Raw genomic sequence first — 57671 nt, 5'->3', positions numbered from 1 at the left:
GGCTGAGTTCAGCGGTTTGGTCAAAAGCGGCACGGCGGTAAAAAGGGGAAAAACTAAACCAGCCCAAAATTGTTTCATTTTGCACCGCACTTTTTGTATCATTTTCGACCATAACCCATAAAGGATGCGTGTTGTTGTTCAGATGTTCTTCAAACCACGGACGGCGTTGTTGCTCTGTCACTGGCGTGAGATCAGCCGTGATACGACGAGTGGGGATCGCTTGATTATAAATATCCACAATGGCTTGCAGATCTTGCGGTTGGGCAGTTCTAATATTCATATTTTTAGATAAAAATGGCACAACATGTTGTGCCATTTGATTGACGGTTAAAAAATTAAAGATAGCGTTTGCTAACCACTTTCAAGTTATCATCTAATTCATACACTAATGGCTGACCGGTTGGGATTTCTAAATCCATAATGTCTGCATCAGAAATGCCTTCAATGTGTTTCGCTAAGGCACGTAATGAGTTACCGTGAGCGGTCACTAAGACACGTTTGCCAGAGATTAACGCTGGGGCAATTTCATCATGCCAGAACGGAAGCACACGTTCTAAGGTCACTTTTAAGTTTTCGCCATCTGGTACCACGTCTGCTGGTAAATGAGCATAACGGCGGTCGTTATGTGCAGAGTTTGGATCTTTTGGATCTAATAATGGTGGTAATGTGTCGTAAGAACGACGCCAGATGTGAACTTGTTCATCACCGTATTTTTCTGCGGTGGCTTTTTTGTCTAAACCTTGTAATTCACCGTAGTGACGTTCGTTTAAACGCCAGTTTTTGACTTGTGGAATCCAAAGTTGACCAGCTTCTTCTAACACGATGTTACAAGTTTTGATCGCACGAGTTAAGACAGACGTGAATGCGATATCAAATTCAAACCCTGCGGCTTTTAATTTTTGGCCTGCAGATTTGGCTTCTTCCATGCCACGTTCGGTTAGGTTCACATCACGCCAACCGGTAAATAAATTTTTTGCGTTCCATTCACTGAAACCATGACGAATAAAGACTAATTGCATAGGGATCTCCTAGTTAAGAAAAATAAATCAAATTAATACCGCACTTTATAGCAAAAATTTGCAAATTTTGAAAGTGAAAAGCCATGGTTTCCTGATCTTTCTCAAAAATAATGGTATATTTAGTCAGAAATTTGATGATATAAGAGAAAAATCGGAAAAAATATGTTGCTTTGTTCATTTTTTAAAAAATTGCCAAAATTAACCGCACTTTTTTGTGTGGGGCTATTGATTTCGCTTGCTAGCCAAGCCGCCGATTTAACCCAAATAAAAACCCAAATTAAACAGCAAGAACAAAAAATTGCACAACGCAAACAAGAGCAAAATAAACTGCAATCTGCCTTAAAAAGCCAAGAAAATAAGATTAATAATGTGATCGGCACTTTGCGTGAAACGGAAACCAGTTTAAAGGAAACACAGAAGATTATTGCGGAAACTAATCGTCAAATTAAATCCCTTGAACAGCAACAAAAAGCACAAAAAGCCAAATTAGCCAAGCAATTAGATGCCATTTATCGTTCGGGTAATCCCAATTCAGTGGTGGAGCATTTATTGTCTGATGATGCGAAGAATAATGACAGAATGATGGTTTATGCGAAACATATGAATCAATCACGTTTGGCTTTGTTGGACGAATTAAAATCCACCCAAAAACAATTAGAAGAACAGAAAGCCTATTTGTCTGGTCAGCAGCAGGAACAAAAAACGCAGCTTTCTGAGCAGAAAAAGCAACAACAAGCCTTACAAAAAGCCAAAAATGAGCGACAAAGCACATTAAATCAGTTGAACAAAACCCTTGTGCAAGAACAAAGTCGGTTGGACAGTTTGAAAGCCAATGAGCAGGCTTTGCAAAATGAGATTAAACGTGCCGAAAAAGCGGCTGCAGAGCAAGAAAAACGCGAACGTGAGCAATATGCCCAGAAGAAACAAGCCGAAGAAAAACGCACCAATAAAACCTATCAGCCGACGGCACAAGAGCAACAATTATTACGCTCGGGCGTGGGCTTAAGTGGGAAATATGCCTATCCAGTTTCGGGGAAATTGTTACATCGTTTTGGCGAAACCCAAGGGGGGGAAACGAAATGGAAAGGGATTGTGATTTCCGCTCGTTCTGGGACGCCAGTGAAAGCGATTTCGGGTGGACGAGTGATTTTAGCTGATTGGTTAAGAGGCTATGGTCAAGTGGTGATTGTCGATCATGGTAAAGGCTATTTATCGTTGTATGGATTTAACCAAGCGATATTCGTGAAAGTCGGCACATTGGTTAATGCGGGTCAAAAAATTGCCGAAGTGGGTAACAGTGGCGGTCAAGCCAGTTCGGGACTGTATTTTGGGATTACCCAAAAAGGCGTGCCAAAAAATCCGTTAACTTGGTTGAGATAATCGCACGATGGGATTACGCAAAATGGAATTACACAAAATTTTGCTTTTTAGTACCGCACTTTTGGGCGGTATTGTCCAAGCACAACCAGCTAAATTGGCCATTGTGATTGATGATGTGGGTTATCACCAGAAAGAAGATGCCGCCGTTTTTGCCATGCCAACACAAATTTCTGTGGCGATTATTCCTGTGGCACCTTATGCCAGTCAGCGTAATCAACAAGCCCATGCACAAGGGCGAGATGTGTTAATCCATATGCCAATGCAACCTAAAGCGAATTTAAAAATTGAAGAGGGCGGTTTACTGTTAGGCATGTCACAAGATGAAGTGGTGAAACGGGTACAACAAGCGAAAAATAAGGTGTCTTACGCTATTGGCATGAATAATCATATGGGCAGTGCCGCCACTTCCGATCCTACTTTGATGACCTTTTTGATGCAAGAATTGGCAAAACAGCATTTATTCTTTTTGGATAGTCGAACTATCGGCAGCAGTGTGGCGAGCAAGGTTGCCAAAGAGCAAGGCGTGAAAGCCCTCGACCGTCATTTATTCCTTGATGACAGTGATGTGCTTGCTGATGTGCAACGTCAATTTCAACAATCTCTCGCTTATGCTCGTAAACATGGCACGGCTATTGTGATTGGTCACCCACGTAAAAATACCATTGCAGTTTTACAAGCCGGTTTGGCGAAGTTACCCGACGATATTCAATTAGTCAGTATGGGCAGTTTGTGGCGTGAGGAGAAAGTCGTGCCACCAAAACCGTTTATTTTATTGTTTAGTGATTTACCTGCGCCGACCAATATGGTGCCTTATCAACCCGTCCCCACCTTGCGAGGGATACCAGAATAAAGCGCATATAAAAACGCTTTGCCTCCTCAAAGAAAGCAAAGCGTTGCATGGCGTTTTGTTATTGAGCCTGTTTTAATCGATAGGCCACCAGATCTTCAATAGTCAACACTGGGTAGCCAAATTTCTGGGCGAATGCCACGATTTCAGGGGTTCTTGCCATGGTGCCGTCGTCGTTGGTAATTTCACAAATCACGGCGGCCGGTTTGTAGCCCGCTAATACAGCTAAATCTACCGAGGCCTCCGTGTGTCCACGACGTTTTAATACGCCACCGTCTACCGCACGTAATGGGAAAACATGGCCTGGGCGGTGTAAATCTGCGGGTTTGGCCTCCTCTGCCACGGCGGCTTTAATGGTGGTAACACGGTCAGCAGCAGATACGCCCGTGGAGACGCCTTGCGCAGCCTCAATGGTGACCGTAAAAGCGGTTTTATTCACGCTAGTGTTGTCTTGTACCATTGGGGGTAAATCCAACTGCTGACAGCGTTCATCCGTGATACATAAACACACAATACCACTGCCGTAGCGAATCAATTTCGCCATTTGTTCCGTGTTGATGGTTTCGGCAGGGAAAATTAAATCGCCCTCATTTTCACGATCTTCATCGTCTAAAACTAACACGCCGTTGCCTTGTTTAAAGGCATTTAAGGCGTTAATGACACGTTGTTCTGCGGTGCCAAAAGGGGATAATAATGACTGATTCATAGTAAATTCCTTAAAAAATGCAAATATAAGTTACCAGAATCAGGGCGTAAGAAATGACAAAAACAAGCGAAACTTCGCCTGTGGTTTATCGCTATTTCTCTTTCATCCAGACTATACTGTTGGCTTTGGAATCACACCAAATCTGCTGACTTCTCGTTAAACAAGAACGCTCGCGGGCTGTACCGCCAGTAGGGAATTTCACCCTGCCCTGAGAATGCGAGGTAAGTATAGCACCGGTTGAATTTGATTGCTATTGATAAAAAAGGTTTTTATTCTAAGTCAATATTGCATACAATAGACAAAATTAAATAAATTTAAACCGCAGTTTACGGATTTTGCATGACAAAAGTGCGGTGATTTTTTAAGGATTTTCCAATGAGTGACGATTATTCCTATCTCCAACAAAAACGTAAGCAGTTGAATTTACAAGTCAATGAACTTTGTGAAAAAGCCAATATTTCCAGAGCTTATTTTAATCAGTTGGTCTCGGGCAAAATTAAAAATCCGAGTGCGGTAAAATTAGCGGCATTGCATAAAGCCTTAAAAATTGCTAATGCACCCGAACCTAAGCGAGTAGGCGTGATTTTCGGTAAGTTTTACCCTGTGCATACGGGCCACATTAATATGATTTTTGAGGCCTTTAGTAAAGTGGATGAATTGCACGTGATTGTATGTAGCGACACGGAACGGGATCTCAAGCTGTTTTATGACAGCAAAATGAAACGCATGCCGACGGTGCAAGATCGCTTGCGTTGGATGCAACAAATCTTTAAATATCATAAGGATCAGATTTTTATTCACCATTTATTGGAAGATGGCATTCCAAGTTATCCGAATGGCTGGGCGGGCTGGTCAGGTGCGGTGAAAGCCTTGTTTAAAGAAAAAAATGTCAATCCGACCGTGGTGTTTAGCAGCGAGATCCAAGATAAAGCGCCTTATGAAAAATACTTGAATTTGGACGTGGTGTTGGTGGATCCTGACCGTAAATTTTTTAATGTGTCAGCGACTAAAATTCGTAATAATCCGTTCCATTATTGGAAATTTATTCCGAAAGAAGTACGCCCATTTTTCGCTAAAACCATTGCCATTTTAGGTGGGGAAAGTAGCGGTAAAACCGTGTTAGTGAATAAATTAGCAGCGGTATTTAACACCACGTCAGCGTGGGAATACGGACGGGAATTTGTGTTTGAACAGCTCGGTGGTGATGAGCAAGCCATGCAGTATTCCGATTATCCGCAAATGGCGCTCGGACATCAACGCTATATTGATTATGCCTTGCGCCATGCGCACAAAGTGGCCTTTATTGATACGGATTTTATTACCACGCAAGCGTTTTGTATTCAATATGAGGGCAAAGCGCACCCCTTTTTAGATTCCATGATTAAAGAATATCCTTTTGATGTGACAATCTTATTGAATAACAACACAAAATGGGTAGATGATGGGTTGCGGAGTTTGGGCTCAAATAAAGCCCGTCAACGTTTTCAACAATTACTGAAAAAATTGTTAGATAAATATAAAGTGCCTTATATTGAAATTGAGTCACCGAGTTATTTGGAACGTTATAATCAGGCCAAAGCCATTGTGGAAAAAATCCTCAATGATGAAGAAATTACAGAATTGACCCACGACCACAGTCTTTTCACGGAAACAGAGGAAGAATGATTTTATTTGCTGGCGATCCCCATGGTAGTTATGAACACCTGTACCCTTTTGTGCAGGCACGTTCGGATATTAGCTTAATTATCCTCGGCGATCTGCAACTGACCAGTCCGCAACCCTTAGATGACTTAGCCAAATATTGCGATATTTGGTTTATTCACGGCAATCACGACAGCAAAATCGTGGCGGCCTTTGATGCCATTTGGGGCAGCCATTGGAAAGAACGTAATTTACATGGTCGAGTGGTAGATATTGAGGGGAAACGGATTGCTGGTTTGGGCGGTGTGTTTCGTGGGCAAATTTGGATGCCACCGAGTAAGCCGGTTTTTTTCGACCCGATTCATTATTGTCAATATTGTCCACCTGAGGGGTTATGGCGCAACGGTATTCCATTGCGTCATCGGGTGTCGATTTTCCCCTCTGATATTGAAACCCTTGAAACCCAACAAGCGGATATTCTGATTTGCCACGAGGCCCCGAAACCTCACCCCTTAGGTTTTCGTGTGTTAAATCAGTTGGCGGAAAAAATGGGGATAAAACAGCTGTATCATGGTCATCATCATGAGAATTTTGACTACACCAAATTAAACCGTAAAAATACTTTTCAAACCATTAATGTGGGTTTTCGTAGCCTATGTGATTTGGCGGGGAATTATTTATTACAGGGTGTGGATGACCGATAATTGCGCTTATTTTCCCCATTTCTTCTCTACTTGCCTATTTGACGAAATCCCCTATTTTTTATCGCAATATTATTAATTCCTTAAAAAATGCGTGGATATTTTCAACAAAACATCAATTTATCCGCTTAATTTTAATCTATCCCTTTACAAACTGCTGTTTTTCTGACATAAAGGAGCCTAATGCAATACAAAATAACGAGGAGTCGATTATATGCAACACAAATTATTACCATCTTTACTTGCTGGCGCGGTGGCGTTAGCTTTTGCATTTTCTGCCCATGCAGCGAAAGTACCAGAGGGAACGGAGCTTGCAGATGTACAAGAAATCGTGATTAACAACGGTTCAGAGCCACAAAGTTTAGATCCGCATTTAGTGGACGGCGTGCCTGAATCACAAATTTTAAGCCAATTATTTGAAGGCTTAGCCAATACCGATCCTGAAGGTAAAATTGAGCCGGGTGTGGCGGAGTCTTGGGAACATTCCGAAGATTACAAAACATGGACCTTCCATTTGCGTAAGGATGCCAAATGGTCTAATGGCGATCCTGTGACAGCACAAGATTTTGTGTATGCTTGGCAACGTCTAGCCACGCCTGCCACCGCTTCGCCTTATGCGAGCTTTTTGACCTATATGCAAGTGGTCAATGCACAAGATGTGATTGACGGCAAAAAAGCCCCTAGCGAACTGGGTGTAAAAGCGGTAGATGATTACACCTTTGAAGTGACGTTAGATAACGCGGTGCCTTATGCAGTGGAATTTACCACGCACCAATCGCTTTTACCTGTGCCTAAAAATGTGGTGGAAAAATTGGGTAACAGTTGGGTGAAAACCGAAAATATCGTCACTAACGGGGCGTATTTGTTGAAAGAACATGTGATTAACGAAAAAATCGTGATGGAACGCAATAAAGATTACTGGGATGATAAATCCACGGTGATTAACAAAGCCACCTTCTTAATGATTGAAAATCCAACCACGGACGTACAACGTTACCGTGCCGGCGATTTGCATGTGACCAGTTACGCCTTGCCAACGGAGCAGTTTGCTAAGTTGAAAAAAGAAATGCCAGATGAAGTGTTTGTGACCAAAACTCTTGCCACTTATTTCTATGAAATTAACAATAACAAACCGCCATTTAATGATGTGCGTGTGCGTAAAGCGTTAAACTTAGCATTGGATCGTAACATCATCACGGACAAAGTGATGGGACAAGGGCAAACCCCAACCTATGTGTTTACCCCACCTTATATTCACGAAGGGGAGAAAATTAAGCAACCTGCTTATTCCACTCAACCTATGGCGGAGCGTAATGCAGAAGCGGTGAAATTGTTAGAAGAAGCGGGTTTTAGTAAAGCGAATCCATTGAAATTCAATATTTTATATAACACCAATGAAAACCACAAAAAAGTAGCGATTGCAGCGGCTTCTATTTGGAAAGCCAATACTCAAGGTGTCATTGATGTGAAATTGGAAAATAAAGAATGGAAAACCTATGCAGAAAGCCGTCATGCGGGAAATTATGATGTGGCGCGTGCAGGTTGGACAGGTGACTATAACCATGCGACAACGTTCTTGAATAACTATTTGTCAAATTCCAGTAACAATAGTGCATTCTATAAAAGTGCCGCCTTTGACGAGGTGATTTTACAATCGCGTAAAGAATTGGATGCGGGAAAACGTGCGGAAGATTATGCCAAAGCGGAGCAAATTTTAGTCGAGGATGCGGTATTGATTCCGGTGTACACTTATGTGAATCCACGTATGGTGAAACCCTTTGTGAAAGGCTATTCTGGCAAAGATCCGCAAGATAAAATTTTAGTCAAAAACTTTTATATTATTAAGCATTAATCCACATTGGGGGCGGTATTCGCCCCCTGATATTTAAAATTTTTTATTTTTACACCGCACTTTTTGGTAGGGCGGTTTTATTTATTTTGATGGTGTGAACATGTTGAAATTTATTTTCAAAAGACTGCTTGAAGCAATTCCTACGCTATTTCTCTTGATTACGGTTTCCTTTTTTATGATGCGCCTTGCACCAGGGAATCCGTTCACCACAGAAAAAGCCTATCCGCCCGAAGTCATGGCGAATATTGAGGCAAAATATCATCTTAATGAACCTTTGCATAAGCAGTATTTTTTATACTTAGAAAATCTGGTACAAGGCGACTTTGGTCCCTCTTTTAAATATAAAGACAAAAGCGTGAATGAGCTGATTGCCTCGGCGTTTCCTGTTTCTATTAAGTTAGGATTGACCGCCTTTGTGTTTGCGGTCACTATTGGCTTGTTGGCTGGCACGATTGCCGCACTGAATCAGAATAGTAAGTGGGATTATTTGGTGATGAGTTTTGCCATGACAGGGGTGATTATTCCGAGCTTTGTAATCGCTCCGTTACTGGTGTTAATTTTTGCTATTACGCTGGAATGGCTGCCCGCAGGGGGCTGGAACGGCGGAACGGCTTATTATATGACTCTTCCTGTGATTGCCCTAACCATTGGCTATGTGGCAGGTATTGCACGGATTATGCGAAGCTCCATGATTGAAGTGTTGCATTCGCCGTTTATTCGCACGGCAAAAGCGAAAGGTTTGCCTTTATTTCGGATTATTGTTAAACATGCCTTACGTCCTGCGATTATTCCGGTGGTCACTTATTTAGGGCCTGCCTTTGTAGGAATTATTACAGGCTCAATGGTGATTGAGCAAGTCTTTGGTTTACCGGGGATTGGGCAGTTGTTCGTCAATGGTGCGTTAAACCGAGATTATTCTTTGGTGCTAAGTTTAACCATTTTAGTGGGGACGCTTACGATTTTCTTTAATGCCGTGGTCGATATTTTATATGCGGTGATTGATCCAAAATTGCGAGCGTAGAGGACTAATATGTTAAAAATGCAACAAAACAAAGCATTAGCCGAAAAATTGCTGGAGCAATCCAATGCGCTGCCAATGGAAAGTCGCAGTTTGTGGCAAGATGCCAAACGCCGTTTTATGGCCAATAAAGCCGCCATGTTTAGTTTGTTTACGCTGGTGCTGATTGTGCTGTTTATTATTTTTGCGCCCATGTTAATGCCCTTTAGTTTTGAAGATACCGACTGGAATATGATGAGTGCCGCGCCTGAGTTTGAATCGGGCCATTATTTAGGTACGGACGGTTCAGGGCGTGATTTATTAGTGCGGATCGCCGTGGGTGGACGCATTTCTTTGATGGTGGGCATTTTAGGGGCGTTAATCGCGGTGTTAATTGGCACAGTTTATGGCGCAATTTCTGGCTTTTTCGGCAAAACCGTAGATATGCTGATGATGCGTGCCTTGGAAATTCTGAGTTCTTTCCCTTTTATGTTTTTCGTGATCTTGTTGGTGACCTTTTTCGGGAAAAATATTTTACTGATTTTCGTGGCAATCGGCATGATTTCTTGGTTGAACTTAGCACGGATTGTGCGCGGACAAACGTTAAGTTTGAAAAATAAAGAATTTATTGAGGCCGCAATTGTGTGCGGTGTGCCACGCCGTAAAGTGATTTTCCGCCACATTGTGCCAAATGTGTTGGGGATTGTGGTGGTTTACGCGTCGTTGGAAGTGCCGTCATTAATTTTATTTGAATCCTTTTTAAGTTTCTTAGGTTTAGGTATACAAGAGCCAATGAGTAGTTGGGGATCCTTGTTAAATGACGGTGCAGCACAAATGGAAAGTGCACCTTGGTTATTGATTTTCCCTGCGGCTTTTTTATGTTTAACTCTATTTTGTTTTAACTTTATTGGCGATGGATTGCGTGATGCACTCGATCCAAAAGAGCGATAGGAGTGACGATGAATAATTTGCTTGATGTACAAAATTTATCGGTAAAATTTTCTACCCCAGACGGTGATGTCACCGCCGTGAACGAACTTAATTTCACCTTGCAACAAGGGGAAACCCTTGGCATTGTGGGCGAATCAGGTTCGGGCAAATCGCAAACGGCGTTTGCCTTAATGGGATTGCTCGCCAGCAATGGGAAAACCTTTGGTTCGGCCAAATTTAATGGACAAGAATTATTAACCCTGTCCGAACGTCAGTTGAATGAAATTCGTGCCAGAGATATTGCCATGATTTTCCAAGATCCCATGACTTCTCTTAACCCTTATATGAAAGTGGGCGATCAATTAATGGAAGTGTTGCGGATTCATAAAAATATGGATAAACGCACCGCATTTTCCGAATCCGTGAAGATGTTGGATGCGGTGAAAATGCCCGAGGCAAAAAAACGTATGGCCATGTATCCGCACGAATTTTCAGGCGGTATGCGACAACGGGTGATGATTGCCATGGCGTTATTATGCCGTCCGAAATTATTGATTGCTGATGAACCGACCACGGCGTTAGATGTGACAGTACAAGCACAAATTATGACTTTGCTAAATGAATTAAAACGAGAATTTAACACGGCGATTATTATGATTACCCATGATCTCGGCGTAGTGGCTGGGATTTGTGATAAAGTGCTAGTAATGTATGCTGGACGAACCATGGAATATGGCAGTGCGGAACAGATTTTCTATCAACCAACGCACCCTTACTCTATGGGCTTAATGGAAGCCATTCCGCGTTTGGATAGCCAATCTCACGAGTTAAAAACCATTGCTGGCAATCCGCCAAATTTGCTGCGTTTACCACAAGGCTGTCCGTTCTCACCACGTTGTCAATATGTGCATGAACAATGTTTAACTGCTCCGAAATTAAGCCAATGGCAGGATAACCGTTTACGCAACTGTTGGATTGATGCCAAGGAGTTTGTCGCATGACCGAAAAGCAACCCATTCTTGAAGTGAACCAACTGTCGGTAAATTTCAAAATTAAAAACAAAAAATCGCTGTTTTTTGCCAAACCGTTAACCCTAAAAGCAGTAAACAATGTGTCGTTCCAGCTTTATCAAGGCGAAACCTTGGGTGTGGTAGGCGAATCCGGTTGTGGCAAGTCCACCCTTGCACGAGCCATTATTGGCTTGGTAGAATCTTCTGCCGGCGAGATTTTATGGCTAGGCAAAAACCTTGCTCACCAATCGCAAAAGGAATGGAAAGACACCCGTAAAGATATTCAGATGATCTTTCAAGATCCGTTGGCTTCACTGAATCCACGGATGAATATCGGTGAAATTATTGCCGAGCCATTGGAAATTTATCAACCCCATTTATCCAAAGCGGAAGTGAAGCAAAAAGTGCAAGACATGATGATTAAAGTCGGTTTGCTGCCAAACGTGATCAACCGTTATCCGCACGAATTTTCAGGTGGTCAATGTCAACGTATCGGTATTGCTCGAGCATTAATTATCGAACCAAAAATTATTATTTGTGACGAACCCGTTTCGGCGTTAGATGTGTCGATTCAGGCACAAGTGGTCAACTTATTGAAATCATTACAGAAAGAAATGGGATTAAGCCTGATCTTTATTGCGCATGATTTATCCATTGTAAAACATATTTCCGATCGTGTATTGGTGATGTATTTAGGCAATGCCGTGGAGTTAGGTACCGATGAACAGGTATTTAATCATACCCAACACCCTTATACGCAAGCCTTAATGTCCGCCGTGCCAATTCCTGATCCGAAGTTGGAACGCAATAAAACCATTCAACTGTTGGAGGGTGATTTGCCGTCGCCGATTAATCCGCCATCAGGTTGTGTATTTCGTACCCGTTGCCCGAAAGTGACGGAGAACTGTGCGAAAGTTACGCCTACGCTGAAAAGGGAAAAAGAGCATTTTGTGGCTTGTTTGAATTTGTAGTTTTAGATATTAGGCTTATAAAAAAGAGCAGAAGAACTCTGCTCTTTGATTAATCATTATTGACGTGTGGCACCGAAACCGATGTTAGTACCTTGTCCAACACCATATACTGAGCCCACCACTTCTTGTGCTTTGTCTCCTGCAAAAACACCGTCATACTGTCCTACACGATTTTCTCTGTCAACTCGATACGCCTCACCACCGAAAGTAATCATGTTGTTATCCGTTTTAAGATCGGTTTGTTTTAACACAATATCCGCTCCGCCATTTTCACGTTGATCGATTTTCCCAGAAATGGTGGCATCGGAGAAATTGACGTTTAATTCCACATTAGCCATCCCCACTTTTGTTGCACCTCGGTGCTCAATTTGGTTCTCATCTTCGTAAAATTCTCCGATAGTATCAATGGCTTTACCTTTATAGGTGGCGGCGTTGCCATATTGAGCCAAATCCTCTTTTGAATAAGCCGTGGTTGCTTGTTTGATGACATAATCAGAATAGACACGACCTTCAACATCTAGCCCTGTATCTAAATTCGGCGACCACACCATATAGCTAGAATATTGTTGGTTAGTAAAGTATAAATCACCCGCTTTAAAATCGGTTCGGGTGTCTCTACCATCTTTACTTTCAACCAACGTTGCACTCACCGGCACTTGATGTACTTCACCAGAAATATCATACAGGGTAAGTTCAATAATATTGTCTTTATAAATTACTTTATCGTTAATCTTATTGCCGTTTTTATCATAAAATGATGATTGTTGTCGCCCTAGCCCTTGCATCCAACCTGTGCCTTGACGAGTAAAGCAGTCCCAGCAATCTCTGCTCACAAATTCTTTAAATCGCCAGCTCGTGTCAGAAAGATGTTTAGTGAGATTATCCAACTGATGCAGTAATTTTTCGGTTTCCTTTTGTGTCGCTTGTAACGCATTTAACTCGGTTTGGGTTTGGGTTAATTGATTTTGCGTGTCGGTTAACTGTTTATTGAGTTGTTCGTTGGATTGATTACTGTTAGCAAGTTGGCGAGTTAGCTGATTGTATTGGGTTTGCAACTGCTGATAATTGTCTTGCGTGGCTTTGATTTGTGCATTGAGCTGTGTATCATTGGTGGAGGCTTGTTGCTGTAAAGCAGTTAATTGGGTCTGGAGTTGGGTTAATTGATTTTGTGTATCTGCTAGCTGTTTATTGAGTTGATCGTTGGATTGATTGCTAGTATTAAGCTGTGTGGCAAGCGTTTCATATTGTTTTTGTAAGGTTTGATAATTGCTTTCAAGTGTATTGATTTGTGCTTTTAAGGCAGCATTTTCACTTGTGTTAGAAGTGGATGGCGTCGGTGCAGGTGTAATTTGATTGATTAAATTTTCTTCTGTTTTTGCTTGACTTTGTGTAGATGGCGTGCTACCCCCCCCCGGAACTGCTACAAGCAACAATACCCAAGGAAATCAATAAGCTAAGTGCGGTTTTTGGAATAATTTTGTTCATAGGATACCCTCTGATAATTAGGATGAAAAAAGGTTATAACAAGAAAAGCGGTTTTCATCAATCATGACTGAAAACCGCTTTAATATATCAATAATTCGTTTAATTTCCAATATAAAACAAAAAAAGTGCGGTGCTTTTTTTCGTTATTTTCTTAATTTAACTAATTCCACCGCATGATCTGCCCCTTTTTTTAGGATCAGATTGGCACGTTCTCTTGTGGGTAATATATTTTCTCTTAAATTTAATCCATTGATATTATCCCAAATGTTACTCGCCGTTTGAATCGCCTCTTGTTCGGACAAGTTAGCGTAATGTTTAAAATAGGAATCTGGATTATTAAACGCACTTTGACGGAGTTTGAGGAAACGATGAATATACCATTCTTTGAGGCGTTCTTCTTCCGCATCCACATAAATAGAAAAATCCACGAAGTCGGACACAAAGGTTTCCGCTTTGGTGCTGATTTGTAATACGTTAAGTCCCTCTAGAATCAGAATATCCGGTTGTTCAATGGTCATAAACTGATCGGGAATGATGTCGTAAGTGATATGTGAATAAATCGGGACAGTGATATTGTGCTTGCCAGATTTAAGATCCGCCAAAAACTGGAGGAGTTTTGGGGTGTCGTAGGAAATCGGAAAACCTTTTTTATCTAAAATATGCTTTTCTTTTAGGATATCAAGGGGATATAAAAAGCCATCCGTGGTGATAAGATCGACTTTGCGTTCCTCTGGCCAGTGGCTGAGTAAGGATTGAATAATTCGGGCTGAAGTGCTTTTTCCTCCCGCAACGCTCCCCGCAATACTGATAATGTAAGGTACGTTGGGCGCTTGTACGCCGAGAAAACGGTTTAATACGGTTTGGCGACGGATATTTTCTTCAATGTAATAGTTTAGCAGACGCACCAAAGGCAAATAAATCGTGCTGACCTCGTCTAAAGACAGTTCTTCATTAAACGCTAATAAGGGTTTTAAATCTTGTTCGGTCAATTTTAAAGGCACCGCTTTTCGTAGCTCGGCCCATTGTTCACGCTGAAAGGTTAAAAACGGGCTCAATGATTCCGTTATAGGAGAAATTACATCCGTCACAATAATATCTTTAATTTGGTAGAAGAATAATAGGGTGAAATATACCTTAATTCGTGATCGTTTTGCAGAAATTTTTCTAAGAATGTTGAGATTTAAGGGTAATTTCTATTATTCTGCTTGTTTATTAGTCGAATAAGTGTAATTTTTTATTTTTTTGATAAAAAATACTTGTCAGGGCGTAAAATTTCCCTATAATACGCACCACTTGCTTACGAATGCCGACTTAGCTCAGTAGGTAGAGCAACTGACTTGTAATCAGTAGGTCATCAGTTCGATTCCGATAGTCGGCACCATTCTTCGTAAACAGGCAATTCATTTAGTGGAGGGGTTCCCGAGCGGCCAAAGGGGGCAGACTGTAAATCTGTTGGCTCAGCCTTCGAAGGTTCGAATCCTTCTCCCTCCACCACTTTCAATGAATTTGTTTGATGGACAGATGAATTTAGGACTGCGGGCATCGTATAATGGCTATTACCCTAGCCTTCCAAGCTAGAGATGCGGGTTCGATTCCCGCTGCCCGCTCCAAGTAAGCGCTGATATAGCTCAGTTGGTAGAGCGCACCCTTGGTAAGGGTGAGGTCGGCGGTTCAAATCCGCCTATCAGCACCACTTCTTAATTTCAACTTCCTTTGATATAAACCGAATTTTAGTTACATTAGGTTAATGTGGTGTTATTGTACCATCAATAACCGTGTTTTTTAGAGGGACTTCTTAACATGTCTAAAGAAAAATTTGAACGTACAAAACCGCACGTTAACGTGGGTACAATCGGCCACGTTGACCATGGTAAAACAACTTTAACAGCAGCAATTACTACTGTATTAGCAAAAAAATACGGCGGTTCAGCTCGTGCATTCGACCAAATCGATAATGCACCAGAAGAAAAAGCACGTGGTATCACCATCAACACGTCACACGTTGAATACGATACCCCAACTCGTCACTACGCACACGTTGACTGTCCGGGACACGCCGACTATGTTAAAAACATGATCACTGGTGCGGCACAAATGGACGGTGCAATCTTAGTCGTTGCAGCAACTGATGGCCCAATGCCACAAACTCGTGAACACATCTTATTAGGTCGCCAAGTAGGCGTGCCATACATCATCGTATTCTTAAACAAATGCGACATGGTAGATGACGAAGAGTTATTAGAATTAGTCGAAATGGAAGTACGTGAATTACTTTCACAATACGATTTCCCAGGCGACGATACCCCAATCGTACGTGGTTCTGCCTTAAAAGCCCTTGAAGGCGAAGCAGAATGGGAAGAAAAAATCGTTGAATTAGCGAACCACTTAGATACTTACATCCCAGAACCAGAACGTGCAATCGATCAACCGTTCTTATTACCAATTGAAGACGTATTCTCAATCTCTGGTCGTGGTACCGTAGTTACTGGTCGTGTAGAACGTGGTATCGTACGTACTGGTGATGAAGTTGAAATCGTGGGTATCAAAGATACTGCGAAAACAACCGTAACAGGTGTTGAAATGTTCCGTAAATTACTTGACGAAGGTCGTGCAGGTGAAAACATCGGTGCATTATTACGTGGTACAAAACGTGAAGAAATCGAACGTGGTCAAGTGCTTGCTAAACCAGGTTCAATCACTCCACACACCGATTTCGAATCAGAAGTTTACGTATTATCAAAAGAAGAAGGCGGACGTCACACCCCATTCTTCAAAGGTTACCGTCCACAGTTCTACTTCCGTACAACTGACGTAACAGGTACCATCGAATTACCAGAAGGCGTGGAAATGGTAATGCCAGGCGACAACATCAAAATGACAGTTAGCCTAATCCACCCAATCGCCATGGACCAAGGTTTACGTTTCGCTATCCGTGAGGGTGGTCGTACCGTTGGTGCTGGTGTGGTAGCAAAAATTGTTAAATAATTAACGATTTCAGCAAGATTTTAGGGGTGTATTGAATACGCCCCTTTTTTGTACCCCGCACTGGCGTACGGGGTTAAGCCAATAACGATGCTCAGCATCTTTTATTATACCTAGTGTTAGGGGATTATCCCACCAACTCATCCCCCAACACTTCCGCCTGTTCTAGCACTCGTGCGATGGCCTCTTGCTCTAAATCAGGTGGATAGCCATTCTTTTTCAGGGTTAAACGGATAATATTTCGCATGCGAGCTTTCACTGCAGGTTTAATTTTCCAATCCAGCGTTACGGATTTTTGCAATTGATCGGTGATTTCTTGAGCCAAGCGTTTTAATACCAAATCTTGCATAATTCGCACCGCACTTTCGTTGCGAATTAAGGCATCATAAAACGTCAATTCCGCATAACTCAAACCGAGTTGTTCACCTCGTTTTTGCTGTTCTTCAAACTCTTTTGCCATATCAATTAAGGCTTTCAATACATCAGCAACACTTAAACTTTGATTGTGATATTGATTCATGGTTTCTTTGAGTTTATCTTCAAAGGTTTTTTGCAAGGTGATATTGCTGCCTGCTCCTTTGCGGAAATTCTGCTTTAAGTATTTCGCAATGCGTTCTGCCCACAGATTTTTGGTACCGCTTTTTTGTACCCGTTCCAAGAACTCATCAGATAACAAGCTGATATTGGCTTGATGGTCGTCCAATTCGTCCAGCAAATTCACTACACCTTGCGATTGCACCGCTTGGTTGAGCAATTCCACTAAGCGAATTTGACGTTCACGATCGGCGGTTTTGGTTGGTGTGTCTTTGCCTATGCGTTGGCGGATACTGTCAAAAAATGCCAATTCTCGTTCAAAACGTTTCACGGCAGGATCCGAACCGCACAACGCATAGCCTTTTTTCGCACTCCGCACGGCACGAATAAACGCCGTTTTTCGTGGGGTTGGATCTTTTTTATCGTTGGATTTTTGCTCGTAATCCAAGGCTAAAATATGTTCTGCGGCTTGATTAATGGCGTGTAACAACAGCTCAACGCTAGTATGGGAAAGTGCTTCTTGCAAATCAAACGCCTTGCCTTTAACTGGGGTGGCAAATTGCTTGTGGATAATATCCATATTTTCCGCTAATTTTTGTTTCACTAAGGCAATATCCACCGCCACCGATTCGCCGCCAGTTGGGTTGCGACCATACATCGCCGCGGCTTCACGCAACGCCGCCGTTAGCCCGATATAATCCACAATCAAGCCACCGTTTTCATTGCTTTTATTGCGGAATACCCGATTCACCCTTGCAATGGCTTGCATTAAATTATGCTCTTTCATCGGCTTGTCAATATACATTGTGTTGCAACAAGGCACATCAAAGCCCGTCAGCCACATATCCACCACAATCACCATGCGAAGACTATCATTCGGATCTTTAAAGCGTTTTTCCAACAATTTGCGGTCGTCTTTGCTGGGTACAAAGCGTTGCAAAGATTCAGGATCGGAAGCCGAACCTGTCATTATCACTTTCAACGCCCCAGAATTGACATCATCAGAATGCCATTCAGGGCGAAGTGCGGTGATTTTTTGGTAAAGTTTTACTGCAATGTCACGACTCATTACCACCGTCATTGCCTTGCTTTCAATGCTTTCACAGCGTTTCTCAAAATGTTTTACAATGCTGTCGGCTAACAAATTTAACCGTCCATCGGATCCTACTAATTTTTCCATCAGCTTCATTCGGGCATTTTCGCCAGCGTCATACACGGCTTCTGCTTCTCGAATCACGTTATCAAACTGCTCCGATTCGCCCAGTTTAATTTGCAACGCCTGATAAAAAATTGGCACCGTCGCCCCATCTGCTACCGCATCTTCCATCGCATAAATCGACACATACCGCCCAAATACATCTTGCGTGTCCTTGTCTTCCTGCGAAATCGGCGTGCCGGTGAAACCAATAAAAGACGCATTGGGCAAGGCTTCACGCAAATATTTAGCAAACCCAGTGCGATATTGCCCATTTTTGATTTGGGTGTTAAAGCCATATTGCGTGCGGTGGGCTTCGTCTGTCATCACGATAATGTTGGCACGGTCGTTTAACATTGGATGATGTTGTTCACCGTCTAACAACGCAAATTTTTGAATGGTGGTGAAAATCACGCCCCCTGTTTCACGTTTTGCTAATTCATCACGCAAATTTTCCCGATCTTCCGCTTGCACAGGTTTTTGCCGAATAATGCTTTCGCCAGCGGAGAACGTGGCGAACAGTTGCCCATCTAAATCATTGCGATCCGTCACCACCACAATGGTCGGATTTTGCAATGCAGGCTGAGCCAACAAACGCCCAGCATAAAACAACATCGACAGCGACTTGCCCGATCCTTGCGTATGCCACATTACGCCAATCTTGCGATTGCCGTTGGGGCTAGCTGCCAACAGCGTACAATCCACCGCTTCATTCACCCCATAAAATTGGTGATAAGCAGCGATTTTCTTAATCACATTGCCATCATCATTCTCAAATACCACGAAATTTTGTACATAATTCAGCCAATTTTCAGGCGTGAGCAGCCCGTGCATTAAGCCGACCAATTCATTTTCAAAGGTAATCCGTTGCGAGTCATTTTTTTCATCTACCACACGCCACACCGTAAAGCGTTCAAAATTCGCCGTGAGCGATCCGAGTCTGGCTTGGGAAAAATCGCTAATAATCAAGGCTTGATTAAACACAAACAAATCGGCGATTTCGTCTTTATAGGTCTGCAATTGATGATAAGCATCCAAAATATCCGCCTGATCGGAAAGGGGATTTTTTAACTCAAACACCACCAAGGGAAGACCATTGACAAACCCAATCACATCAGGACGGCGATTGCCCTTGCGACCTTTAATGGTGAGCTGATTGACCATATCAAAACGGTTATTAGAGGGCGTTTTGAAGTCAATGAGATAGGCGTTGTAATGAATAGTTTTGCCGTCTTGTTTATAGGACACAGGCACGCCGTTACGCAACAGCTGATACGCTGCTTGATTACGTTCGGAAAGACTTGCCCCTGACACTCGCACCACCTGAGCCACCACATCCGCCACCGCCATTTCAGGCAAATCAGGATTCAGCCGCTCCACTGCGTCCTGCAAAATCCGCTTAAATATCACATCAGACGGATTGGCACGAGAAAACTCACTGTTTTCCTCAATTTGACGAGCATCGGTATGCTCCCAACCGAGAGCGGCTAGATGCTCAAGGGCAAGGTTCTCAATGGCTTCTTCGTTGATGTTGAGTGGCATAAGTTTTCTCCTTATTGGTTTTACCCTCACCCTAGCCCTCTCCCAAAGGGAGAGGGGACGAGCGTTGTATTAATCACAAATTTTACAATTACCCTCTGTGCAACCCCCTCTCCCTTTGGGAGAGGGCTGGGGTGAGGGTTTTATTACATCGTTATTTGCTTAACCCTGTACGTGAGTGCAGGGTGGTTCTTCTACTTCCGCATATCCCTTTCACTCGCTCCTGCCCAATAATGCTTTGCAATTTTGGTGCTTTCCCAAGGGGGACCGACTTCGTGCATTGAGTGTAATGGCTCACGATCACTTTCAATATGCTGTTTACTAATACGGCGAAAAGAACGGTTAAAACGCTGTTTAAATGCCCGATCCGTATCACCGCCACCATAGCCGAAAAATTTATGTTTACGATAACTGTGGCTCATTGTTATTTTCCTTTTAATTCCCCCCGCACTTTCGTACGGGGCTACGCCTAGTCTCGCTACGCCGTAGCTCCAGTAAGATGCGGAGCATCGTTATTTGCTTAACCCTGTACGCCAGTGCAGGGTGGTTTTTCCCTATTTTTTTCCAAAAAATGTGATCTCCATTCCAAAATCACATTTTGCTCCTTTGCAGCACTTCAAACTGCGGTGATAATTCAGTTAATTTTTATCATCTTGCTCATCACATTAAGGCGTACTACAATGTATCTCACTTCAACAGCACTCAAGGGCGATAATATGCTTATTGAATTACCAAAACGCTACGAGCAACATCTCACGCAATTAGCGGCTCAATCGGGGCAAACCAACAGTGAATATTTGGTTGCTTTGCTTGATCACGCTTTAAAAATGCGGTCTTATGTTGATGTTCTCACCCCCAAAAAAACACAACCCCAAGACAGTTTAATGGCAGTACAAGGCTTATTAAAACATCGCCACATTGACGGTTTGGCTTATCAAAATCAACTAAGAGATGAGTGGGAATAATGTATCACGCTGATTTAATTAATAATCTCCACTTTTAAGCATTTTTTGTAGATCTGAATTACATTTCTGTATTGCACCTTGTAAATCAGGGAAAATAGTTTCTTCTGTAAAACCTAAATGCTCCAAATATTCTAATATTTTGTTTCTTAATCTGCTGTGTATATAAAATTTTGTAATAACTCTATTTCCATAAGATACTCTTTCATCATTTAAACCTTCTATTATTGATAATGTTTCATTAATTTTATCTTCTATCCCCCAATAGGTAAGCAATCCTTTTTGAGCAGTTAGTCTTTTGTAATTATCAGCTTTAGGTATAACCAAATAAGAACCACCTAATTTATCACTTTTAAAGAAATCAGAAGCTAACTGATATATTGATCGATATTCTGATTTTCCATATATATCATCATTTGAGCGTTGATAGTCTTCTTTATAAAAAGCAAAAAATAACGCTATGTAAATTGATTTAGTCCAATCAATTAATGGTGTTGATAACCCTAGATGTTGACCAATAGCCCATAATTCATTATTCACATCTAAATTATTTTGTAGTAATAATACAGATTGTTCTTTAAGTTTTCCTTTGATTAATTCTTTGAAGTTTTCTAATTGCTTTTCAGAAATTTTTCTATAAGTATCTTGTGTAATTTCATTGATATCTATGTTCTTGTTTATTTCCCTTTCTAATGTACTTTCCAAATCCCAATTAGAATTAGACTGTCCACGAAAATATAAATCTCTCTTCCTTTCAATTCGAATTATCTGTTTAAATAATTCTTCTAGCTGGCTATATTTCTCAATCCTTAGTGATTTTATTCTTTTTACTCGACCATCTGAATATTCTTCAACTATACCGTTACCATTCAGTAAGTTTTCTTTTGAATATAAAGGTATCTCTCCTATGTTTTTAACAATAATTTTATCCGATCCACTCATAACTCAATCTCCCCACTCAACAATTTCGGCAGCAAATAATCTCTCATTTCAATCAACTGATCATTCTCTTTTAAATTATTCTTCCTTTTTTCAAATAAATCAGAAACATACTTTTGATGAAGTTCTAATAATTCAAAATTAGGCACTAATAATGAAATTTGTTTTAAGTGCATAGGTCCAAAATTTCGTTGAGCAGAACCTGACGCTCTCATTTCCAATTCTTGCTGTAATTGAGTACTTACAAAGCCTGCAATAAATGCTAATGTACTTTTATTTTCGATTGGTCTAAATCTTAAAACAGACGTATTTAAACATAATGGTAAATGTTCATTCCTTACAAATGCAAAGCGTCCCAGCGTGCCTGATGATGAAATTACAATATCATTTTCTTTTAACTGAAAATGGTTATATTTTCCAAATGCTTCTTCCTTGGTAATTTTATTTGCAGTTTCTAATGACAAATCGCCGTCTTTAATACAACGGATATTGATAAATTTTATACCGTCATCATTCTCTGTATATTGCCAATTACGAATACCTGGTCCTTCAAGAAAATCAATAAGTTCGGGTAACGGCTTCATCTCCCACCTCAACGGCACCCCATCTTCCCCAAAACCACTCGGAAAAACTCTCGCCATTTCCACCGCACTTTCGCCCCCAATCACTTCGGCGGCGGCTAAATTGGCTTCTTGTTCGCTTTTCCCGTCTGCCAAGGCTTCGGCTTTGGCTCGCACAGGGTCAAAATCAATAAACCAGCTTTTAAAAATCGTTTGGGCGATTTGTTCTAGGGTTTGGTTGGTTTGGGTGTTTAGGGTGATTTTATTTTCAAAATTATTTATTACTTTAGCGATTTCTTTTTGCGTATTAATTGGTGGTAATTTTATTTCTATATTATACAAGTCACTAAATTTTATGGCTGGCATAGTCGTAGATGATTGAGCAGACATTAAATAATCATAAATTTGTTTTTGAGATAGAAAAAAGTATAAAAACTCTTTATCAAGGATATTTTCATCTAATATATGAACGTGAAATAAATTATTAGCTATGTAACCTTGAATACCACGGACAACTTTACCTGCGGTTGCAGATCCATACCTAATCATCACGACATCATTTTTTTTAACAATATATCTATCTTTGATTTTATTTATAAATCTAGGTTCTTCATTTGGATTGGTATAATCTACAATGCGAATGAAACGAACCATATTTTTATTTTGGATTACATATTGTTCATCTATTGGTACTTGGATACCTTGCGAACAAGTTACCAAATCTTTTAATTTATAGGTTTTCCAATCACTCATACCCCAACTCCCCCAAATTCGCTCTAATCTTCTCTTCCAACTCCGCCCCCAATTTAAACTGTTCATTCAAAACTGCGGTTAATTTTTGCATTTTTTCCGCAAAAGGCACGCCGTCATCCTCAAGTTCTTCTGCACCCACATAACGCCCTGCAGTCAGTACAAAATCATTGGTGGCGATTTCATCTAAACTGGCGGCATAGCAATAGGCAGGCACGTTTTCATAATCCTTGCCTTGTTGCCAGCTGTGGTAGGTTTGGGCAATTTTCGCAATGTCGTCCGCAGTGAAATCCCGTTGTTTACGGCTTTTCATAAAACCGATTTTGCGAGCGTCAATAAACAACACTTCGCCTTGGCGAGCCTTGGCTTTGTTTAAAAACCAAATACAAGCAGGAATTTGCACGTTGGCGAACAGTTGGCTTGGCAAGGCGACCATACATTCCACCAGATCGGCTTGAATAATATTTTTGCGAATTTCCCCTTCATTGTTGGTTTGCGAACTCATTGAGCCGTTTGCTAGCACCATTGCCATTCGTCCTTTAGGGCTTAGGTGATAAATCATATGTTGCAGCCAGGCAAAATTGGCATTGCCTTGTGGCGGAATCCCGAACGCCCAGCGTGGGTCGTCAATCAGCTTTTCTTGCCACCAATCGGACACATTAAAGGGCGGATTTGCCATAATAAAATCCATTCGCTGGTCTAAATGGCGTGGGTTGGTGAGCGTGTTTGCCAGTTCAAAATTGGCTTCAATGCCCCGAATCGCCATATTCATAATGGCTAGGCGATAGGTGGTGAGATTGGCTTCTTGCCCGAAAATGGACACCGCATTGCGTTTGCCCTGATGTTCTTGAATAAAGCGGTCGGTCTGCACAAAAAAGCCGCCCGACCCCATCGCTGGGTCGTACACTCGCCCCTGATAGGGTTCGAGCATTTCCACAATCAGCGACACAATGGATTTCGGCGTAAAAAACTCGCCGCCCCGTTGCCCTTCCGCCATCGCAAATTTGCCTAAGAAATATTCATAAACGTGACCCAAAATATCTTTGGCACTGAGCGAAATCGGCTGACCGTTATACATCGGTTTGGAAAAATCCGTGCTGGAAAACAGGTTAATCAGCTCCGCCATTGTGTGATCGTCCACCCGAAATTCGCTGATATGTTGCAGATTATTTTTCAATACAGGGTTTTCACGCTCAATGGCATCAAGGGCGTTATCAATCAAGGCAGATGCACCATTAAATTTTCCACCCCAAGGTAATTCATCACCACGGTTATAGGTGATGACCGTTTTGAGATTGTCCCAACGAGATTCAACAGGCAGCCAAAAGACGTTATTTTCGGTGAAATAGTCCCGATTTTCGGCTTCTTCGGCAATTTGCTCAGGGGTGAAATAGGCAGGATCGAGATAATATTCGCTGTCGGGATTGGTAAAGTTTTGTTGATTTTTTTCTTGCTGAACGCTGAAACTGTCGGAAACGTATTTGAGAAAGATTAAGCCAAGAATGACATATTTATAACTGCTCGGGCTTAATTGCTGACGGAGCTTATCCGCACTCGCCCAAAGGTTTTTGTCTAGCTCATTGAGAAAGGCGTTGTGCTCGGCTTGTGTTTGGTGGTCACCAGATGTGGTGCTGTGGTGCTGTGGTGCTGTGGTGCTGTGGTGCTGTGGTGCTGTGGTGCATTATACTATCTCCAGTTTAATTTGTCAATGTTAACAATGAGTTATGAAATGGTTTGGATGGGGTTATTTTCGCATAAAAATGGGGGGAATTAAAGGGGATTTTTACCCTCACCCTAGCCCTCTCCCAAAGGGAGAGGGGACGATCGTTATATTAATCAAAAAAATCTAACTTTCCCAAGATCAATTCCCTATCCCTTTGGGAGAGGGTAGGAGTGAGGGTAAAATCCCCTCTCCCTTTGGGAGAGGGTTAGGGTGAGGGGAAAATCCCCTCTCCCTTTGGGAGAGGGCTAGGGTGAGGGTAAAATCCCCTCTCACTTTGGGAGAAGACTGGGGTGAGGGTAACCACATTAAATCTCAGGCACATATTCCCCATTGATACACAAATAAATTGTTTCCAATACATTATCTATTTGACGATTAATTTCGTTATTATCAAATCGTAAGACTATAAATCCCAATTCATTTAAATACAGCGTTCTTTCTTTGTCATATTGCATTTGTTTATCTTCGTAATGTTGTGAGCCATCTAATTCAATAATCAGATTTTTCTCATAACAAATAAAATCAACAATATAAGGTTCAATCACACGTTGTCGATAGAATTTCAATCCACAAAATAATCTATTGCGTAAATGTTGCCAGAGTTTATGCTCTTCCTCGGTATCACGCTTTCTTAATTCACGAGAAAACTCTAATAAAATCTTGTTGGTAAATGTATTCATTTTATTCCCCTTTTTAGCGATGGGGATTTATTTTACCGACAGGGTGTAATGTATTGAAACGTTTCTTTGCGATTTTGGAATGGAGATCACAAAAATAGGGTTTACCCTCACCCCAGCCCTCTCCCAGAGGAAGATGGGATTTTACCCTCACCCTAGCCCTCTCCCAAAGGGAGAGGGGACGATCGCTATATTCATCAAAAAAATCTAACTTTCCCAATATTAACCCCCTCTCCCTTTGGGAGAGGGCAGGGGTGAGGGTAAAACCCAAATTTTCCGTTATTTTTCCCCTAATCTATGCTATAATTCCCCCAAATTTTCACCAAATTGAGAAACCCTATGACAGATAATATCCAACCAGAATCACAACAAGGCGAATACGGTGCCAGTAGCATTAAAGTATTAAAAGGCTTAGATGCCGTGCGGAAACGCCCCGGCATGTATATCGGCGATACCGATGACGGTACGGGCTTGCATCATATGGTGTTTGAAGTGGTGGATAATGCCATTGATGAAGCCTTAGCTGGGCATTGTAAAGATATTATTGTGACGATTCATGAAGATAATTCTGTTTCCGTGGTGGATGATGGACGTGGTATTCCTGTGGATATTCACCCTGAAGAAGGGGTGTCGGCAGCGGAAGTGATTATGACTGTGTTGCACGCTGGCGGTAAATTTGATGATAATTCTTATAAAGTATCAGGCGGTTTGCACGGCGTGGGCGTGTCGGTGGTGAATGCCCTTTCCGATAAATTATTGCTCACCATTCGCCGTCAAGGGCATGTGTATGAACAAACCTATCGTTTAGGTGAACCGCAAGCACCGCTCGCACAAATTGGCGACACCAGTAAAACAGGAACGACAGTGCGTTTTTGGCCGAGTTCAACCATTTTTAGCAAAACTGTCTTTGAATACGAAATTCTGAAAAAACGTTTACGTGAGTTATCATTCTTAAACTCTGGCGTGTCAATTAAATTATTTGATGAACGTGATGGCACGCAAGATCATTTCCATTATGAGGGCGGTATTCAAGCCTTTGTGGAATATTTAAATCAAAATAAAACCCCAATTCACCCAAAACCGTTTTATTTTTCCATGGAAAAAGACAATATCGGTGTGGAAGTGTCATTACAGTGGAATGATAGCTATAACGAAAATATTTATTGCTTTACTAACAACATTCCGCAACGAGACGGCGGTACCCATTTAGCCGGTTTCCGTGGTGCCTTGACCCGAACATTAAATAGCTATATGGAAAAATCGGGCTTAAATAAAAAAGGGAAGAGCGAAAAAGATAAAGTGGAAACGTCAGGCGATGATGCTCGTGAGGGGCTAGTGGCGATTGTCTCAGTGAAAGTGCCTGATCCGAAATTTTCTTCGCAAACCAAAGACAAACTGGTTTCTTCTGAAGTGAAAGGGGCGGTGGAATCCGCAATGAATGAGCGTTTGCAGGAATATTTAGAAGAAAATCCGAACGATGCGAAAATTATTGCCACTAAAATTGTGGATGCGGCTCGGGCCAGAGAGGCGGCTCGCAAAGCTCGAGAAATGACCCGACGTAAAGGCGTGTTGGATATTGCAGGTCTGCCGGGTAAATTAGCGGACTGTCAAGAACGCGATCCGGCATTTTCTGAACTTTACCTCGTGGAGGGAGACTCTGCGGGCGGTTCTGCGAAACAAGGGCGTAACCGTAAAAATCAAGCAATTTTACCGTTAAAAGGGAAAATCTTAAATGTGGAAAAAGCCCGTTTTGACAAAATGCTGTCTTCGCAAGAAGTGGGAACATTAATCACCGCACTTGGCTGTGGTATTGGGCGTGATGAATACAATCCTGACAAAATGCGTTACCACAAAGTGATTATTATGACCGATGCGGACGTGGACGGTTCGCATATTCGCACGCTTTTATTGACATTCTTCTATCGTCAAATGCCTGAAATTATTGAACGTGGTTATGTGTATATTGCACAGCCGCCATTGTACAAAGTGAAAAAAGGCAAGCAAGAACAATATATTAAAGATGAACCTGCGATGATCGAATATGAGTTGGCGATTGCGTTAGATGATGCGGCGTTATATATCAATCCGAATGCCCCAGCGATGACAGGATTACCATTAGAGAAATTAGTCACGGAATATAATAATGTCACCCAAATGATCGCACGTTTACACCGCCGTTACCCAGAGGCCTTGCTAAAAGAATTGGTGTATTATCCAATACTGACGAATGAGTTAATGAAAGATCAAACTGCGGTGGAAAATTGGGCAAATTTATTGGTGGAACGTTTGAAAGAAAAAGACACCAGTGGTAACCATTATTCGCACCAAGTGCTATTCAACCAAGAACGCCAGTTACATGAAATGTTATTAACCGTGCGTACTCATGGTATCGACACCAATTACAGCTTAGATTATGCTTTTGCGAATGGTAATGAATATGCTCGTATCGTCAAACTGGGTCAACAGTTAAGTGGTTTGTTGGATGAGGGGGCATATGTGACTCGTGGCGAACGTCGTTTAGAGGTGAGCAGTTTTGAGCAAGCCGTGGATTGGTTAGTCAAAGAATCTCGCCGTGGTTTGACGGTACAACGTTATAAAGGGTTAGGCGAAATGAACCCTGAGCAACTTTGGGAAACCACAATGGATCCTGAAGCACGCCACATGTTGAAAGTGACCATTAAAGATGCGGTGGAAGCGGATCAGTTGTTTACCACGTTGATGGGGGATGAAGTGGAACCACGTCGTGAGTTTATTGAGAGTAATGCGTTAAGGGCGAATTTGGATATTTAGCTTTTCACCCTCACCCTAGCCCTCTCCCAAAGGGAGAGGGAAATGAACGGTGAAAAAATAACAATTTTTATATACTCAAATCGTTCCCTCTCCCTTTGGGAGAAGGCTAGGGTGAGGGTAAATTTTTTAAAGGAGATTATTATGCCAAACCCAATCGCCATTATCACCGGCTCCACCCTCGGCGGTGCCGAATACGTCGCTGATCATCTCGCCGATTGCCTTGAACAACAAGGTTTCGACACCCAAATTGAAAACAACGCCACCTTTGCCGATGTAGAAAATCAAAAACGCTGGCTTATCGTAACGTCCACCCACGGTGCAGGCGAATTGCCCGAAAATATCCAACCTTTTATCGACGAAGTGAAACAACAAGATCTCACCGGCGTGCGTTTTGCAGTAGTCGGATTAGGCAATTCCGATTATGATACTTTCTGCTATGCCGTGGATACGGTGGAGCAGGTTTTGACGGCACAAGGTGCGGTGCAAATTTGTGAAAGTTTACGTATTGATGTGTCGCAAGTGGACGATCAAGATCAAGCGGCGGAAGATTGGTTGCCAACAATGTTAAACGCCTTGTAATCTACCCCTTTTGAGTGAATAAAATTTGACAGTTCTTCTGTTAATGGTAGAATACACCCCGCTTTAGATTTTGCAAAAAACTAAGGGAAGTCAAATGTTTATATTTTGTAATTATATTGTTAAATATTTGTTACGTATATAGATATGATTAATTTTTAATATTCTTGGAGCCTATTATGTCAGGTATTTTTCAACAAACTGAACCATCACGTCGTCGTTATGGTTTAGCAGTATTTGTCGGTATTATTGCAGGTATTATCTCTGCATTCGTAAAATGGGGGGCTGAACATCCATTCCCACCACGTAGTCCAATTGATTTATTTAGCGCAGCTTGTCCACAACCGGTATTAGATGCGTTAAATTCTGGTGCGATTGCCATGAACGGTGCATTAGATCAATGTTCACGTGCTTTCTTAAACCCACCACATGTTTTCTTACGTGATTACATTGGTATCGATCCAACTGAAGCCGCATTCACTTTCGCAGATCACGCATTCAACTGGATCGGCGTCACACACATGATTTTCTCATTAGTGTTTGCTATTGCTTACTGTGTGGTTGCAGAGCGTTTCCCTAAAGTGAAATTCTGGCAAGGTATCGGTGCAGGTATTATCGCAGACATCGGTGCACACTATATCGTTTTCCCAGCGTTAGGTTTAACACCACCTGTGGCAGATTGGCCATTATATGAACACATCTCTGAATTAGTGGGTCATATCTTCTGGTTCTGGACCATTGAGGTCATTCGTCGTGATTTACGTAACCGTATCACGCACGAACCCGATGCAGAAATCCCATTAAGCCAAGGTCATCGTTAATTATAACGATCGCATTCAACATAAACCCGAACAAATGTTCGGGTTTTTTGTTATTCAAATACCGTTAACACCGAGAGCGGATAACGTTTTCCGGCCAAATAATCTTGCAAGGCTTGAATAACCAAGGGGTTACGTTCGCATTGCCCCTCTTGTTGAATGTAGTCATGAAATTCCGCTAATGTGAGCCATAACCCTCGGGTAATGTCACTGTCGTGAGGCGTAATGGGAACGCATTCATTCAGTTCCACCACAAACACAAAACGCAAATAATCCGTTTGACTACGGGGTGCATGCCATTGATAGATTTTCAGTAACGACTGCATTTCCGCCTGAATGCCCGTTTCTTCATAGAGTTCACGGCTTGCGCCTTGTAAAAGGGTTTCTTCTTTTTCTAAATGGCCTGCGGGTTGGTTGAGGGTACGTTTACCGTATTCGATTTCTTCCACAAATAAAAATTTGCCGTTGCAATGGACAACGCAAGCCATGGTGATATTGGGTTTGTGCATAATCTTATTCCGTCGTTAATTTTAACATCGCAAAAAGTTGTTGTTTTTCGCTTTCATTTAATAATCGATATTCGCCATTCGCCAAATGGCTGAGGGTTAATCCTGCCGTGGCATAACGCACCAAACGTAGGGTTGGAAAGCCAATATGCGCAGTCATACGGCGTACTTGGCGGTTTTTTCCCTCGCTAATTTTGATTTCAAGCCAACGGGTGGGAATGGCCTGACGTTGCCGAATCGGTGGCTGTCTTGGCCATAAAAACGGCTCAGAAATACACCGCACTTTGGCGGGCTTTGTCATGCCGTCTTTTAACTCAACGCCGTGCCGTAATGGTTCAAGATCTTGTTCCGTGGGGACGCCCTCGACTTGCACCCAGTAGGTCTTTTCGGTTTTGAACTTGGGATCCGCCAAGCGGTGTTGTAGTTCGCCATGATTGGTTAACAGCAACAACCCCTCGCTATCCCGATCTAACCGCCCTGCAGCGTAAATCTGCGGAATGGGAATAAAATCTTTCAAGGTGGCTCGACCATCTTCACCACTAAATTGGCACAGCACATCGTAAGGTTTGTTAAATAACACCACGACCGTGTCGGCAAGTGAGCGTTGTTTTTGGGGCCGTTGATTTTTTTTATTCGCAAAAGCTGTTTTTTTATACTTATCTCTTGCAACTCGTTTTAAGTTCATATATGTTGTTCAAATAATAAAAATATTGGGGGCGAAAGGTTTCTTTTTTATTTTTGTTGTCCATTAAAAAGACCTGCTTCTTATACTACCAGTAAACACCACAAAATATAAGGAGAAAGTATGACATCGAAAGTGATTATTCCACAAGGTGAGAAAATTCAATTAAATGCGGACGGTTCATTGGCTGTGCCGAATCAACCCATTATCCCATTTATTGAGGGTGATGGCATTGGGGTAGACGTGACCCCTGCGATGCAAACGGTCATTAATGCCGCTGTGCAAAAAGCCTATGGCGGTGAACGTAAAATTGCGTGGTGTGAAATCTATGCAGGTGGTAAAGCTAATCAACTTTATGGCGAAAATACTTGGTTACCTGATGAAACTTTAGCGTTGATCAAAGAATACCATGTGGCGATTAAAGGCCCATTAATGACCCCCGTCGGTGGTGGCATTCGTTCCTTAAATGTGGCCATGCGACAAGGCTTAGATTTGTATAACTGTTTACGCCCTATCCGTTATTACGAGGGCACCCCAAGCCCTGTTAAGCACCCTGAATTAGTGGATATGGTGATTTTCCGTGAAAATTCAGAAGATATTTATGCCGGTGTGGAATGGAAAGCGGGTTCTGCCGAAGCCGATAAAGTCATTAAATTCTTGCAAGATGAAATGGGCGTGAAAAAAATTCGTTTCACCCAAGATTGTGGTATTGGTATCAAACCGGTATCAAAACAAGGCACACAGCGCTTGGTGCGCGCAGCGTTACAATATGTGATTGACAACGACCGCCGTTCCCTCACCTTGGTACATAAAGGCAATATCATGAAATTTACCGAGGGCGCCTTTAAAGAATGGGGTTATCAAGTGGCCAAAGAATTTGGCGCCACCCCGTTAGACGGCGGCGATTGGCATAAACTGACCAACCCGAAAACAGGGCGTGAAATCATTATTAAAGATTGCATTGCCGACGCTTTTTTACAAGAGGCTTTGTTGCACCCAGCCGATTATGATGTGATTGCCACCTTGAACTTAAACGGTGATTACATTTCTGACGCGCTCGCTGCACAAGTGGGCGGAATTGGTATTTCACCGGGGGCCAATATTGGCCAAGAGGCGGCTATTTTTGAGGCCACCCATGGCACCGCACCGAAAATCGCCGGTCAAAATAAAGGTAACCCCGGTTCCTTAATTCTGAGCGGTGAAATGATGTTGCGTCATTTAGGTTGGACGGAGGCGGCGGATTTGGTCGTCAATGCCGTGTCTAAAACCATTGCCAATAAAACCGTCACCTTTGATTTCGCTGATATGCTTGAGGGTGCCACTTTGCGTTCTTCTTCCGAGTTTGCGCAGGATATTGTGGGGAATATGTAAGTTAATAATTAACTCAAGATGCGGCGCATCGTCACATTCCTAGCCCTGTACGCCAGTGCAGGGCAATGCCTTTATTTTTAATAAAAATTCCCCTACATTTCACCGCACTTCGATCTAGTTCATAAACACAATATCTTGTGTTTCTTTATCCCTCAAACCCATAGATATACGCATTAAAAAATTTTAAAATTTTTTTCCTTTATAAATCAAAACCCTAATCAAAAGTGGTGAAAATTGCCGTTTGTCAAGTCTTGTTATGTATTTTTTTTTGTCTAAAATAGAGCCTAAATATTAATTTAACCCTCCTTAAAAGTGAACGCATTATGTCCAGAAATCTTTTTGAAAAACGCTTGAACATCAAGCCTTACGAATACCCTGAATTGCTTGAGTTCAAAGATGCCATTCGCCATTCCTACTGGCTGCATACCGAATTTAATTTTACCGGTGACATTCAAGATTACCGCACCACCATTAACGATCACGAACGCCAAGTTCTCACCCGAGCCATGTTGGCGATTTCCCAAGTGGAAGTGAACGTGAAGCGTTTCTGGGGCGAGCTGTATCGCTATTTCCCAAAACCAGAAATGGACGATGTGGGCGGGACCTTTGCCGAATCCGAAGTGCGCCATAAAGATGCTTATTCTTTCTTATTAGAGAAGTTAGGGCTAAACGAAATGTTCAGCCAAATTCAAGATATTGAACCGTTGATGAACCGTATTCGTTACATGGAAAGTTTCATGAAAGACAAAGATGCGGGCAAAGGCGAATTTGTGTTGTCATTGGTGTTGTTCTCATTGTTTGTGGAACACATATCCTTGTTCGGTCAATTCTTAATTATGATGTCTTTCAACAAGCATAAAAACCTGTTCAAAGGGATTTCTAATGCGGTAGAGGCCACCTCAAAAGAGGAAGAAATTCACGGTAAATTCGGTATTGCGTTATACGAAATTTTACGTGATGAACATGCAGATTTATTTACCGAAGCATTTTTTACCGATCTAAAAACCTTGTCAGACCAGGCATTTGAGGCAGAATGTGGTATTTTAGATTGGATTTTTGAGGGCGGTGATTTAAGTTTTATCACCAAAGAAACGGCGTTGAATTACATTAAAAGCCGTTACAACAACTCATTAACCATACTTGGATTGACGGCGCCACACAACATCAATCCAGCATTATTAAAAGAAACCCAGTGGTTCGATATTGAAATCCTTTCCACCAAAGAAAACGATTTCTTCTATAAACGTAGCACTGATTACAGCAAAAAAATGAAACAGATTACCGCCGATGACTTATTCTAATCCAAACCGTCCAGACTTCGCTTGGTTAAACGAAGACAGCCGTTTGTTCTTGCAACGTGGTTACTTGCTCGAGGGAACAAACGCCCTAGAACGCATTCGCTTTATTGCCGAACATGCTGAACATAAACTCGGCATTGAGGGCTATGCGGAGAAATTTTATCACTACATGGCTCGTGGCTATTTTTCCCTTTCTTCGCCAATTTGGTCAAACTTTGGCTTAGATCGTGGTTTGCCGATTTCCTGTTTTGGGAGCTATATTGGCGACTCCATTCATGAAATTATGGTGACCACTGCTGAAGTGGGCATGATGAGCAAAATCGGCGGCGGGACGTCGGCCTATTTCGGCGATATTCGTCCACGTGGTTCGGTGATTAAAAATAACGGCAAGTCTGATGGTTCATTCAACTTTACCAAGTTATTTGATACCGTGATTGATGTCATTTCACAAGGCACCTCACGTAAAGGACAATTTGCCGGTTATATTGATATTGAACATGGCGATATTGACGAATGGTTAGACATTCACACCGAGGGCAACCCGATTCAATTAATGTATTACGGCGTGTGTATCGGCCATGAATGGTTACAAAGCATGAAAGCGGGCGATCCTTATAAACGCCAGCTTTGGGCGAAATTATTACAACGTAAAACCGAAACCGGTATTCCGTATTTGTTCTTTAAAGACAACGCCAACGCAGGCCGTCCTGATGTGTATAAAGAAAAAAATATGGTGGTACACGCCTCTAATCTTTGTACGGAAATCATGTTACCAGCTTGTCATGATGAAAGTTTCGTCTGTTGCTTGTCGTCGATGAATTTACTCTATTTTGATGAGTGGAAAGACACTGACGCCCCTGAAGTCTTAACCTACTTCTTAGACGTGGTTATGAGCGAATTTATTGAGAAAAGCCAACATATTCCGTTCTTACACCGTGCCAATAAATTTGCACGTCGTCACCGTGCATTAGGTTTAGGCGTGTTAGGCTGGCACAGTTATTTACAAGCGAATAATATTGCGTTTGATAGCTTTGAGGCCATGCAGAAAAACAATGAAATTTTCCGCACGCTGAAAGAAAAAACCTTACAAGCCTCGCAAGAATTGGCGCAACGTTTCGGCGAACCAGAAATTTTAGAGGGCTACGGCCGTCGCAATACCACTTTAATGAGTATTGCCCCAACCAAATCCAGTAGCTTTATTTTAGGCAGTGTTTCACCGTCTGTTGAACCGTTTAAATCCAATTATTATGTAAAAGATTTAGCCAAAATCAAGACCGTCTACAAAAACCCATTCTTGGAAAAATTATTACAAGAAAAAGGCTTAGACAAAGACGAAATTTGGGACAGCATTTTATTGCATGACGGTTCTGTGCAACATTTATCCCAATTAAGCGATCAAGAGAAAGATATTTTCAAAACATTCTCGGAAATCAGCCAGTTAAGTGTGATTCAACAAGCGGCACAACGTCAGAAATATATCGATCAAGGCCAAAGTATTAACATCATGGTTCACCCTGCGACCCCCGCAAAAGATTTGAACCAATTATACTTAACCGCCGAAGAATTGGGCTTAAAATCCATTTATTATCAATACAGTATGAGTGCAGCGCAAGTGTTTAACCGCAACTTGCTCAGTTGCTCAAGCTGTGAGGGCTAGTTAGCTAGTTAGTCAATTAACCGATTGAAGTGCGGTGAAAAAATCAACCTTTTTTCACCGCACTTTTTTATTGATAAAACCTATTTCAGGGTCAAGATCAAAGTGCTCTCCAAACGACCACTTTATCCGCTCTTTAATTAGCGGATATGCCATTTTATGTTGATGATATTTTAACTAAAATGGAGGGGCGGATCTATGTATCCGCCCGTTAAAAACGGAGCGTGATTTTCGGGCGGATACATAGATCCGCTCCTACGTTGTTTTTTCCTGCCTTTATCCCATTTCATTTTCGCTATCGCCTAGCGGTAGCTGGTCATGTCTACTTGTCTTTCGGTTAAAAAATAGGCGAATAAACAATCAAGTATTGTGCAAAAAAAAAAACAATGTTAGTATGAAGTTCGTTTAATTTTCGCGGAGGTATTTCTTAATGAAAAAACTATTAAAGCATGTTGGCTTAATCCCTAAAGCCACTTTTAAATGGAGAGATCCAAATTTTAATTCGCTGAAATTTTGGCTTTCTTCTTTTTCTCTTGTTGTATTAATATATCTCCCAGTTATATTAGATACATTCTACCCAGATCTTCCATGTCTAGATGAATATTTATCATATCATCCTTATATAATTGGCTTTTTATTTTTATCCTTTATTGAAAGTTGTTTCAATTATATCTTCCAGAAAGTTGAAACCACTGCAGAAAAAGTATGCTCGAAGTTATTTCAGGGTATAGTACTTTCGGCTTTGGCATTATATTTACCAACGCTAACATCTTTTATTGCCAATCTGGCTGGTTTTTTACTCTCAAGTTTTCTATTCCGAATTTGGGGAAGTTGGGAAAAAAAGAGTATTTGAGCCGTGTTTAACCAATGTGTTGATATACCCATAAAATAAGGCTTTATAAACAAAGCCTTATTGGGTAAATAAAACACAAAATTTGTATATTTTCTGAATTTAAATTTGCTATTTTTTATTCAGAAAAAATTACTAAATTTTAATTAAAAATCTATTGTATTTATTTTTATCTACGATAACATCCAAATAAAAATAAATATAATAATAAAGGAGTTTATATGCTCAAAAATAAAATTAAATTAGGTTTGTTATTAAGTTTCTTATTTATTTCTCAAAATGCTTTTGCCTATGGTTGTCAATATATCTTTTATGGAAAAAAGGCTGTATATTGCACCCCAGATGGTTCAAGATTATATTCCTATGGTGAAGTCACCAAAGAAATGAAACAAATTAAAAGCACCTTTAGGGGAAAAACTTATACTTATAAAGATTTAATTAAACCTTTAAATCCTGATGAGTTAATAGGATATAAAGAATTTAAAAAAGATTTAAATGGTTTCTATTTAGAATTAGATAGAAAGTTAAACAATTTAACTGAAGAACAATTTATGCAAGTTTTGCAAATTCGTGGTGATTACTTAGAAAAAATATTAACTAATAGATATTATAATCAAGGAATAGTTAATATACTAATAGGAATTGATAAAAGAATTATTTCTCTTTTTGATAAATTTAATGTCAGCAAAGAAAATCAGAATTTATTTAAAAAAGGCTCTTCTGAAAAGCATAAAACTTTAGAGATTATGTCTGACTACATACAAGTTGAGACATTTTAAAACATAAAAAGCAATAATTTAATAAAATTATTGCTTTTTATGTTTTAACTGTTAAGGACACTACTATAATTGACTTCTTCCTGTTTATTATAATTGTTATTACTATAACTTTCTACTGCTTCTTTTGATTTTTTAATATCTGCAACTGCCAAAATTTTCTTTTCACTTTCACTCATGTGTTCAAATTCAACTTCTTTTGGCTGATCATAATTTTGTATTAATTGATCAAGTTTTTTTGAATCTAAGTGAGTTGCATTATTAAATTTATCTAAAATATCACTATTCTTAACCCTTACTATATTTCCATCAATTAAAATTTCATTTCTCTTGTGTGGTTCATCTTGCAAACTCTTAATGTGCATCAATATTTCAATATCTTTTTCAGTTAATTTTTCCCCATTATTTAACCTATTAAACATATCATAAACATCAAGAGATTTAATCCCTTCATCTTTACTAATATAATTTTCTACAGCCATTGCAACAGTGTAATAATTATCCTTTTTTTCCTGATAATGTTTAAAAAATTCCCTATTTATTTTAGTGTGATCTGGATTGATAGCAGGATTATTTTCCAAGTCTTTATCCAATAGGCTGATGATCCTTGCTGTGGCTGCTTCATCAAAGTTCATACCCTCAAGCACTGTTTTAAACAGATAATGATCATTGCCATAGGCTTGGCTTTTGGCATATAAATTCCTAAAAAAGGCATTATTGATCACATCTTTTTGGGCATCTTTATCACCAGCCATATAAAGAATTAATTGAGAATTTAATAACTGTCCAATTCTAGTATCTTGTTCAGATTTGACTATATTGATAATATCCCATTTTGAGACAGAATCTGCACCAAACTTTTTATAAATATCAAAAGCCTGATCCAATCTATTGCTTAAATTATGGTAAAGTTCATCAGCAGGTTTATTAAATAATTCATTCTTTTTAAAAGGATATGAAAAAACATCTTTAATAAAACCACCCACATCCTTAACATGCTTAATTTTCCTAATTTTCTTACTATCATCAAAAGTTTTATTTCTCTCTATTTCTTGCTTAATCATTTGGGCAGAAATATGTTGAAATGCTTCTTTAACTTGAGGGTCTTGCTCTGTTGCAATTTTTTTATCTAATATTTTTTTATATTTTATTCTTGATTCTTCATCATCAGGATCAGTTCTTATGCTTCCATCTTTATTTATCTGGATCTTAACACCATATTGATCTCCAATCTCTGTAGCAGTAATAAAAATTTGAGAATAATAGTCTATTTGTTCTTTTGTTGCATTCTCTATGCCAAAATATTGTTTACAAAAATCTTTATTCTTAAATTTTTTGGATAATTTATGACTATGTGTAGGATGTGTAGGTTGGAAACTTTGTAAATCATTTAGGGCTTTATTAATATTTTCTGTATTGGTTGCATTTACTAATATAACTTTAGCAAGATTTTCTGTATTTTTTTCAGTTGGATTTTTTAGAAAGGCTTTATAAGTTTGTTCAGAAACTTCTTTTTGTTGCTCTTTGGTCATTTCTTTCCATTGACTTGGATTAGTCATATTATCCATAACATACTTATATAACTCATATCCCTTCAACATATTCAACTGCTGCAAATTAAACTGCTGACCAGTTTTAATTTCCTGCTGTTGCTTTTTAGCATGTTCCTTTTTCTCTTCCAAATTCTGCACCAAATTTGCCATCACCTGCTGCATTTTTTCCACTTGTGGTTTATGGCTATCTGCAATCTCTTGAAATTTAGGATTATCCTTTAACTTGCTTTCCATCTGATTTAATAAAGCAGTTTTTTGACCAATAGGAATAGACAAATTAGCCACCACATTCATCACATTAAATAAATTTTCAATATCTTTTTCATCATTTATTTGTGGAATGGTGGCAAGATAATTTTGCAAGTCAAATTTTTTATCCATAATTATTTTTATCTGAGGAGTTTATTAATTATTACTTCTATTGTAAAAAATTAACAAAATTTTTATTATAAACTGATGTAATTTTGAGCAATTTAAATGGAAATCTCATCAACACATTGGTTAAACACGGCTAAGAGATTTTAGCTTGAACTTTTCAGCACAAAACCTATCATAATAGGGTAGACGAACAACAAAGAGAAATTATGACGATACCATTTATTCAACCACGCTTGGATCAACTGTTGGCCGATATGCAGGCGCAAAATGATCCTTTCGTGTTATTGCAAACCTTTTGCCAATATTTACGTGACGGCGGACAATGTCAAGCCAATGAACGGGTGAACTTATTTATTGGGCTATTACAACAACATCCTGACTTTGCCAATAGGATCTCTCGCTTGCTGTGCCGTTGGTTATGCCAAATGCGGTTGTATCCCTTGTTGGTGAGCAGTGGCATTTTAAGCCGTGATGGCTTTGGCAAGGAGATGAAACAACGGCTGTATGAAAAAATGAATCCCGCCTTTAAGGACAGCAAAGATTTACGTGATGTGTTCTTTATGTTATTTCATGATCGCCGAGATCTGGCGTGGCTTAAGGCGATTTCGGTGAAAACTTGGGTAAACCTGTTTGCCACCTTTCAGCACTACACAGAACAAGCCGATCAAAATTGGTTGCATCAACATCTTTATCATGAGGGCTATTCCGCCATTGAAATGTTAGCCATCTGGTTGGCGGCGGAAGATTTGGAACCCGAATTAATGCGACTTGATCCCAATTTATTAGACGCCCATTCGCCATTTGTGGCGTTGCAAAAAGAAGTGGCACAATGGTTAAGCGCTCAACAACAGGGTGAACATTATGACGATAGCCATTTGCAAGTCATGCTGTCGCAATGTCGCAAACAAATTGATCGCTTTCATAAACGTGGCGTGGTGGCGGGTTCTTCCTTAGGTGTGGCGCATTTGTTGGAGCGGTTAACCCAAACTTTGGATCGCTTGGTGTTGCTCAAAGGGTTGTTCAGTACCTCAAAATTATCCTTATTGCGCTTATTACAAGCCACCGAAATATTTGCCGAGGCCGCTACCGATCAACATAATATTGCGGTACTTTGGAAACAAAGCGCAAGCATGCTTTCTCGCACCATTGCACAAAACACCAGCGACCATGGCGAGCATTATGTGACACGCAGCAAAAAAGAATATTTTGCCATGTTTTACTCTGCGGCGGGTGGCGGGATTTTAATTGCGCTGATGGCTTTATTGAAAATTTATTTGGGTGATGTGATTGAGGATAAGCTCTGGAAAAGTGTGGCTTATGGCTTGAACTATGGTCTGGGCTTTATGCTGATTTTTATGTTGCATTTTACCGTCGCCACCAAACAGCCCGCCATGACCGCCGCCCGTTTTGCCGAGGCCGTGGAACGCAACCCGCAAGGGCGAGCGGTGAACATGAAACTGGCACAATTATTGATTGATGTTGTGCGCTCTCAAACCATTGCCGTGCTAGGCAATGTGGCGTTCGCCATGGGATTAAGTGCGTTAATCGCCCATTTTTATGCGCAACAAAAAGGCGTGGCGTTGTTGGATCACGCCGCCATTGACTACCAACTGCACGCCATTGACCCCACACAAGGCGCTTTATGGTTCGCCGCCATTGCGGGCGTGTGGTTATTCTGTTCGGGGATTATTTCGGGCTATTTTGATAACCGCAGTAATTACCTCAACAGCAAAATGCGCTTGCGTTATCATCCCGTGTTGAAATACCTGATGCCTGAAAAATGCCGGATTGGCATTGCAAATTATTTACATGACAATTACGGCTCCTTAATGGGAAATTTCTGTTTCGGTATGCTGTTAGGATTAACCGGTCTGGTGGGCTATTGGCTAGGCTTACCCCTTGATATTCGCCATGTGGCCTTTTCCTCGGCCAATCTTGGCTATGTGGCCGTTAGCGGTGAATTAAGTCAGCCATTAATTTGGCAAAACCTCGGCTTTGTGTTGTTGATCGGTGTGGTGAATTTATTGGTGAGTTTCACCTTGGCACTGCGTGTGGCATTGAAGTCGCTCAACACGGAAATCGACAGTTGGTGTGAAATCGCACGTTGCCTTTGTGAGATTATCCGTAAGCGCCCTCTGAGCTTGTTCTTGCCGCTGCAGTTGGAGAAATAAACGAAAACTGCGGTGAAAATAATCTGCACCCCAAAAGTTGGACTAATAACCAGCTAAGTAAGGTGCAGATTTTTATGACTAAATACAACCAAGCGTTTAAACAACAAAAATGGGGCGAATGAAAACGGAGCATTTTTATGGGAAATCCTCGCTATTATAATGAAGAGGGTATTCAGTTAAAATTAAAAGGACTGACTCCGATACAATATCGTCTTCAGTCCTTGATGTAAGTCTCTAACTTTTTTGGGGGAGATCATTTTACCGCAGTTTACAAAGCTCAGATAGCTATTGATCAAATGATCAAAAAACGGATTAGATCGCTCTTGTGCCTAACTGAAAGATCACCACTTCGGCTTGACAGCTAAAAGTGAAATTTCCTGTCAATCGGAACCCGCCCTCTACGGGGGTAATATCACTTTCAATTTGACAAGGTTCATCTTCACTTTCTGTATCACGAGCTTTTTGTACCAATTTTGCTAATGCTTTTTCTGCCTCTTCTTGAGTCACATAAATTTTATCAAATTGTGCTGAACGTTCGCTATTATCAATAATTGAACCAACGTCAAAAGTATTACAACCTACGCATTCAATGGGTTTATCTGATTTCATGGCTATTCCTATTTTAATAATGAAAGACTGGGGTTACTTTAATACTAAATGCTTTGGGGATCAACCTTTTCCACTCAATAACAATAAAAAACCCTTGTAAATACAAGGGTTTTGTTAAAAATATGTTATTTTAAACTGCGGTCATTATTTCACAAGTTTCGGCTTAATCACAGAATACAACACACCAGTTACTAATGAACCGACTGCAATTGCACATAAATACATCAATGGTTGTGAAACCAACGGCACCACAAATACCCCACCATGCGGTGCAGGTAAGCTGATATTTAAGCTCATTGAAATTGCCCCCGCTGTCGCCCCACCGAGTACGCTTGATAAAATCACACGTAATGGGTCAGCCGCCACAAATGGCAAAGCACCCTCAGAAATAAAGCAAAGTCCTAACACAAAACCGGCATTACCTGCGTTGCGTTGAGCGTCGTCAAATTTACTGCGAGCAATCCATGTGGCAATGGCCATCCCAATCGGTGGCACCATACCTGCAGCCATCACCGCTGCCATTGGTGTCGTAATACCGGATGTTATCAAACCCGTACCAAACACGTAAGCCGCTTTATTGACTGGGCCACCCATATCAATACACATCATACCGCCGAGCAAAGCACCAAATAAAATGGCATTAGTTGAACCTAAACCGGCTAACCAACTTTCTAACCATTTCATGGCAAAAGCCACCGGTGGATTTAAATAATGAATCAACAACCAACCCACAATAGCAGTACCAAACAACGGCAAAATTAAAATCGGTTTTAACGCACTCATGCTGGCCGGTAATTTGATAAATTGATTTAACCCTTTCACCACATAACCTGCAAGGAAACCAGCGATAATCCCGCCTAAAATCCCAGCACCAGCACTGGCGACAAGTGAACCACCGACTAAACCGACTGCCAATCCGGGACGGTCGGCAATGGAATATGCCACATAACCGGCGAACACGGCAATCATCAAACCAAATGCCGCACCACCCAATGTCATCATATCGTGACCAAAGGTACCTACATTTTCTTCATTACCTACATAAATACCACCAATGGCAAAAGCAATCAATAAACCACCTGCGACGACAATCGGCAACATGTGTGACACGCCTGTCATTAGATGTTTATAAAATCCTTTGCGTTCAGTTTTAGCCGTTTCGTTTTTCTCTCCACTGGCTGACTGATAAATTTTCGCCTCCACAAAGGCTTTTTCAAATTCCTGTGCGGTTTTCTTTAAAGCTAATCCCGTAGAAGTGCGATACATCGGTTTGCCTTGGAATTTATCCAAATCCACATCAATATCCGCTGCCACAAAGACTAAATCTGCTTGCGTCAGTTCGTCATCAGTAATCGGCGTGCCTGCCCCCACTTGACCTCGAGTTTCCACTCGCACATTCCAACCCATTTTTTTACCATAGGCTTCAATGGCTTCGGCAGACATAAAGGTATGTGCCACACCGGTTGGGCAAGCGGTGACCGCTACAATATTACGTCCAGAAATTGTGCCATTTTGCACCGCAGTTTGTGCTGGTGCAACATAATCCACCGCATTATTGTGTACCTGTTCTAAGGCTAACTCAGGAGATTGGAAAGCGGTTTCTATCTCCACTAACGCCACTTTTTTACCTGAAAGTGCGGTTAAATTGGGTAAGGTTTTCCCCACCACTAAGGCTACATCCGCAGATTCTGCTTGTTCGACGAGCTCAACACCTTGAGTTTGAGCGATTTGAGTTAAACGTTGGCGAATTAAAAAGGCTTTGGCCTGTCCAACGTTTTCAGAAAATGTAATAAAAATACGCATAATTTATCCTTCAATAACCGTGATTTTAACTTGTTGCAAAATAGGATCGAGCAATGTTGGATCACTCACGCCCACGTTACTTTGCGATACAGCAAAAGCAGATACCGCACTAGCAAATGCCAAAGTATCGGCTTGTGAAAGCTGATTCACCGCACCATAAATTAACCCTGCCACCATGGAATCGCCTGCCCCCACCGTACTCACCACATTTTCACAACGTGGTGGTTCGGCTCGCACAATGCCTTGTTCACTTAACCACAATGAGCCTTTTGCTCCCATAGAAATCACCACATTCGCAATGCCTTGTGTCTGTAATTTCTTCGCAGCTTGAATAATTTCATCAAGAGAATTTAACGGCTGACCGATCCAAGCCTCCAATTCACGGTGGTTAGGTTTAACCAACCATGGATTAGCCGTTAGTCCTGCTGTCAATGCTGCATTGGAACTGTCTAACACGACTTTCACACCGACGTTAGCTAATTGTTTTAACCAATCGGCAAATTGTTCAGGACTCACACCACGTGGCAAACTGCCACATACCGCCACAATGTCAAACTGGCGGCAATAATCTAAGGATGAAATCACAAAGGTTTGCCAATCTTGCGGTTGCACTTGATAACCTAAGAAATTCAGGTCGGTTACATCTGCCTCGGTTTCAGTAATTTTGACATTAATTCGTGTTTTGCCTGCAATACGTTGAAAGCGATCTTCTAAGCCAAGGCTTTGGAATAGATGTTCAAAATCGCCCACATTATCTTCGCCTAAAAAGCCACCTACGGCGACGTTCACGCCTAAATCATTGAGGACTTTGGCGACATTAATGCCCTTGCCCGCAGGAAATAACCCGAGCGTTTCCACTTGGTTGACTTCGCCCAATTCAATACGAGCCAAACGTCCGACCAAATCATAGGCGGTGTTGAGCGTAATTGTTGCTACTTTTTTGCTCATTATTACTCCCCTAAGCCAGCCGCAATCGCCGCACCGATACCGTCAATGGCTTGTTGAGCCTGTTCGCCCGTTGCCACAAAACGTAAACGATGCCCTTTAACGGCACCTAAAGACACAATTTTCATCGCACTTTTCGCACTCACTAAGGCACCACCACGATCTAGATTTTGCACAAGCACAGTCGCATTATATTTTTTCACTTCATTAACTAACACGGCTCCAGGGCGAGCATGTACACCATGTTCATTTTTAATCGTAAATGTCCCTTCGACTTCTTGGGCAGAATTTGTATCCGCTACGTTTACAGGTTCAACAACCACCGTTTCGCCATTTAATGCGGATACGATTTGTGTCGCCGAACCTTGCAATAAACATTGTTGCACTTGTGGATCTAGCAAACGAGCTAACACTTGATTTACACCATCATCTTTAACAGACACCGTAATTAGTGCTAATGGATGATTTTTTGCACGGCTCACGGCTAACCCATTTTTCAGATTTCCTTGCGAACTGTCAGTTAACCATAAACCTTGTCCTAACGGTAACGCAGATGAACTTACTACATCAGAAACAAAGGATTTTTCCACCGCACCTTGACGTTCTAAATTGCCGGCATTAATCGCCGTTAACGTCAACAGATTATCGGTTTCCACATTTAGCATAATCGTTTCAGCAGACACCACTAAATTTTGGCTTTCACCTAATAATAATGCACGGAATTTGTTTACATCAGGCTCTTTGGCCAATCTTGCCGCAGTATCTTCATCCCCTAAAATTTGGGTTAATTGACGCAACAAGGTTAAATGTTCATCAGTACGGGCCGCAATAGCAATCACCACGTAAGCGATATTGTCCTCACTCCATTCAATCCCTTGAGGGAATTGAAACACCGCCACGCCAGTTTGTTTCACCAAGTCACGAGTTTCCAATGTACCGTGAGGAATCGCAATCCCGTTGCCTAAAAAGGTAGAAGTTTGTTGTTCACGAGCCAGCATACCTTGTACATAACCAGCTTCAACCAAGCCAGCTTTGTTCAACGCATCAGCCGCCATCTCAATGGCTTGTTGTTTATTCTCCGCCGTTTGAGCGAGATGAATATAATTTTCAGGTAAATTAAACATTCAGCATGTCTCCTTAAAAATAAAAAAGAGTTAGGCACTCAGCGCACCTAACTCACCACGTTATTTACAAACACTGAGCAATTCTTCACTGCCTTTACTCAAGTATTCATCATCTTCCGATTTTACACGATCTTTTTGCAGATCACGCATCGCATCATAAATCCCTTGCGTCATACTTGGGCGATCAATTTTGGACCAACAATCCGCACTTAAACGACTAAAATTATTCTGCAAATCAGAGGCAAACACCACGCCGCTATAATACGCATGCACATTGCTATCAATACCCGAAGCTAATTTCGCTTTGATCTGATCGATCGATACTAAAATTCTGCCCAAATACCAATCATTTACCCCACTGGTAAACGAATTGACATCATAATCGTCTTTCACCGAACCTTTATAGGTTTGTGCCGTCGCAGAATAGGCTACCGCATAAGATTTCTGATCAATTTGTTCTTTATCCAAATTAATCACGGTTTTTTCACTGCCCATAAAAGGAATATAAGATGTCACTGATGAACAAGCGGACAAACAGGCTAACACAAGTACCAGTGATAATTTTTTGAACATAGGATCTCCTCAAATAAATCCAATCCTACTATATTATACCGCTTGTTGACAAGATGACCAGTAAAAAGAACAAAATTTGTCATCTCCAGCCGATAATAATATAGAAAATGTATTTACCCGAAAAAAGCCACTTTTTCGTTTGTTTTATCCCCATTTTTCCCCTAAACTATGGCAATATCATTTTCTTTCATCAATAGGGTGACTCACAAGATTATGCGTTTATTAATTGTCCTACTCACGGCCGTTTTAATGCTATTCCAATATGATTTTTGGTTTGGCAAAAACGGTTATTTTGATTACCAACATGCGGCTGAAGATATTGCAGTAAAAAAGGCTCAAAATACTAAACTTTCTCAACGTAATCAACTTATTATGGCAGAAATCAAAGATCTAAAAGAAGGCGTCAATGCGATTCAAGAGCGCGCTAGACAGCAATATGAAATGATCAAACCCAATGAAACCTTTTACCGTATTGTGAAAGAAAATAAACAATGATCCAAACGCCCCAAAAATTCACCGCGCTAACTGACACTAGCACACGCCGACTGGTGGCCGTCGTCCCTGCTGCCGGTATTGGTTCGCGTATGCAAACGGATAAACCGAAACAATATTTAACCATTCAAGGGAAAACCATTTTAGAACACAGTTTAAACGTATTACTCACCCACCCAGCCAATATTGAACAAATCATTTTAGCGGTGGCGCCACAGGATTCTTATTTATCGGAATTAAACTGTTTAAAGCAGCCGAGAATTCGTATTATTCAGGGGGGCGAAACTCGCGCGGATAGCGTGTTAAACGGATTAAATCACATTCCCTCAAGCGACAATACATGGGTGTTCGTGCATGATGCTGCCCGTCCTTGCTTAACCCATGGGGATATGGATAAATTACTGGCCGTTAATGATATCAACGGCGCGATTTTGGCCACTCCCGCAATCGACACAATTAAACGTGCGAACAATCACAAACAAATCCAACAAACCGAAGATCGCAATCATATTTGGCTCGCCCAAACGCCACAATTTTTCCCCGCAGATTTATTACGCCATGCCTTACAAACCGCCTTACAACAAGGCCTCGCGATCACTGACGAAGCCTCCGCTATGGAACTGGCTGGATTTCAACCGCACTTAGTGCAAGGCAGAACAGATAATATTAAAGTCACACGCCCCGAAGATTTGGCATTGGCGGCGTTTTATTTATCACAACAGAATACAAAGGAAACACTATGATCCGAATTGGACACGGCTTTGATGTACATGCGTTTGGGCAAGATCGGCCATTGATAATTGGTGGCGTGACTGTCCCTTATCATACCGGATTTATTGCTCACAGTGACGGTGATGTGGCCTTGCATGCGTTGACAGATGCCTTGCTGGGTGCGGTGGCATTAGGCGATATTGGGAAATTATTTCCCGATACGGATATGCAATTTAAAGATATTGATAGCCGCATTTTATTACGTGAAGCCTTTTCACAAGTGCAACAAAAAGGCTATAAAATTGGTAATGTGGACGTCACCATTATTGCTCAAGCACCGAAAATGCGACCGCATATTGATGCCATGCGTGCCGTGATCGCCACGGATTTACAATGCGAACTTGAGCAAGTCAATGTAAAAGCGACCACCACCGAAAAACTCGGTTTTACGGGGCGTGGTGAAGGCATTGCAACGGAAGCGGTCGCATTACTGGTGAAAGCCTGATGTTGGATTTAGCTTATTTACAAACGCAACCCAAACAGACCGCACGGTTAAAAGCCGAATATGCGGATTTCGTGGTAAAAGAGCAACTTGGTTATGACATGTCGGGCGACGGTGAATTTGTGGCGGTTAACGTGCGCAAAACCAATGCAAATACCTTGTTTGTGGGCGAAAAACTGGCCACATTTTGTGGCGTGCATGTACGCAATATGAGTTATGCGGGATTAAAAGATCGCCACGCCGTGACAGAACAATGGTTCAGTATTCAAATGCCGGGCAAACCAACCCCTGATTTTCGCCAATTTCAATTAGAAGGCGTGGAGATTTTAGCGGTCACTCGTCATCATCGAAAAATTCGTATCGGCAGTTTAGACGGCAATCATTTCGAGATTTTATTGCGTCACGTCGTAGAAACGGATGAGCTAACACAACGGTTAGAAAACCTCAAACAGCAAGGTTTCCCGAATTATTTTATGGAACAACGTTTTGGGCGTGACGGTCACAATCTCACACAAGCAAGACGCTTGGCAAAAGGAGAAATTCAAGTCAAGGATCGTAAAAAACGCAGTTTCTATTTATCCGCTGCGCGCAGTGAAATTTTTAATTTGGTGGTATCCAAACGGATAGAGATGGGGGTAGCGAACCAAGTTTTACCGCAGGATATTGTGCAATTAAAAGGGTCACAAAGTTGGTTTGTGGCGGAACAAAACGACGATTTATCCGCCTTACAAGTGCGGTTAAAAAATCAAGATATTTTATTAACTGCGCCCCTTATTGGAGAACAACCTCAACCGGCTTGTGAATTAGAAAATGCGGTGCTTGCCGAACATGTTGAGTTACAACACTTCATGCAACAAGAGCGCGTAAAACCGGCACGCCGACCGCTGTTAATGCAAGCGCAAGAGTTATCTTGGCAATTTGTAGAAAACGGGCTAAAACTGTCGTTTTATTTACCGGCCGGCAGTTATGCTACCGCGTTAGTGCGAGAATTGGTGTTAACCGAACAAGAACAATAGGAAAGCAAATGAATATATTATTATCCAACGACGACGGCTATCACGCCGAGGGCATTCAAATTTTAGCCGATTATTTACGTCGGTTTGCCAATGTGATTGTGGTCGCACCAGACCGTAATCGGAGTGCCGCCTCTAATTCATTAACCTTAGTGGAACCATTGCGCCCACGCAAATTAGACAATGGCGATTACTGCATTAACGGCACGCCGGCCGACTGCGTTCATCTTGCCTTAAACGGCTTTTTGTCTGGGAAAATTGACTTGGTGGTTTCCGGTATTAATGCGGGGGCTAATTTAGGTGATGACACCCTGTATTCTGGTACGGTCGCCGCCGCCATGGAAGGACGTCACTTAGGCTTGCCCTCAGTGGCGGTGTCTTTAGATGGGCGTCAACATTATGAAACGGCCGCCAAAGTGGTGTGCGAACTGGTGCCTCGCTTACATGGTGAACTCTTAAGAACCCGTGAAATGATCAATATTAATGTTCCTGATTTACCTTATGATGAAATCAAAGGGATACAAGTTTGTCGCTTAGGACACCGCGCTTCAGCAGCAGAAATTATTCAACAGCAAGATCCTCGCAATGAAGTGATTTACTGGATCGGCCCCGCCGGCTTACCGGAAGAAGCGGGAGAGGGAACAGATTTTTATGCACTACAACAGGGGTATGTCGCCATCACGCCGATTCAGCCTGATATGACGGCCCATCATTCAATCACTGCTTTACAAAATTGGCTAGACAGTGAATAATAAAGCTCTTTGCTGGTATGATAAAAACAGGATAATTATTTGAAAATTTTCGGTGCAATGTATGATAAAACAATGCAATGGTCAAGGCATCGTTTTGCGACATTTTGGTTGTGTTTGGTGAGTTTTATTGAGGCAATTTTTTTCCCCATTCCACCGGATGTCATGTTAATTCCAATGTCAATGTCAAAACCTCAAAGTGCCTTAAAATTTGCTTTTTACACCGCACTTGCTTCTGCTGTTGGCGGGATGATTGGTTATGGCTTAGGTTATTATGCTTTTGATTACGTTCAGGAATATATTGTTAAATTAGGCTATCAAAGTCAATGGGATAAAGCCATTTCTTGGTTTGAACAATGGGGTATTCTCGTGGTGTTTGTGGCAGGCTTTTCACCGATTCCCTATAAAATATTTACCATTGCTTCTGGTGTCATGCAAATGGCCTTTTTGCCCTTTGTACTCACGGCATTTATTTCACGTTTTGCACGCTTTTTAGTGGTCGCCAAATTAGCCGCTTGGGGCGGTGAAAAATTTGCGGCGAAATTACGTCGTTCTATTGAATTAATTGGCTGGTCAGTGGTTGTGCTGGCCGTCATTGTTTATTTGATGTTGAGATAAGGAAAATGATGAAAAAATTTATTTTTGGACTGACCGTTATCTGTGGCTTAATGGCCTGTTCTGCGGAACCGGTTCAACAACCGAAGCCCAAGGATCCCAATGCCTTACCTGATGGCATTATGCAACCCGTCGCCGGTACTGGCGCGGTAGGTGGGGGCAGTTTTACCCCTGAAATTCAGCAAACGCAAATGCCATCCACGATGAAATAATGAAGAGATTTTATGATGAAAAAGACATTTTTATTACTGCCATTAACGGCATTGATGTTAACCGCTTGTTCAAGTTCTAACCATTCTGCACCTGTTGAAAATGCAGGAGGAACCTTAACACCGGGCATTATGCAACCGGTCGAAAATAATACTTGGGAACCTCAGGTGCAACCAAGCAGTATGCCGGTTGGCATGAACGATCAAGTGGTCGCTCAACCGGTGGCAAATCAAGCGGGTACTTATGCCAATGTGGCGAATACCGCCACCGCGGCAACAGCGACGACAGTCACCGCCACAGCCACTGCACCACAAAGCAACGCGCCAACCTTACAGCAAGTACAACAAACAGCCCAACCGGTCACCACCACAAAAACCGTTTGTAAACCGGTTACGGTAACCAAACAGGTGGCGGCGCCAGTTAGCCAAAATGTCGACATTCCGCGTAACAGCACAACGAACGCACCGGATTACAGCAAAATAGACAAAGGCTTCTACAAAGGCACCAGTTACACAGTGAAAAAAGGCGATACCATGTTCTTAATTGCCTACATTGCAGGACTTGATGTCAAAGAATTAGCTAACCTAAATGGCATGAGCGAACCTTATAAACTCAGCGTGGGACAAACTTTAAAAACCTCAAATGTGCCACACACCACCACGAAAACCGAAACCAAACAAGAATGTAAAGAAGTGACGGTTACTCAGCAACCTGAAGTCACTTATACCACCGCGGCTAATGGCACACAATATGGTTCAGATGGCACCGTCACAGGGCCGGTGAAAGCCGTTGCGGGTTCAGCCGAACAAGCTGTGTCAGGCCCTGTTAAAGCCACGGCCGCATCAGCCACAAGCGCTACCACCATGGCAACCACCGCCACCTCAACCGGTGTCGTGGCAAGTACCGCGGCCAGCTCTGGCGTTGTTGCCAGTGCAAGCAGCAGTTCTCCAGCTACTCCACAGTCAAATATTGCATGGCAATGGCCAACCACGGGCAAAGTGGTGCAAGGATTCTCCAATTCAGATGGTGGTAACAAAGGGGTCGATATTAGTGGCTCAAAAGGCCAAGCGGTTTATGCGGCTGCGGCTGGACGCGTGGTGTATGCAGGTAATGCTTTACGTGGTTATGGTAACTTAATTATTATTAAACATAATGATGATTTCTTAAGTGCTTATGCTCACAATGACAGCATTTCAGTGAGCGATCAACAACAGGTCAAAGCGGGTCAGCAAATTGCCAAAATGGGCAGCTCTGGTACCAACAGCGTGAAACTTCACTTTGAGATTCGTTACAAAGGTAAATCGGTGGATCCAACACGTTATTTACCTAAACGTTAAAAATAACAATTTTCTCTCCGCATTTTTTCTAACAAACCGCCTGATGATTTAGGCGGTTTGCTTTATCTTGATTATTTTATTTGATCTCAATCAAGAAAAAGCCTGAATTTCTCGATAAATACCCCCTTAGGGTAATAATAAAATCACCCAAAACGATTCATAATTAGCCACTATTTAATTTGAGTATATAAAGAGATTTTTTTGCTACACCACCAACCGTCCTTGCCACGCCGTGCTTTCCTACAGGGCAAATTTTTGCAGAGTCTGAAAACCGAACAGCAAAAAATGCAAGGTTATCAGCCAATTCGTCCACCTTGGGCGAAGTTGAATGAATTTTTGGAAAAATGTACGGCATGCGATCACTGTCTCACTGCTTGTGAAACCCAGATTATTATCAAAGGCAAAGACGGATTGCCTGAAATTGATTTCACTCGTGGTGAATGTACTTTTTGCCAACGCTGTGTAGAAAGTTGTACGGAACAGCTATTTCGTTCCACCGAGGAAACTCCTTGGTTACATAAGGTTGAGATACAGGATAGCTGTTTATTAACGCAAAAAATTGAATGCCGTTCCTGTGGTGACAGTTGTGAAAGCCGAGCGATTCGCTTTCGTCCCCAACTGGGTGGCATTGTGGCATTACTTTTAAACTCAGACAGTTGCAATGGCTGTGGGGCGTGCTTGTCAGTTTGCCCAACGCAAGCTATTCATATTTTAGACATGAAATAACCCATAATGAATAACCTAAATCAAAGCGAAAACTGGTATGTGTGTAGCCTTGTGGTGCAAGCAAAGCCCGCCAAATTCGCACAAATAAAAGCCGATATATTAGCGATTCCGCATACCGAGATTCATGCTGAAAATGCCAAAGAGGGTAAGTTAGTGGTGACGATTGAAAGTGATCGCCAGCTCGCTTTAGCGGATCGTATTGATGACGTCAAAGAGATAAATGGCGTTATTGTGGTGTCTTTGATCGCCAATTATCTGGATGAACAATAACTTTTTAACTAATTATTTTTCTTTTAAGAACGTAGAAAAACGTGGGACAAAACAATGGAACTCAATCGTAGAGATTTTATGAAAGCCAATGCCGCACTGGCTGCTGCGACGGCTGCTGGCATGACCATTCCGGTGACAAACGTGTATGCTGATGATACTGGCATTAAATGGGACAAAGCCCCTTGCCGTTTTTGTGGCACAGGTTGTAGCGTGTTAGTGGGTACCAAAGACGGACGAGTGGTGGCCACACAAGGCGATCCCGATGCGGAAGTGAACCGTGGTTTAAACTGTATTAAAGGGTATTTTTTATCCAAAATTATGTACGGTGCTGACCGTGTACAAACCCCATTATTACGCATGAAAGACGGTAAATTCCACAAAGAGGGGGATTTTACGCCAGTCTCTTGGGATCAAGCATTCACCGTCATGGCGGAAAAAGTCAAAGATATTTTGAAGAAAAAAGAGCCGAATTCCGTGGGCATGTTTTCATCTGGGCAAACCACCGTTTTTGAGGGTTATGCCAAAGTGAAACTATGGAAAGCAGGCCTACGTTCCAACACCATTGACCCGAATGCTCGACATTGTATGGCATCCGCCGCAGTGGCCTTTATGCGGACTTTTGGTATGGACGAACCCATGGGCTGTTACAACGATATTGAGAAAACTGATGCCTTTGTGCTTTGGGGATCGAATATGGCAGAAATGCACCCCATTTTATGGAGCCGTATTTCTGACCGCCGTTTATCCAATGACAATGTGAAAGTGGCGGTGCTTTCTACCTATGAACATCGTTCCTTTGAATTAGCCGATATTCCGATTATTTTTACACCGCACTCTGACTTGGCGATTTTGAATTATATTGCCAATTACATTATTCAACAGGATAAAGTGAATTGGGATTTCGTCAATAAACACACCAAATTTAAACGCGGTGAAACGGATATTGGTTATGGCTTGCGTCCAGAACATCCATTACAACAAGCCGCTCAAAATGCCAAAAGTGCGGGGAAAATGCACGATTCTTCTTTTGAGGAATTTAAGCAAATTGTTGCCCCTTATACCTTAGAAAAAGCCCATGAAATTTCAGGTGTACCCAAAGATCAGTTGGAAACCTTGGCAAAAATGTATGCGGATCCTGAACAAAATATGGTGTCTTATTGGACCATGGGCTTTAATCAACATGTACGTGGCGTGTGGGTTAACCATATGATTTACAATGTGCATTTATTGACTGGAAAAATCTCTAGGCCTGGTTGTGGACCATTTTCCTTAACCGGTCAACCATCCGCTTGTGGTACGGCTCGTGAAGTAGGGACATTTATCCACCGCTTACCGGCGGATATGGTCGTTACCAATCCAAAACATGTTGAAATTGCAGAAAAAATCTGGAAATTACCGAAAGGAACGATTCCAACCAAATTAGGCTATTCAGCGGTGATGCAAAGCCGTATGCTGAAAGACGGTAAACTCAATTTCTTATGGCAACTTTGTACTAATAATATGCAAGGTGGCCCGAATATTAATGATGAAATTTTCCCAGGTTGGCGAAATCCTGAAAACTTTATTGTGGTGTCTGACCCTTATCCGTCCGTGTCTGCGGTGGCTGCTGATTTAATTTTGCCAACCTGTATGTGGGTGGAAAAAGAGGGGGCTTATGGCAATGCGGAACGCCGTACTCAATTTTGGTATCAACAGGTAAAAGGACCGGGCGAGTCAAAATCTGATTTATGGCAAATCGTGGAATTTTCTAAATATTTCAAAACCGATGAAGTGTGGGACGAAGAGTTATTGGCTCAGATGCCAGAATATCGGGGCAAAACCCTTTATGAAGTATTGTATTTGAACGGAGAAGTGAATAAATTCGATACGCCAAAAAATATCCCTGGTTATCTCAATGATGAGGCAGACCAATTTGGTTTCTATTTACAAAAAGGCTTATTTGAAGAATATGCCAGCTTTGGACGTGGTCATGGCCATGACTTAGCGGATTTTGAAACCTATCATCAAGTGCGTGGTTTGCGTTGGCCAGTGGTGAATGGCAAAGAAACCCTATGGCGTTATCGTGAGGGCTATGATCCTTATGTAAAAGCAGGGGAAGAAGTGGCGTTCTATGGCTATCCCGATAAAAAAGCGGTGATTCTTGGGGTGCCTTATGAGCCACCGGCAGAAAGCCCAGATGATGAATATGATTTATGGCTTTGCACAGGACGTGTGTTGGAACATTGGCACACTGGCACCATGACTCGTCGAGTGCCAGAATTACATCGTGCGTTTCCGAATAACTTAGTGTGGATGCACCCTGAAGACGCTAAAAAACGGGGGTTGCGTCATGGCGACAAAGTAAAACTTATCACTCGCCGTGGTGAAATGTTGTCACACCTTGATACAAGGGGGCGTAACAAAGCACCGAAAGGGTTAATTTTTACCACGTTCTTTGATGCGGGACAGCTTGCTAATAAATTAACCTTAGATGCGACCGATCCGATTTCAGGTGAAACCGACTATAAAAAATGTGCGGTGAAAGTGGAAAAAGCAGCCTAGTTTGCTTGCCATGTTAATGCCGTAAAGTGCGGTGATTTTTACTGCACTTTTCAAAAGGAACACTATATGAAATGGGATCCAAATCGCCGCCAATTTCTCAAAAACGCCACTCGAACCACTGCAGGTTTGTGTGGTGTGGGGGTGATTTTGGGGTTACAACAGCATCAAGCTAACGCCAAGCAAGGTGTCGCCTTACGTCCACCCGGTGCATTGAGCGAAGATGATTTCTTGAGTGCTTGCACACGTTGCGGACAATGTGTACAGGCTTGCCCTTATGATATGTTGCATTTAGCGTCCTTGTTATCACCCATGGAGGCTGGCACGCCTTATTTTATTGCACGTGATAAACCCTGTGAAATGTGCCCTGATATTCCTTGTATGAATGCTTGCCCATCAGGGGCATTAAGTGAATCTTTGCAGGATATTAATGAGGCCAGAATGGGCTTGGCAGTGTTGCTTGATCATGAAACTTGCTTGAATTGGCAAGGCTTGCGTTGTGATGTATGTTATCGGGTTTGTCCGTTGATTGATAAAGCCATCACCTTGGAAAAAGTGCATAACGACCGCACTCAAATTCATGCAAAATTGATCCCAACGGTGCATTCCGATGCTTGCACAGGCTGTGGCAAATGTGAACAGGCTTGTGTATTGGAAGAGGCTGCTATCAAAGTGTTGCCCATGGATTTAGCCAAAGGGATGTTAGGTCGCCACTATCGCTTAGGTTGGCAAGAAAAGCAAAATGCCGGTAAAGCCTTATTGGAAGAAAGACATCCCGACGGTTTGCGTCCAGCACTTGATGCCAGAATGCCAGATGGGCAAGTGGAGCCGACTTATCAATTTATGCCAGTGAAACCCGATAGCAAAGTGGCGACACCGAATCGAGCGACTTATGATTACCAACCGAGTTCAACCACGGTGCCAGAGGCAGAACATTTTCCAAATTTGGATTTAAATATTAAAGGGGTGAAATAATGGCAAGCGTAAAATTTCCCCCAAATAAACCCCAAAATGCGGGCTTGGAGGCTCGTCAAAAATTAGGTTGGTGGCGAGCTTATCGCTTTTTATTGTTAAGACGACTCAGTCAGTTAAGCATTATTTTGCTGTTTTTAACTGGGCCATTATGGAATATTTGGATTTTAAAAGGAAATTACAGTGCCAGCTTGTTGTTTGATCGGATTCCTTTAACCGATCCGCTCATCACGTTAGAAAGCCTTGCCACAGGCTATGTGCCAGAATGGACGACCATTTTAGGGGCATTTATTATTGTGGTCTTTTATGCGTTGATCGCCAGTAAAGCCTTTTGCAGTTGGGTTTGCCCAATGAATATGGTCACCGATTTATCGGCTTGGTTACGTCGAAAATTAGGCATTCGACAAAGTGCCAAACTACCACGCTCATTACGCTATGGTCTTTTGTTGATGATTTTAATCGGCAGTAGTATCAGTGGCACCTTGTTATGGGAATGGATTAATCCTGTGGCCGCCTTGGGGCGAGTGTTTGTGTTTGGACTGGGGGCGACGCTGTGGCTAGTAGCAATTATCTTTTTATTTGATTTATGGGTGGTGGAACACGGTTGGTGCGGTCATCTTTGCCCAATAGGGGCGTTGTATGGCGTAATTGGGGTGAAAAGCATCATCAAAGTCAATGTGGTGGATCGTTCCGCTTGTGATCGCTGTATGGACTGCTACAACGTTTGCCCAGAACCGCAAGTGTTGAGACTACCACTGCATGGTTCGGCACAAGATAGCCCGATTATTTTAGATAAAGACTGTATCAGTTGCGGACGTTGTGTTGATGTGTGTGCTGAACAGGTTTTTGCTTTTGGTTCTCGTTTTGAGAAACCGATTCCGATTAAACAAATTTAAACTTTACGACTTTTATTACGGAGTGAATTCAAGATGAAAAAATATCTTGCTTTGATTTTAACCGCACTTTCAGCATTGGCAAGTGCTGATGTACCAAATAACCTATCGAATGCCATAGGTTCTATCGATCAATTAGAAAATATTCCAGAAAATGTGGCACCTGCTTATACAACACCACCAAAGGATGTGGGCAATATCCCTGTGACGTTTCCCCATCAACCCCCCTTGGTGCCACATAGTATTCGTGGCTTGCAAGTGACCAAAAATGCCAACCAATGTTTAGCTTGTCATGCACCTGAAGTATCACCGACCACAGGGGCACCAAGAGTACCTGAAAGCCACTTTAAAGATCGTGATGGCAATCCAACAGGCGAAACGTCGCCACGCCGTTATTTCTGTTTGCAATGTCATGTTCAACAAGCCGAAGTGGATCCAATCATTCAAAATAAATTCGATACCATTCGTGAAAATCAAGGGAAATAGGGGGAACGATGTTTGGTTTAATCAAGAAAATTCGTGAGCGTTTATGTCGCCGTAGTAATATGGCAGTAGGAAGTGTCATTGTCTTAACAGCGATTGCGACTTTATTGGTGTGGGGCGGCTTTAACAAGGGATTGGAATCTACCAATACCGAACAATTTTGTTCCGATTGTCATATGAATGATGTGGTGCCAGAATACCACGCCTCTGTGCATTATTCTAACCGTTCTGGGGTAAAAGCGGTGTGTTCTGATTGCCATGTGCCACATGATTTTGGCCCTAA

52 protein-coding genes, 4 tRNA genes, 3 pseudogenes and 1 riboswitch (2 of these 60 cut by a window edge) are annotated in these 57671 nt (G+C 41.8%); of the genes and pseudogenes, 40 read left to right on the top strand and 19 right to left on the bottom strand.

The window, feature by feature from the left end:
- Together ACTG7X_RS04920 and ACTG7X_RS04915 are read right to left on the bottom strand one after the other, a co-directional pair.
- A protein-coding gene (locus ACTG7X_RS04920; protein WP_439257532.1) for a GNAT family N-acetyltransferase crosses the window boundary here: on the bottom strand, positions 1-280 show its 5' portion. 242 nt of this gene lie to the left of the window's left edge; 280 of the gene's 522 nt are visible here — the first part of the coding sequence; it begins with the start codon at positions 278-280; its stop codon lies beyond the left edge, outside the window.
- Between the two features lie 55 nt (positions 281-335).
- On the bottom strand, positions 336-1019 hold the full coding sequence (locus ACTG7X_RS04915; protein ID WP_439240226.1) for a 2,3-diphosphoglycerate-dependent phosphoglycerate mutase: 684 nt from the start codon (positions 1017-1019) through the stop codon (positions 336-338).
- Positions 1020-1181: 162 nt separating this feature from the next.
- On the opposite strand from ACTG7X_RS04915, the gene envC reads away from it, so the two are divergent.
- Both envC and ACTG7X_RS04905 read left to right on the top strand, forming a co-directional pair.
- Entirely contained in the window at positions 1182-2399 is a 1218-nt protein-coding gene (gene envC / locus ACTG7X_RS04910; protein ID WP_439257420.1) for a murein hydrolase activator EnvC, read from the top strand.
- Positions 2400-2421: 22 nt separating this feature from the next.
- On the top strand, positions 2422-3249 hold the full coding sequence (locus ACTG7X_RS04905) for a divergent polysaccharide deacetylase family protein (RefSeq protein ID WP_439257418.1): 828 nt from the start codon (positions 2422-2424) through the stop codon (positions 3247-3249).
- A 58-nt stretch (positions 3250-3307) separates the two neighbouring features.
- Here ACTG7X_RS04905 and ribB read toward each other — a convergent pair whose 3' ends face one another.
- The gene (ribB, locus tag ACTG7X_RS04900) at positions 3308-3952 is read right to left on the bottom strand and encodes a 3,4-dihydroxy-2-butanone-4-phosphate synthase (RefSeq protein WP_439257417.1); all 645 of its coding nucleotides are present in this window, start codon (positions 3950-3952) and stop codon (positions 3308-3310) included.
- 90 nt (positions 3953-4042) lie between these two features.
- Positions 4043-4172, bottom strand: a riboswitch (FMN riboswitch).
- A gap of 155 nt (positions 4173-4327) precedes the next feature.
- Here ribB and nadR point away from each other — a divergent pair.
- The 7 genes from nadR to oppF all read left to right on the top strand — a co-directional run bounded on the left by nadR (position 4328) and on the right by oppF (position 12054).
- Positions 4328-5617 carry a multifunctional transcriptional regulator/nicotinamide-nucleotide adenylyltransferase/ribosylnicotinamide kinase NadR gene (gene nadR, locus ACTG7X_RS04895; protein ID WP_439240218.1) on the top strand — a complete coding sequence of 430 codons (1290 nt, stop codon included), beginning with the start codon at positions 4328-4330 and terminating at the stop codon, positions 5615-5617.
- Positions 5614-6297, top strand: a complete 684-nt coding sequence (locus ACTG7X_RS04890; protein WP_439257416.1) for a metallophosphoesterase family protein — start codon at positions 5614-5616, stop codon at positions 6295-6297. The genes nadR and ACTG7X_RS04890 overlap by 4 nt, the downstream gene beginning before the upstream one ends.
- A gap of 211 nt (positions 6298-6508) precedes the next feature.
- Positions 6509-8146 carry an ABC transporter substrate-binding protein gene (locus ACTG7X_RS04885; protein ID WP_439257414.1) on the top strand — a complete coding sequence of 546 codons (1638 nt, stop codon included), beginning with the start codon at positions 6509-6511 and terminating at the stop codon, positions 8144-8146.
- Between the two features lie 100 nt (positions 8147-8246).
- A complete protein-coding gene (gene oppB, locus ACTG7X_RS04880; protein WP_439257412.1) occupies positions 8247-9167 on the top strand; it encodes an oligopeptide ABC transporter permease OppB in 921 nt (306 codons plus the stop codon).
- An 18-nt stretch (positions 9168-9185) separates the two neighbouring features.
- Complete coding sequence (gene oppC / locus ACTG7X_RS04875) at positions 9186-10094, top strand: oligopeptide ABC transporter permease OppC (protein WP_439257531.1); 909 nt, start codon at positions 9186-9188, stop codon at positions 10092-10094.
- An 8-nt stretch (positions 10095-10102) separates the two neighbouring features.
- Positions 10103-11074: an ABC transporter ATP-binding protein gene (locus ACTG7X_RS04870; RefSeq protein ID WP_439257411.1), complete on the top strand. Its 972-nt coding sequence runs from the start codon at positions 10103-10105 to the stop codon at positions 11072-11074.
- Positions 11071-12054: a murein tripeptide/oligopeptide ABC transporter ATP binding protein OppF gene (gene oppF, locus ACTG7X_RS04865; RefSeq protein ID WP_439257409.1), complete on the top strand. Its 984-nt coding sequence runs from the start codon at positions 11071-11073 to the stop codon at positions 12052-12054. Before ACTG7X_RS04870 ends, oppF begins: the two co-directional genes overlap by 4 nt.
- A gap of 56 nt (positions 12055-12110) precedes the next feature.
- On the opposite strand, the gene ACTG7X_RS04860 is transcribed toward oppF, so the two are convergent.
- Together ACTG7X_RS04860 and coaA are read right to left on the bottom strand one after the other, a co-directional pair.
- Complete coding sequence (locus tag ACTG7X_RS04860) at positions 12111-13484, bottom strand: factor H binding protein domain-containing protein (protein WP_439257407.1); 1374 nt, start codon at positions 13482-13484, stop codon at positions 12111-12113.
- A gap of 198 nt (positions 13485-13682) precedes the next feature.
- Positions 13683-14627 carry a type I pantothenate kinase gene (gene coaA / locus ACTG7X_RS04855; RefSeq protein ID WP_439257406.1) on the bottom strand — a complete coding sequence of 315 codons (945 nt, stop codon included), beginning with the start codon at positions 14625-14627 and terminating at the stop codon, positions 13683-13685.
- Positions 14628-14844: 217 nt separating this feature from the next.
- Between coaA and ACTG7X_RS04850 the strand changes: the two genes are divergently transcribed.
- The 5 genes from ACTG7X_RS04850 to tuf all read left to right on the top strand — a co-directional run bounded on the left by ACTG7X_RS04850 (position 14845) and on the right by tuf (position 16524).
- Positions 14845-14920 (top strand) — tRNA-Thr (locus ACTG7X_RS04850).
- Positions 14921-14948: 28 nt separating this feature from the next.
- Positions 14949-15033: transfer RNA gene (locus tag ACTG7X_RS04845), tRNA-Tyr, on the top strand.
- A 41-nt stretch (positions 15034-15074) separates the two neighbouring features.
- A tRNA-Gly gene (locus tag ACTG7X_RS04840) sits at positions 15075-15149 on the top strand.
- Positions 15150-15156: 7 nt separating this feature from the next.
- Positions 15157-15232: transfer RNA gene (locus ACTG7X_RS04835), tRNA-Thr, on the top strand.
- 107 nt (positions 15233-15339) lie between these two features.
- On the top strand, positions 15340-16524 hold the full coding sequence (gene tuf / locus ACTG7X_RS04830; protein WP_439257405.1) for an elongation factor Tu: 1185 nt from the start codon (positions 15340-15342) through the stop codon (positions 16522-16524).
- A gap of 124 nt (positions 16525-16648) precedes the next feature.
- On the opposite strand, the gene ACTG7X_RS04825 is transcribed toward tuf, so the two are convergent.
- Both ACTG7X_RS04825 and ACTG7X_RS04820 read right to left on the bottom strand, forming a co-directional pair.
- Entirely contained in the window at positions 16649-19792 is a 3144-nt protein-coding gene (locus ACTG7X_RS04825) for a type I restriction endonuclease subunit R (protein WP_439257403.1), read from the bottom strand.
- Between the two features lie 191 nt (positions 19793-19983).
- The gene (locus ACTG7X_RS04820) at positions 19984-20211 is read right to left on the bottom strand and encodes a hypothetical protein (protein ID WP_439257401.1); all 228 of its coding nucleotides are present in this window, start codon (positions 20209-20211) and stop codon (positions 19984-19986) included.
- Between the two features lie 294 nt (positions 20212-20505).
- Between ACTG7X_RS04820 and ACTG7X_RS04815 the strand changes: the two genes are divergently transcribed.
- Positions 20506-20754: a hypothetical protein gene (locus tag ACTG7X_RS04815; RefSeq protein WP_439257399.1), complete on the top strand. Its 249-nt coding sequence runs from the start codon at positions 20506-20508 to the stop codon at positions 20752-20754.
- Positions 20755-20772: 18 nt separating this feature from the next.
- Here ACTG7X_RS04815 and ACTG7X_RS04810 read toward each other — a convergent pair whose 3' ends face one another.
- The 4 genes and pseudogenes from ACTG7X_RS04810 to ACTG7X_RS04795 all read right to left on the bottom strand — a co-directional run bounded on the left by ACTG7X_RS04810 (position 20773) and on the right by ACTG7X_RS04795 (position 25403).
- A complete protein-coding gene (locus tag ACTG7X_RS04810) occupies positions 20773-21693 on the bottom strand; it encodes an FRG domain-containing protein (RefSeq protein ID WP_439257397.1) in 921 nt (306 codons plus the stop codon).
- Positions 21690-23003 carry a restriction endonuclease subunit S gene (locus ACTG7X_RS04805; RefSeq protein ID WP_439257396.1) on the bottom strand — a complete coding sequence of 438 codons (1314 nt, stop codon included), beginning with the start codon at positions 23001-23003 and terminating at the stop codon, positions 21690-21692. The genes ACTG7X_RS04810 and ACTG7X_RS04805 overlap by 4 nt, the downstream gene beginning before the upstream one ends.
- Positions 22996-24660 (bottom strand): annotated as a pseudogene (locus tag ACTG7X_RS04800) (type I restriction-modification system subunit M); the annotation flags it as partial. The pseudogene ACTG7X_RS04800 and the gene ACTG7X_RS04805, both read right to left, overlap by 8 nt.
- A gap of 368 nt (positions 24661-25028) precedes the next feature.
- Positions 25029-25403, bottom strand: a complete 375-nt coding sequence (locus ACTG7X_RS04795) for an endonuclease domain-containing protein (protein ID WP_439257394.1) — start codon at positions 25401-25403, stop codon at positions 25029-25031.
- A 336-nt stretch (positions 25404-25739) separates the two neighbouring features.
- Between ACTG7X_RS04795 and gyrB the strand changes: the two genes are divergently transcribed.
- The 3 genes from gyrB to ACTG7X_RS04780 all read left to right on the top strand — a co-directional run bounded on the left by gyrB (position 25740) and on the right by ACTG7X_RS04780 (position 29587).
- Positions 25740-28190: a DNA topoisomerase (ATP-hydrolyzing) subunit B gene (gyrB, locus tag ACTG7X_RS04790; protein WP_439257392.1), complete on the top strand. Its 2451-nt coding sequence runs from the start codon at positions 25740-25742 to the stop codon at positions 28188-28190.
- Positions 28191-28331: 141 nt separating this feature from the next.
- Positions 28332-28769 (top strand): FMN-binding protein MioC, encoded by a 438-nt coding sequence (gene mioC / locus ACTG7X_RS04785; protein ID WP_439257391.1) that lies wholly within the window; start codon positions 28332-28334, stop codon positions 28767-28769.
- A gap of 176 nt (positions 28770-28945) precedes the next feature.
- A complete protein-coding gene (locus tag ACTG7X_RS04780; RefSeq protein ID WP_439240190.1) occupies positions 28946-29587 on the top strand; it encodes a YagU family protein in 642 nt (213 codons plus the stop codon).
- Positions 29588-29637: 50 nt separating this feature from the next.
- Here the strand turns inward: ACTG7X_RS04780 and ACTG7X_RS04775 are convergent, their stop codons facing one another.
- A complete protein-coding gene (locus ACTG7X_RS04775) occupies positions 29638-30093 on the bottom strand; it encodes an NUDIX hydrolase (protein WP_439257389.1) in 456 nt (151 codons plus the stop codon).
- A 4-nt stretch (positions 30094-30097) separates the two neighbouring features.
- A complete protein-coding gene (locus ACTG7X_RS04770; RefSeq protein WP_439257388.1) occupies positions 30098-30775 on the bottom strand; it encodes a pseudouridine synthase in 678 nt (225 codons plus the stop codon).
- Positions 30776-30895: 120 nt separating this feature from the next.
- Here ACTG7X_RS04770 and icd point away from each other — a divergent pair, with 120 nt between their 5' ends.
- The 5 genes from icd (at position 30896) to ACTG7X_RS04745 (ending at position 36724) form a co-directional block, all read left to right on the top strand.
- The gene (gene icd / locus ACTG7X_RS04765; RefSeq protein WP_439240184.1) at positions 30896-32143 is read left to right on the top strand and encodes an NADP-dependent isocitrate dehydrogenase; all 1248 of its coding nucleotides are present in this window, start codon (positions 30896-30898) and stop codon (positions 32141-32143) included.
- Positions 32144-32466: 323 nt separating this feature from the next.
- Positions 32467-33444 (top strand): ribonucleotide-diphosphate reductase subunit beta, encoded by a 978-nt coding sequence (locus ACTG7X_RS04760; RefSeq protein WP_439257387.1) that lies wholly within the window; start codon positions 32467-32469, stop codon positions 33442-33444.
- Positions 33431-35098 carry a ribonucleoside-diphosphate reductase subunit alpha gene (locus ACTG7X_RS04755; protein ID WP_439257385.1) on the top strand — a complete coding sequence of 556 codons (1668 nt, stop codon included), beginning with the start codon at positions 33431-33433 and terminating at the stop codon, positions 35096-35098. Before ACTG7X_RS04760 ends, ACTG7X_RS04755 begins: the two co-directional genes overlap by 14 nt.
- 427 nt (positions 35099-35525) lie before the next feature.
- Positions 35526-35948: a hypothetical protein gene (locus ACTG7X_RS04750; RefSeq protein ID WP_439257383.1), complete on the top strand. Its 423-nt coding sequence runs from the start codon at positions 35526-35528 to the stop codon at positions 35946-35948.
- Between the two features lie 218 nt (positions 35949-36166).
- Positions 36167-36724 carry a hypothetical protein gene (locus ACTG7X_RS04745; protein WP_439257381.1) on the top strand — a complete coding sequence of 186 codons (558 nt, stop codon included), beginning with the start codon at positions 36167-36169 and terminating at the stop codon, positions 36722-36724.
- 44 nt (positions 36725-36768) lie between these two features.
- On the opposite strand, the gene ACTG7X_RS04740 is transcribed toward ACTG7X_RS04745, so the two are convergent.
- On the bottom strand, positions 36769-38655 hold the full coding sequence (locus tag ACTG7X_RS04740; protein ID WP_439257379.1) for a hypothetical protein: 1887 nt from the start codon (positions 38653-38655) through the stop codon (positions 36769-36771).
- A 203-nt stretch (positions 38656-38858) separates the two neighbouring features.
- Between ACTG7X_RS04740 and ACTG7X_RS04735 the strand changes: the two genes are divergently transcribed.
- The gene (locus tag ACTG7X_RS04735) at positions 38859-40823 is read left to right on the top strand and encodes a site-specific recombinase (RefSeq protein ID WP_439257378.1); all 1965 of its coding nucleotides are present in this window, start codon (positions 38859-38861) and stop codon (positions 40821-40823) included.
- Between the two features lie 112 nt (positions 40824-40935).
- A pseudogene (locus ACTG7X_RS04730) lies at positions 40936-41053 on the top strand (IS3 family transposase); the annotation flags it as partial.
- A gap of 82 nt (positions 41054-41135) precedes the next feature.
- On the opposite strand, the gene ACTG7X_RS04725 reads toward ACTG7X_RS04730, so the two are convergent.
- The 5 genes and pseudogenes from ACTG7X_RS04725 to ACTG7X_RS04705 all read right to left on the bottom strand — a co-directional run bounded on the left by ACTG7X_RS04725 (position 41136) and on the right by ACTG7X_RS04705 (position 45877).
- Positions 41136-41432, bottom strand: coding sequence for a YfcZ/YiiS family protein (locus ACTG7X_RS04725; RefSeq protein ID WP_439240350.1), 297 nt, complete (start codon positions 41430-41432; stop codon positions 41136-41138).
- A gap of 144 nt (positions 41433-41576) precedes the next feature.
- Complete coding sequence (locus tag ACTG7X_RS04720) at positions 41577-43235, bottom strand: fructose-specific PTS transporter subunit EIIC (RefSeq protein ID WP_439257376.1); 1659 nt, start codon at positions 43233-43235, stop codon at positions 41577-41579.
- A 3-nt stretch (positions 43236-43238) separates the two neighbouring features.
- The gene (gene fruK / locus ACTG7X_RS04715) at positions 43239-44183 is read right to left on the bottom strand and encodes a 1-phosphofructokinase (protein ID WP_439257374.1); all 945 of its coding nucleotides are present in this window, start codon (positions 44181-44183) and stop codon (positions 43239-43241) included.
- Positions 44184-44188: 5 nt separating this feature from the next.
- A pseudogene (gene fruB / locus ACTG7X_RS04710) lies at positions 44189-45304 on the bottom strand (fused PTS fructose transporter subunit IIA/HPr protein); the annotation flags it as partial.
- A gap of 60 nt (positions 45305-45364) precedes the next feature.
- Positions 45365-45877 carry a hypothetical protein gene (locus tag ACTG7X_RS04705; protein ID WP_439257372.1) on the bottom strand — a complete coding sequence of 171 codons (513 nt, stop codon included), beginning with the start codon at positions 45875-45877 and terminating at the stop codon, positions 45365-45367.
- A 213-nt stretch (positions 45878-46090) separates the two neighbouring features.
- Between ACTG7X_RS04705 and ftsB the strand changes: the two genes are divergently transcribed.
- The 15 genes from ftsB to ACTG7X_RS04630 all read left to right on the top strand — a co-directional run.
- Positions 46091-46372: a cell division protein FtsB gene (gene ftsB / locus ACTG7X_RS04700; RefSeq protein ID WP_439257370.1), complete on the top strand. Its 282-nt coding sequence runs from the start codon at positions 46091-46093 to the stop codon at positions 46370-46372.
- A complete protein-coding gene (gene ispD, locus ACTG7X_RS04695; protein ID WP_439257368.1) occupies positions 46369-47112 on the top strand; it encodes a 2-C-methyl-D-erythritol 4-phosphate cytidylyltransferase in 744 nt (247 codons plus the stop codon). The genes ftsB and ispD overlap by 4 nt, the downstream gene beginning before the upstream one ends.
- Positions 47109-47585: a 2-C-methyl-D-erythritol 2,4-cyclodiphosphate synthase gene (ispF, locus tag ACTG7X_RS04690; protein WP_439257367.1), complete on the top strand. Its 477-nt coding sequence runs from the start codon at positions 47109-47111 to the stop codon at positions 47583-47585. The genes ispD and ispF overlap by 4 nt, the downstream gene beginning before the upstream one ends.
- Positions 47585-48598, top strand: coding sequence for a tRNA pseudouridine(13) synthase TruD (gene truD, locus ACTG7X_RS04685; protein ID WP_439257366.1), 1014 nt, complete (start codon positions 47585-47587; stop codon positions 48596-48598). Before ispF ends, truD begins: the two co-directional genes overlap by 1 nt.
- Before the next feature lie 8 nt (positions 48599-48606).
- Positions 48607-49347 carry a 5'/3'-nucleotidase SurE gene (gene surE / locus ACTG7X_RS04680; RefSeq protein ID WP_439257365.1) on the top strand — a complete coding sequence of 247 codons (741 nt, stop codon included), beginning with the start codon at positions 48607-48609 and terminating at the stop codon, positions 49345-49347.
- 39 nt (positions 49348-49386) lie between these two features.
- Entirely contained in the window at positions 49387-49962 is a 576-nt protein-coding gene (locus ACTG7X_RS04675; protein WP_439257363.1) for a YqaA family protein, read from the top strand.
- 8 nt (positions 49963-49970) lie between these two features.
- Positions 49971-50171, top strand: a complete 201-nt coding sequence (locus ACTG7X_RS04670) for a hypothetical protein (protein ID WP_439257362.1) — start codon at positions 49971-49973, stop codon at positions 50169-50171.
- Positions 50172-50186: 15 nt separating this feature from the next.
- Positions 50187-51506, top strand: a complete 1320-nt coding sequence (gene nlpD / locus ACTG7X_RS04665) for a murein hydrolase activator NlpD (protein WP_439257530.1) — start codon at positions 50187-50189, stop codon at positions 51504-51506.
- 201 nt (positions 51507-51707) lie between these two features.
- Positions 51708-52232: a ferredoxin-type protein NapF gene (gene napF / locus ACTG7X_RS04660; RefSeq protein WP_439257360.1), complete on the top strand. Its 525-nt coding sequence runs from the start codon at positions 51708-51710 to the stop codon at positions 52230-52232.
- Positions 52233-52238: 6 nt separating this feature from the next.
- The gene (locus ACTG7X_RS04655; RefSeq protein WP_439257358.1) at positions 52239-52502 is read left to right on the top strand and encodes a chaperone NapD; all 264 of its coding nucleotides are present in this window, start codon (positions 52239-52241) and stop codon (positions 52500-52502) included.
- A gap of 54 nt (positions 52503-52556) precedes the next feature.
- Positions 52557-55043 (top strand): nitrate reductase catalytic subunit NapA, encoded by a 2487-nt coding sequence (gene napA / locus ACTG7X_RS04650; protein WP_439257356.1) that lies wholly within the window; start codon positions 52557-52559, stop codon positions 55041-55043.
- A 66-nt stretch (positions 55044-55109) separates the two neighbouring features.
- A complete protein-coding gene (napG, locus tag ACTG7X_RS04645; protein ID WP_439257355.1) occupies positions 55110-56015 on the top strand; it encodes a ferredoxin-type protein NapG in 906 nt (301 codons plus the stop codon).
- Positions 56015-56908: a quinol dehydrogenase ferredoxin subunit NapH gene (napH, locus tag ACTG7X_RS04640; protein ID WP_439257353.1), complete on the top strand. Its 894-nt coding sequence runs from the start codon at positions 56015-56017 to the stop codon at positions 56906-56908. Before napG ends, napH begins: the two co-directional genes overlap by 1 nt.
- Before the next feature lie 33 nt (positions 56909-56941).
- Complete coding sequence (locus tag ACTG7X_RS04635) at positions 56942-57391, top strand: nitrate reductase cytochrome c-type subunit (RefSeq protein WP_439257351.1); 450 nt, start codon at positions 56942-56944, stop codon at positions 57389-57391.
- Between the two features lie 8 nt (positions 57392-57399).
- Positions 57400-57671, top strand: partial view of a NapC/NirT family cytochrome c gene (locus ACTG7X_RS04630; protein ID WP_439240585.1) — the beginning only. Its footprint extends 337 nt past the window's final position; 272 of the gene's 609 nt are visible here — the first part of the coding sequence; its start codon is at positions 57400-57402; its stop codon lies off the right edge, out of view.

Origin of the sequence: Lonepinella sp. BR2271, assembly GCF_051851515.1 — a bacterium.
Classification (GTDB): domain Bacteria; phylum Pseudomonadota; class Gammaproteobacteria; order Enterobacterales; family Pasteurellaceae; genus Lonepinella.
The sequence above is the reverse complement of the archived record's forward strand: the minus strand, read 5'-3'. Positions and strand labels throughout refer to the sequence as shown.

Excerpts from the sequence above, each read along its gene's own strand:
- oppF (WP_439257409.1), top strand. The coding sequence starts at position 11,071 with ATGACCGAAAAGCAACCCATTCTTGAAGTGAACCAACTGTCGGTAAAT.
- ribB (WP_439257417.1), bottom strand. The coding sequence starts at position 3,952 with ATGAATCAGTCATTATTATCCCCTTTTGGCACCGCAGAACAACGTGTC.
- icd (WP_439240184.1), top strand. The coding sequence starts at position 30,896 with ATGACATCGAAAGTGATTATTCCACAAGGTGAGAAAATTCAATTAAAT.
- ACTG7X_RS04870 (WP_439257411.1), top strand. The coding sequence starts at position 10,103 with ATGAATAATTTGCTTGATGTACAAAATTTATCGGTAAAATTTTCTACC.
- ACTG7X_RS04750 (WP_439257383.1), top strand. The coding sequence starts at position 35,526 with ATGAAAAAACTATTAAAGCATGTTGGCTTAATCCCTAAAGCCACTTTT.
- ftsB (WP_439257370.1), top strand. The coding sequence starts at position 46,091 with ATGCGTTTATTAATTGTCCTACTCACGGCCGTTTTAATGCTATTCCAA.
- ACTG7X_RS04670 (WP_439257362.1), top strand. The coding sequence starts at position 49,971 with ATGAAAAAATTTATTTTTGGACTGACCGTTATCTGTGGCTTAATGGCC.
- ispF (WP_439257367.1), top strand. The coding sequence starts at position 47,109 with ATGATCCGAATTGGACACGGCTTTGATGTACATGCGTTTGGGCAAGAT.
- ACTG7X_RS04815 (WP_439257399.1), top strand. The coding sequence starts at position 20,506 with ATGCTTATTGAATTACCAAAACGCTACGAGCAACATCTCACGCAATTA.
- ACTG7X_RS04755 (WP_439257385.1), top strand. The coding sequence starts at position 33,431 with ATGACTTATTCTAATCCAAACCGTCCAGACTTCGCTTGGTTAAACGAA.
- ACTG7X_RS04915 (WP_439240226.1), bottom strand. The coding sequence starts at position 1,019 with ATGCAATTAGTCTTTATTCGTCATGGTTTCAGTGAATGGAACGCAAAA.
- ACTG7X_RS04775 (WP_439257389.1), bottom strand. The coding sequence starts at position 30,093 with ATGCACAAACCCAATATCACCATGGCTTGCGTTGTCCATTGCAACGGC.
- ACTG7X_RS04705 (WP_439257372.1), bottom strand. The coding sequence starts at position 45,877 with ATGTTCAAAAAATTATCACTGGTACTTGTGTTAGCCTGTTTGTCCGCT.
- oppC (WP_439257531.1), top strand. The coding sequence starts at position 9,186 with ATGCAACAAAACAAAGCATTAGCCGAAAAATTGCTGGAGCAATCCAAT.
- napH (WP_439257353.1), top strand. The coding sequence starts at position 56,015 with ATGGCAAGCGTAAAATTTCCCCCAAATAAACCCCAAAATGCGGGCTTG.
- ACTG7X_RS04655 (WP_439257358.1), top strand. The coding sequence starts at position 52,239 with ATGAATAACCTAAATCAAAGCGAAAACTGGTATGTGTGTAGCCTTGTG.
- tuf (WP_439257405.1), top strand. The coding sequence starts at position 15,340 with ATGTCTAAAGAAAAATTTGAACGTACAAAACCGCACGTTAACGTGGGT.
- ACTG7X_RS04780 (WP_439240190.1), top strand. The coding sequence starts at position 28,946 with ATGTCAGGTATTTTTCAACAAACTGAACCATCACGTCGTCGTTATGGT.
- envC (WP_439257420.1), top strand. The coding sequence starts at position 1,182 with ATGTTGCTTTGTTCATTTTTTAAAAAATTGCCAAAATTAACCGCACTT.
- gyrB (WP_439257392.1), top strand. The coding sequence starts at position 25,740 with ATGACAGATAATATCCAACCAGAATCACAACAAGGCGAATACGGTGCC.
- ACTG7X_RS04825 (WP_439257403.1), bottom strand. The coding sequence starts at position 19,792 with ATGCCACTCAACATCAACGAAGAAGCCATTGAGAACCTTGCCCTTGAG.
- fruK (WP_439257374.1), bottom strand. The coding sequence starts at position 44,183 with ATGAGCAAAAAAGTAGCAACAATTACGCTCAACACCGCCTATGATTTG.
- ACTG7X_RS04820 (WP_439257401.1), bottom strand. The coding sequence starts at position 20,211 with ATGAGCCACAGTTATCGTAAACATAAATTTTTCGGCTATGGTGGCGGT.
- ACTG7X_RS04795 (WP_439257394.1), bottom strand. The coding sequence starts at position 25,403 with ATGAATACATTTACCAACAAGATTTTATTAGAGTTTTCTCGTGAATTA.
- ACTG7X_RS04770 (WP_439257388.1), bottom strand. The coding sequence starts at position 30,775 with ATGAACTTAAAACGAGTTGCAAGAGATAAGTATAAAAAAACAGCTTTT.
- mioC (WP_439257391.1), top strand. The coding sequence starts at position 28,332 with ATGCCAAACCCAATCGCCATTATCACCGGCTCCACCCTCGGCGGTGCC.
- nadR (WP_439240218.1), top strand. The coding sequence starts at position 4,328 with ATGAGTGACGATTATTCCTATCTCCAACAAAAACGTAAGCAGTTGAAT.
- surE (WP_439257365.1), top strand. The coding sequence starts at position 48,607 with ATGAATATATTATTATCCAACGACGACGGCTATCACGCCGAGGGCATT.
- ACTG7X_RS04760 (WP_439257387.1), top strand. The coding sequence starts at position 32,467 with ATGTCCAGAAATCTTTTTGAAAAACGCTTGAACATCAAGCCTTACGAA.
- ACTG7X_RS04810 (WP_439257397.1), bottom strand. The coding sequence starts at position 21,693 with ATGAGTGGATCGGATAAAATTATTGTTAAAAACATAGGAGAGATACCT.
- ispD (WP_439257368.1), top strand. The coding sequence starts at position 46,369 with ATGATCCAAACGCCCCAAAAATTCACCGCGCTAACTGACACTAGCACA.
- oppB (WP_439257412.1), top strand. The coding sequence starts at position 8,247 with ATGTTGAAATTTATTTTCAAAAGACTGCTTGAAGCAATTCCTACGCTA.
- truD (WP_439257366.1), top strand. The coding sequence starts at position 47,585 with ATGTTGGATTTAGCTTATTTACAAACGCAACCCAAACAGACCGCACGG.
- ACTG7X_RS04905 (WP_439257418.1), top strand. The coding sequence starts at position 2,422 with ATGGAATTACACAAAATTTTGCTTTTTAGTACCGCACTTTTGGGCGGT.
- ACTG7X_RS04740 (WP_439257379.1), bottom strand. The coding sequence starts at position 38,655 with ATGGATAAAAAATTTGACTTGCAAAATTATCTTGCCACCATTCCACAA.
- napA (WP_439257356.1), top strand. The coding sequence starts at position 52,557 with ATGGAACTCAATCGTAGAGATTTTATGAAAGCCAATGCCGCACTGGCT.
- ACTG7X_RS04725 (WP_439240350.1), bottom strand. The coding sequence starts at position 41,432 with ATGAAATCAGATAAACCCATTGAATGCGTAGGTTGTAATACTTTTGAC.
- nlpD (WP_439257530.1), top strand. The coding sequence starts at position 50,187 with ATGAAAAAGACATTTTTATTACTGCCATTAACGGCATTGATGTTAACC.
- napG (WP_439257355.1), top strand. The coding sequence starts at position 55,110 with ATGAAATGGGATCCAAATCGCCGCCAATTTCTCAAAAACGCCACTCGA.
- ACTG7X_RS04805 (WP_439257396.1), bottom strand. The coding sequence starts at position 23,003 with ATGAGTGATTGGAAAACCTATAAATTAAAAGATTTGGTAACTTGTTCG.
- ACTG7X_RS04735 (WP_439257378.1), top strand. The coding sequence starts at position 38,859 with ATGACGATACCATTTATTCAACCACGCTTGGATCAACTGTTGGCCGAT.
- ACTG7X_RS04635 (WP_439257351.1), top strand. The coding sequence starts at position 56,942 with ATGAAAAAATATCTTGCTTTGATTTTAACCGCACTTTCAGCATTGGCA.
- ACTG7X_RS04885 (WP_439257414.1), top strand. The coding sequence starts at position 6,509 with ATGCAACACAAATTATTACCATCTTTACTTGCTGGCGCGGTGGCGTTA.
- ACTG7X_RS04745 (WP_439257381.1), top strand. The coding sequence starts at position 36,167 with ATGCTCAAAAATAAAATTAAATTAGGTTTGTTATTAAGTTTCTTATTT.
- ACTG7X_RS04720 (WP_439257376.1), bottom strand. The coding sequence starts at position 43,235 with ATGCGTATTTTTATTACATTTTCTGAAAACGTTGGACAGGCCAAAGCC.
- ACTG7X_RS04890 (WP_439257416.1), top strand. The coding sequence starts at position 5,614 with ATGATTTTATTTGCTGGCGATCCCCATGGTAGTTATGAACACCTGTAC.